This window comes from Rhodococcus sp. NPDC076796, from assembly GCF_040702765.1.
GTDB lineage: Bacteria > Actinomycetota > Actinomycetes > Mycobacteriales > Mycobacteriaceae > Rhodococcoides.
In genome coordinates this window covers 396849-454519 of sequence record NZ_JBFBMS010000004.1, presented here as the reverse complement: position 1 = coordinate 454519, position 57671 = coordinate 396849, and the positions used below count along the sequence as shown (strand labels likewise).

The 57671-nt window shown below is 64.7% G+C and carries 55 protein-coding genes (2 of these 55 cut by a window edge); 25 read left to right on the top strand and 30 right to left on the bottom strand.

Annotation, left to right across the window (positions count from 1 at the left end):
• The 3 genes from AB0366_RS16155 to ugpC (AB0366_RS16145) form a co-directional block, all read right to left on the bottom strand.
• Positions 1-253, bottom strand: partial view of a TrkA family potassium uptake protein gene (locus AB0366_RS16155; protein ID WP_121871308.1) — the 5' end (the start) only. It extends 413 nt beyond the left edge of the window; 253 of the gene's 666 nt are visible here — the first part of the coding sequence; the start codon lies at positions 251-253; its stop codon lies beyond the left edge, outside the window.
• On the bottom strand, positions 246-1547 hold the full coding sequence (locus AB0366_RS16150) for a potassium transporter TrkG (RefSeq protein WP_366244953.1): 1302 nt from the start codon (positions 1545-1547) through the stop codon (positions 246-248). Before AB0366_RS16150 ends, AB0366_RS16155 begins: the two co-directional genes overlap by 8 nt.
• A gap of 197 nt (positions 1548-1744) precedes the next feature.
• Complete coding sequence (ugpC, locus tag AB0366_RS16145; RefSeq protein WP_366244805.1) at positions 1745-2824, bottom strand: sn-glycerol-3-phosphate ABC transporter ATP-binding protein UgpC; 1080 nt, start codon at positions 2822-2824, stop codon at positions 1745-1747.
• A gap of 148 nt (positions 2825-2972) precedes the next feature.
• On the opposite strand from ugpC (AB0366_RS16145), the gene AB0366_RS16140 reads away from it, so the two are divergent.
• Complete coding sequence (locus AB0366_RS16140; protein ID WP_366244804.1) at positions 2973-3797, top strand: NAD(P)-dependent oxidoreductase; 825 nt, start codon at positions 2973-2975, stop codon at positions 3795-3797.
• A gap of 81 nt (positions 3798-3878) precedes the next feature.
• On the opposite strand, the gene AB0366_RS16135 is transcribed toward AB0366_RS16140, so the two are convergent.
• On the bottom strand, positions 3879-5048 hold the full coding sequence (locus AB0366_RS16135; protein WP_366244803.1) for a hypothetical protein: 1170 nt from the start codon (positions 5046-5048) through the stop codon (positions 3879-3881).
• A 53-nt stretch (positions 5049-5101) separates the two neighbouring features.
• Here AB0366_RS16135 and AB0366_RS16130 point away from each other — a divergent pair, with 53 nt between their 5' ends.
• The 9 genes from AB0366_RS16130 (at position 5102) to AB0366_RS16090 (ending at position 15348) form a co-directional block, all read left to right on the top strand.
• Entirely contained in the window at positions 5102-6118 is a 1017-nt protein-coding gene (locus AB0366_RS16130) for a hypothetical protein (RefSeq protein ID WP_366244802.1), read from the top strand.
• 185 nt (positions 6119-6303) lie between these two features.
• Entirely contained in the window at positions 6304-7254 is a 951-nt protein-coding gene (locus AB0366_RS16125) for a sugar ABC transporter permease (RefSeq protein ID WP_094630578.1), read from the top strand.
• A gap of 5 nt (positions 7255-7259) precedes the next feature.
• The gene (locus tag AB0366_RS16120) at positions 7260-8141 is read left to right on the top strand and encodes a carbohydrate ABC transporter permease (RefSeq protein WP_037171070.1); all 882 of its coding nucleotides are present in this window, start codon (positions 7260-7262) and stop codon (positions 8139-8141) included.
• Positions 8142-8167: 26 nt separating this feature from the next.
• Complete coding sequence (locus AB0366_RS16115; RefSeq protein ID WP_259468071.1) at positions 8168-9490, top strand: sugar ABC transporter substrate-binding protein; 1323 nt, start codon at positions 8168-8170, stop codon at positions 9488-9490.
• A 13-nt stretch (positions 9491-9503) separates the two neighbouring features.
• Positions 9504-10664, top strand: coding sequence for an enolase C-terminal domain-like protein (locus tag AB0366_RS16110; protein ID WP_366244801.1), 1161 nt, complete (start codon positions 9504-9506; stop codon positions 10662-10664).
• A gap of 45 nt (positions 10665-10709) precedes the next feature.
• Positions 10710-11525 carry an IclR family transcriptional regulator gene (locus AB0366_RS16105; RefSeq protein WP_366244800.1) on the top strand — a complete coding sequence of 272 codons (816 nt, stop codon included), beginning with the start codon at positions 10710-10712 and terminating at the stop codon, positions 11523-11525.
• Between the two features lie 203 nt (positions 11526-11728).
• Positions 11729-13327 carry an aldehyde dehydrogenase (NADP(+)) gene (locus AB0366_RS16100; protein WP_366244799.1) on the top strand — a complete coding sequence of 533 codons (1599 nt, stop codon included), beginning with the start codon at positions 11729-11731 and terminating at the stop codon, positions 13325-13327.
• A 33-nt stretch (positions 13328-13360) separates the two neighbouring features.
• Positions 13361-14287, top strand: a complete 927-nt coding sequence (locus AB0366_RS16095) for a 5-dehydro-4-deoxyglucarate dehydratase (protein WP_366244798.1) — start codon at positions 13361-13363, stop codon at positions 14285-14287.
• A gap of 113 nt (positions 14288-14400) precedes the next feature.
• Positions 14401-15348 (top strand): GGDEF domain-containing protein, encoded by a 948-nt coding sequence (locus AB0366_RS16090; protein ID WP_128644753.1) that lies wholly within the window; start codon positions 14401-14403, stop codon positions 15346-15348.
• On the opposite strand, the gene AB0366_RS16085 is transcribed toward AB0366_RS16090, so the two are convergent.
• On the bottom strand, positions 15349-15897 hold the full coding sequence (locus AB0366_RS16085) for a TetR/AcrR family transcriptional regulator (RefSeq protein ID WP_366244797.1): 549 nt from the start codon (positions 15895-15897) through the stop codon (positions 15349-15351). It lies immediately after the preceding gene.
• A gap of 82 nt (positions 15898-15979) precedes the next feature.
• On the opposite strand from AB0366_RS16085, the gene AB0366_RS16080 reads away from it, so the two are divergent.
• Positions 15980-16906, top strand: coding sequence for an alpha/beta hydrolase (locus AB0366_RS16080; RefSeq protein ID WP_366244796.1), 927 nt, complete (start codon positions 15980-15982; stop codon positions 16904-16906).
• Here AB0366_RS16080 and AB0366_RS16075 read toward each other — a convergent pair.
• The 4 genes from AB0366_RS16075 to AB0366_RS16060 all read right to left on the bottom strand — a co-directional run bounded on the left by AB0366_RS16075 (position 16903) and on the right by AB0366_RS16060 (position 21493).
• Positions 16903-17568: a TetR/AcrR family transcriptional regulator gene (locus AB0366_RS16075; RefSeq protein ID WP_366244795.1), complete on the bottom strand. Its 666-nt coding sequence runs from the start codon at positions 17566-17568 to the stop codon at positions 16903-16905. The two genes, AB0366_RS16080 and AB0366_RS16075, sit on opposite strands and share 4 nt — an antisense overlap.
• Complete coding sequence (locus AB0366_RS16070; RefSeq protein WP_366244794.1) at positions 17565-18410, bottom strand: SDR family NAD(P)-dependent oxidoreductase; 846 nt, start codon at positions 18408-18410, stop codon at positions 17565-17567. The genes AB0366_RS16075 and AB0366_RS16070 overlap by 4 nt, the downstream gene beginning before the upstream one ends.
• Positions 18407-19897 (bottom strand): NAD(P)/FAD-dependent oxidoreductase, encoded by a 1491-nt coding sequence (locus AB0366_RS16065; protein ID WP_366244793.1) that lies wholly within the window; start codon positions 19895-19897, stop codon positions 18407-18409. Before AB0366_RS16065 ends, AB0366_RS16070 begins: the two co-directional genes overlap by 4 nt.
• A gap of 105 nt (positions 19898-20002) precedes the next feature.
• Positions 20003-21493 carry a SulP family inorganic anion transporter gene (locus AB0366_RS16060; protein ID WP_366244792.1) on the bottom strand — a complete coding sequence of 497 codons (1491 nt, stop codon included), beginning with the start codon at positions 21491-21493 and terminating at the stop codon, positions 20003-20005.
• 340 nt (positions 21494-21833) lie between these two features.
• On the opposite strand from AB0366_RS16060, the gene AB0366_RS16055 reads away from it, so the two are divergent.
• Positions 21834-23459, top strand: a complete 1626-nt coding sequence (locus AB0366_RS16055) for a ribonuclease J (RefSeq protein ID WP_128644760.1) — start codon at positions 21834-21836, stop codon at positions 23457-23459.
• A 213-nt stretch (positions 23460-23672) separates the two neighbouring features.
• Positions 23673-24929, top strand: a complete 1257-nt coding sequence (locus AB0366_RS16050) for a lipase family protein (protein WP_366244791.1) — start codon at positions 23673-23675, stop codon at positions 24927-24929.
• An 8-nt stretch (positions 24930-24937) separates the two neighbouring features.
• On the opposite strand, the gene AB0366_RS16045 is transcribed toward AB0366_RS16050, so the two are convergent.
• The gene (locus AB0366_RS16045; protein WP_366244790.1) at positions 24938-25345 is read right to left on the bottom strand and encodes a MerR family transcriptional regulator; all 408 of its coding nucleotides are present in this window, start codon (positions 25343-25345) and stop codon (positions 24938-24940) included.
• Between the two features lie 34 nt (positions 25346-25379).
• The gene (locus tag AB0366_RS16040; RefSeq protein ID WP_366244789.1) at positions 25380-26888 is read right to left on the bottom strand and encodes a SulP family inorganic anion transporter; all 1509 of its coding nucleotides are present in this window, start codon (positions 26886-26888) and stop codon (positions 25380-25382) included.
• Between the two features lie 152 nt (positions 26889-27040).
• On the opposite strand from AB0366_RS16040, the gene AB0366_RS16035 reads away from it, so the two are divergent.
• From AB0366_RS16035 to AB0366_RS16025, 3 genes are all read left to right on the top strand, one after another.
• Positions 27041-27934 carry a LysR substrate-binding domain-containing protein gene (locus AB0366_RS16035; protein ID WP_366244788.1) on the top strand — a complete coding sequence of 298 codons (894 nt, stop codon included), beginning with the start codon at positions 27041-27043 and terminating at the stop codon, positions 27932-27934.
• 184 nt (positions 27935-28118) lie between these two features.
• Entirely contained in the window at positions 28119-28295 is a 177-nt protein-coding gene (locus tag AB0366_RS16030) for a hypothetical protein (RefSeq protein WP_366244787.1), read from the top strand.
• 139 nt (positions 28296-28434) lie between these two features.
• A complete protein-coding gene (locus tag AB0366_RS16025) occupies positions 28435-29508 on the top strand; it encodes an SDR family oxidoreductase (RefSeq protein WP_366244786.1) in 1074 nt (357 codons plus the stop codon).
• A 53-nt stretch (positions 29509-29561) separates the two neighbouring features.
• Here the strand turns inward: AB0366_RS16025 and AB0366_RS16020 are convergent, their stop codons facing one another.
• The 3 genes from AB0366_RS16020 to AB0366_RS16010 all read right to left on the bottom strand — a co-directional run bounded on the left by AB0366_RS16020 (position 29562) and on the right by AB0366_RS16010 (position 33170).
• Entirely contained in the window at positions 29562-30980 is a 1419-nt protein-coding gene (locus tag AB0366_RS16020; protein WP_366244785.1) for an FGGY-family carbohydrate kinase, read from the bottom strand.
• Between the two features lie 39 nt (positions 30981-31019).
• On the bottom strand, positions 31020-32717 hold the full coding sequence (locus AB0366_RS16015; RefSeq protein ID WP_366244784.1) for a SulP family inorganic anion transporter: 1698 nt from the start codon (positions 32715-32717) through the stop codon (positions 31020-31022).
• A gap of 108 nt (positions 32718-32825) precedes the next feature.
• Positions 32826-33170, bottom strand: coding sequence for a metalloregulator ArsR/SmtB family transcription factor (locus AB0366_RS16010; protein WP_366244783.1), 345 nt, complete (start codon positions 33168-33170; stop codon positions 32826-32828).
• Between the two features lie 114 nt (positions 33171-33284).
• On the opposite strand from AB0366_RS16010, the gene AB0366_RS16005 reads away from it, so the two are divergent.
• The 3 genes from AB0366_RS16005 (at position 33285) to AB0366_RS15995 (ending at position 36092) form a co-directional block, all read left to right on the top strand.
• On the top strand, positions 33285-33932 hold the full coding sequence (locus tag AB0366_RS16005) for a TetR family transcriptional regulator (protein ID WP_366244782.1): 648 nt from the start codon (positions 33285-33287) through the stop codon (positions 33930-33932).
• A 139-nt stretch (positions 33933-34071) separates the two neighbouring features.
• The gene (locus AB0366_RS16000) at positions 34072-35238 is read left to right on the top strand and encodes an acyl-CoA dehydrogenase (RefSeq protein WP_366244781.1); all 1167 of its coding nucleotides are present in this window, start codon (positions 34072-34074) and stop codon (positions 35236-35238) included.
• 5 nt (positions 35239-35243) lie between these two features.
• Complete coding sequence (locus tag AB0366_RS15995; protein ID WP_272913838.1) at positions 35244-36092, top strand: 3-hydroxybutyryl-CoA dehydrogenase; 849 nt, start codon at positions 35244-35246, stop codon at positions 36090-36092.
• 79 nt (positions 36093-36171) lie between these two features.
• Here the strand turns inward: AB0366_RS15995 and fabG are convergent, their stop codons facing one another.
• The 5 genes from fabG to AB0366_RS15970 all read right to left on the bottom strand — a co-directional run bounded on the left by fabG (position 36172) and on the right by AB0366_RS15970 (position 40443).
• Positions 36172-36930, bottom strand: coding sequence for a 3-oxoacyl-ACP reductase FabG (fabG, locus tag AB0366_RS15990; protein WP_121871346.1), 759 nt, complete (start codon positions 36928-36930; stop codon positions 36172-36174).
• A 67-nt stretch (positions 36931-36997) separates the two neighbouring features.
• The gene (locus AB0366_RS15985; RefSeq protein WP_121871347.1) at positions 36998-37735 is read right to left on the bottom strand and encodes a 1-acyl-sn-glycerol-3-phosphate acyltransferase; all 738 of its coding nucleotides are present in this window, start codon (positions 37733-37735) and stop codon (positions 36998-37000) included.
• 15 nt (positions 37736-37750) lie between these two features.
• Entirely contained in the window at positions 37751-38506 is a 756-nt protein-coding gene (locus AB0366_RS15980) for an ABC transporter permease (protein WP_366244780.1), read from the bottom strand.
• Complete coding sequence (locus tag AB0366_RS15975) at positions 38503-39486, bottom strand: ATP-binding cassette domain-containing protein (RefSeq protein ID WP_366244779.1); 984 nt, start codon at positions 39484-39486, stop codon at positions 38503-38505. The genes AB0366_RS15980 and AB0366_RS15975 overlap by 4 nt, the downstream gene beginning before the upstream one ends.
• Positions 39487-39582: 96 nt before the next feature.
• Positions 39583-40443: a lysophospholipid acyltransferase family protein gene (locus tag AB0366_RS15970; protein WP_366244952.1), complete on the bottom strand. Its 861-nt coding sequence runs from the start codon at positions 40441-40443 to the stop codon at positions 39583-39585.
• A gap of 234 nt (positions 40444-40677) precedes the next feature.
• Here AB0366_RS15970 and AB0366_RS15965 point away from each other — a divergent pair, with 234 nt between their 5' ends.
• Entirely contained in the window at positions 40678-42081 is a 1404-nt protein-coding gene (locus tag AB0366_RS15965; protein ID WP_121871351.1) for a GntP family permease, read from the top strand.
• An 8-nt stretch (positions 42082-42089) separates the two neighbouring features.
• On the opposite strand, the gene AB0366_RS15960 is transcribed toward AB0366_RS15965, so the two are convergent.
• Entirely contained in the window at positions 42090-42962 is an 873-nt protein-coding gene (locus AB0366_RS15960; protein WP_366244778.1) for an SMI1/KNR4 family protein, read from the bottom strand.
• 221 nt (positions 42963-43183) lie between these two features.
• Between AB0366_RS15960 and AB0366_RS15955 the strand changes: the two genes are divergently transcribed.
• The gene (locus AB0366_RS15955; protein WP_366244777.1) at positions 43184-43666 is read left to right on the top strand and encodes a YdeI/OmpD-associated family protein; all 483 of its coding nucleotides are present in this window, start codon (positions 43184-43186) and stop codon (positions 43664-43666) included.
• 16 nt (positions 43667-43682) lie between these two features.
• Here AB0366_RS15955 and AB0366_RS15950 read toward each other — a convergent pair whose 3' ends face one another.
• The 5 genes from AB0366_RS15950 to AB0366_RS15930 form a co-directional block, all read right to left on the bottom strand.
• Positions 43683-44387, bottom strand: coding sequence for a M50 family metallopeptidase (locus AB0366_RS15950; protein WP_366244776.1), 705 nt, complete (start codon positions 44385-44387; stop codon positions 43683-43685).
• A gap of 61 nt (positions 44388-44448) precedes the next feature.
• Positions 44449-45405: an acyl-ACP desaturase gene (locus tag AB0366_RS15945; RefSeq protein ID WP_366244775.1), complete on the bottom strand. Its 957-nt coding sequence runs from the start codon at positions 45403-45405 to the stop codon at positions 44449-44451.
• Between the two features lie 128 nt (positions 45406-45533).
• Positions 45534-46037 (bottom strand): GtrA family protein, encoded by a 504-nt coding sequence (locus tag AB0366_RS15940; RefSeq protein ID WP_366244774.1) that lies wholly within the window; start codon positions 46035-46037, stop codon positions 45534-45536.
• Positions 46038-46132: 95 nt separating this feature from the next.
• Positions 46133-46300 (bottom strand): hypothetical protein, encoded by a 168-nt coding sequence (locus tag AB0366_RS15935; protein WP_176459207.1) that lies wholly within the window; start codon positions 46298-46300, stop codon positions 46133-46135.
• Positions 46301-46381: 81 nt separating this feature from the next.
• Positions 46382-47767 (bottom strand): hypothetical protein, encoded by a 1386-nt coding sequence (locus tag AB0366_RS15930; protein ID WP_366244773.1) that lies wholly within the window; start codon positions 47765-47767, stop codon positions 46382-46384.
• Between the two features lie 157 nt (positions 47768-47924).
• Between AB0366_RS15930 and AB0366_RS15925 the strand changes: the two genes are divergently transcribed.
• Together AB0366_RS15925 and AB0366_RS15920 are read left to right on the top strand one after the other, a co-directional pair.
• Complete coding sequence (locus tag AB0366_RS15925; protein ID WP_366244772.1) at positions 47925-48689, top strand: pirin family protein; 765 nt, start codon at positions 47925-47927, stop codon at positions 48687-48689.
• Positions 48690-48800: 111 nt separating this feature from the next.
• Positions 48801-49277 (top strand): DUF4190 domain-containing protein, encoded by a 477-nt coding sequence (locus AB0366_RS15920; RefSeq protein ID WP_366244771.1) that lies wholly within the window; start codon positions 48801-48803, stop codon positions 49275-49277.
• Positions 49278-49295: 18 nt separating this feature from the next.
• Here the strand turns inward: AB0366_RS15920 and AB0366_RS15915 are convergent, their stop codons facing one another.
• From AB0366_RS15915 to AB0366_RS15900, 4 genes are all read right to left on the bottom strand, one after another.
• Positions 49296-50414: a GGDEF domain-containing protein gene (locus AB0366_RS15915; RefSeq protein WP_366244770.1), complete on the bottom strand. Its 1119-nt coding sequence runs from the start codon at positions 50412-50414 to the stop codon at positions 49296-49298.
• A 105-nt stretch (positions 50415-50519) separates the two neighbouring features.
• Complete coding sequence (locus AB0366_RS15910; protein ID WP_366244769.1) at positions 50520-52103, bottom strand: ABC transporter permease; 1584 nt, start codon at positions 52101-52103, stop codon at positions 50520-50522.
• Positions 52100-52978 carry an ABC transporter ATP-binding protein gene (locus AB0366_RS15905; RefSeq protein ID WP_366244768.1) on the bottom strand — a complete coding sequence of 293 codons (879 nt, stop codon included), beginning with the start codon at positions 52976-52978 and terminating at the stop codon, positions 52100-52102. Before AB0366_RS15905 ends, AB0366_RS15910 begins: the two co-directional genes overlap by 4 nt.
• Positions 52975-53589 (bottom strand): TetR family transcriptional regulator, encoded by a 615-nt coding sequence (locus tag AB0366_RS15900; protein ID WP_366244767.1) that lies wholly within the window; start codon positions 53587-53589, stop codon positions 52975-52977. Before AB0366_RS15900 ends, AB0366_RS15905 begins: the two co-directional genes overlap by 4 nt.
• A gap of 54 nt (positions 53590-53643) precedes the next feature.
• Between AB0366_RS15900 and AB0366_RS15895 the strand changes: the two genes are divergently transcribed.
• Positions 53644-55602 carry a M13 family metallopeptidase gene (locus AB0366_RS15895; protein ID WP_366244766.1) on the top strand — a complete coding sequence of 653 codons (1959 nt, stop codon included), beginning with the start codon at positions 53644-53646 and terminating at the stop codon, positions 55600-55602.
• Positions 55603-55675: 73 nt separating this feature from the next.
• The gene (locus AB0366_RS15890; protein WP_366244765.1) at positions 55676-56986 is read left to right on the top strand and encodes a cytochrome P450; all 1311 of its coding nucleotides are present in this window, start codon (positions 55676-55678) and stop codon (positions 56984-56986) included.
• Here the strand turns inward: AB0366_RS15890 and ugpC (AB0366_RS15885) are convergent.
• A protein-coding gene (ugpC, locus tag AB0366_RS15885; RefSeq protein WP_366244764.1) for a sn-glycerol-3-phosphate ABC transporter ATP-binding protein UgpC crosses the window boundary here: on the bottom strand, positions 56964-57671 show its 3' portion. 372 nt of this gene lie beyond the right edge of the window; 708 of the gene's 1080 nt are visible here — the last part of the coding sequence; the start codon falls outside the window, past its right edge; its stop codon occupies positions 56964-56966. The two genes, AB0366_RS15890 and ugpC (AB0366_RS15885), sit on opposite strands and share 23 nt — an antisense overlap.

The following is a 57671-nucleotide window of genomic DNA, read 5'->3' as shown; positions in this document are numbered from 1 at the left end:
CCTCGAGATCGGATCCGATGCCCACGACTGCGCGGTCGTACTCGTGCACCGACAGTTGTCGCAACGACTCCTCGTCGGTGGTGTCGGCCACGGCGGCGTGCGTGAGTCGGTCCGAGACACGTTGCACCACAGCCTCGTCGGTGTCGATGCCGAGGACCTCGACACCCTGGCCCATCAGTTCCAGTGCCAGCGACTTGCCGAAGCGGCCGAGGCCGAGGACGACGACGACTTCGGAGGACGGTTTCCTAGCCAATGAACGGCCTTTCCGTGGGGAGCGTGTAACGCCGACCGCGGTCGCGGGCGGCAAGGGCGCTGACCAGAGTGATGGAACCGATGCGGCCCAGGTACATCAGAACGATCAGAATGACCTGCCCCCACCCCGGCAACTGCGCGGTGATGCCCGTGGAAAGACCCACCGTGGCGAAGGCCGAGACGACCTCGAACAGCAGGACGTCGAGGTCGAAATCCGTTCCCGCCAGCAACGCGACGACCGGGAGCATGACCAGGGCGACACCGATCAGGGCCACGGTCAACGCCTGACGCTGTACTCGCGGGTCGATCCGGCGATCGAAGATGCTCACATCTCGATCGCCACGGATTTCGGCGAGGATGACGAACAGCAACAGGGCGAAGGTGGTGACCTTGATGCCGCCTGCGGTGCCGCCGCTGCCGCCACCGATGAACATGAGAACGTCGGTGACGAGCAGGGTCGCGTTGTCGACGTCGGCGTAGTCGACGCTGTTGAACCCAGCGGTGCGCGGCATGACGCCCGCGAACGTGGCGACGAGCATCTTGTCCCAGATCCCGAACTCGCCCAGGGTTCTGGACCACTCGAGCAACAGAACCAGCGCCGGTCCCACCACGAGCAGAACGCCGGTGACCGAGAGCGTCAGGCGGGTGTGCAGCGACCATTTCTGCCGGCCTCGACGCCGCCGAACGTGCCGGAACAACTCGAACAGCACCGGAAACCCGATGCCTCCCAGCACGACGGCGATCATCAGCGGAACACAGATCCACGGATCGGTGGCGAACCCGATCATGCTGTCGCTGAACAGCGCGAATCCGGCGTTGTTGAACGCCGACACGGAGTGGAAGACGCCGAGCCAGACGGCCCGGCCGGGACTCTCGCCGTACCCGATCGCGAATCGAAGCGCGAGACAGATCGCGACGACGGTCTCGATCAGCAGGCTGGTTCGGAACACTCCGATGACAACGCTGCGCACGTCGCCGAGCCCGGAGGTGCGTACCTCTGCGGCGGCATTGAGTCTGCCACGCAGTCCGATTCGGTCGGCAAGCACCAAACCGACCAACGACGCGATCGTCATGATGCCGAATCCACCGATCTGGATCAGACCGAGGATCACTCCTTGCCCGAAGCCCGACCAGTACACCGGGGTGTCCACCACGATCAGGCCCGTCAAACTGACCGCCGAGGTGGACGTGAACAACGCCTGCAGTACTCCGGCCTCACTCCCGGACTGGGTGGAGCCCGGAATCAGCAGCACGCCTGCCCCGAAGACAATGGCGAGCGCGAAGCCCGACGCCATGACCCGAACCGGCGTTGGTCGAAAGATCGCGGACCATCGCGATGCCTGGTGAGCGTCTGTCACTCGAGAAACAGTACCGGTGGGACGAGCCGCTTCGCGGCATGTGCACGGAACCTCGTAGCAGGGGTCGAGTTTCCGTGCACCTGCGCGTCAGCGCTCCCCCCACTCCCGCGCACCTGCGCGTCAGCGCTCCACTACTAGTCGACCAAACGCTCGCCGGTCACCGTGGAGAACAGGTGGGTGCGCTCGGCGGCGTAGGAGAGCGTGATCGTCGATCCGCGTTTCGGTGGGATGCGACCGTCGGCGCGGACGACGATGGGCTGACGAGTGCCGTTGATATCGGCCTGGCCGTAGACGTAGGCGTCGGCTCCGAGTTCTTCGACGACGTCGATGGTCACTTCGAGGCCCGCCCCGGTGGTGATCTGCAGGTCCTCGGGCCGCACGCCGAGTGTCACTGTGTTCTCACCGATTCCGGCGATGGCGGAGCGGGGAACCGGAACCACTTCGCCGCCGAAGCGGACGCCGCCGTCGACGAGGGGCAGCTCGAGAAGGTTCATTGCAGGCGATCCGATGAAGCCGGCGACGAAGACGTTGTTCGGATGTTCGTACATGCGCCTCGGCGAGTCACACTGTTGCAGTACACCGTCTTTGAGGACGGCCACGCGATCGCCCATGGTCATGGCCTCGACCTGATCGTGGGTGACGTACACGGTCGTCGTGGCGAGTCGACGCTGCAGCGCGGAAATCTGCGCGCGGGTCTGTACCCGGAGTTTGGCGTCGAGGTTGGACAGCGGCTCGTCCATCAGGAACACCTGGGGTTTGCGAACGATGGCGCGGCCCATGGCAACTCGCTGACGCTGACCACCGGAGAGCGCCTTGGGCTTGCGGTCGAGGAACTTGGTGAGGTCGAGGATCTTGGCAGCGTCCTCGACGCGACGCTTGATCTCGGCCTTGTCCTCACCCGCGATACGCAGGCCGAATCCCATGTTCTCGCCGACTGTCATGTGCGGGTAGAGAGCGTAGTTCTGGAAGACCATCGCGATGTCGCGATCCTTGGGCTGATGGTCGGTGACGTCCTTGCCGCCGATGGTGATGGCTCCCTTGTCGACTTCTTCGAGACCGGCGAGCATCCGCAGCGACGTCGACTTTCCGCAGCCGGACGGGCCGACGAGGACGAGGAATTCACCGTCCTGGATGTCGAGATCGAGTTGGTCGACGGCAGCTTTGTCGCCGCCGGGAAAGAGTTTGGTGACGCCCTGGAATGCGACGGTGGCCATGATGGTGGTCCCTTCACCGGCAGGAACGTGCCGGACGATCCGAGTGAGGTTCACATATATGAATGAATGCCAGAATGCTGACTTCGTTTAGAAGTATGTACTACTGTGATGCCCATTACAAGGTTTCCATCGAAGGAGTTCGAGAAGAATGACCGACACCGTTTCACGAGTGCTCATCACCGGAGCCGCAGGCAACATGGGCGCGATGCTCCGGCCGCTACTGGCGGCTCCCGGCCGCACGCTGCGCCTGTTCGATATCGCCGAGATCAGTGACATCGATTCTGCTACCGAGGAATTCGTGCAGGGATCGGTCACCGATCGCGCCGCCGTGGCCGCTGCAGTGGACGGTGTCGACGCGATTCTGCACCTCGGCGGATTGAGCACCGAGGACTCGTGGGCCAACATCCTGTCCGTCAACGTCGACGGCACTCAGGCTGTGTTCGAGGCCGCGGTGACGCACGGAGTCACCCGCGTGGTGGTGGCGTCGAGCAATCACGCGGTCGGCTTCTGGACGCACGACGAGGCGGGCGGCGAACCGCTTCCGGGGGACGCCGCTCCACGACCCGACGGCTTCTACGGGTGGAGCAAGGCCGCAGTGGAAGCCCTGGGCCGGATGTACCACGACCGCTTCGGCATCGACGTCGTCAATCTCCGTATCGGCTCGAGCTTCGACGCGCCGCCGAACTACCGTGGCCTGGCCACCTGGATGTCGCCTGCCGATACTGCCCGGCTGATCGAGGCGTCACTGTCGGACAGCGCCAAGGGTTTTCACACCGTGTGGGGCATCTCGAAGAACTCGCGCGCGTGGTGGTCCGGCAGCGAGGGTGCGGAGATCGGATACCTGCCTCGCGACGACGCGGAACAGTTCGCCGAGCAGTTCCTGGCCGAGCACGAGTGGACGTTCTCCGACCCGATCCTGCAGCGAGTCGGCGGAGCGTTCTGCGATCACCCGCTCGGCCAACGAATGCGGTGATGCACGTTCAGCTCCACTCGACCACCCCAACTGCGGGATTCCGCGCCGAGGCCGGTCGAGTGGAGCACCCGTTGCAGACCCCTACGAATACGTTGTGACGATCGACCCCAACGCATCGAGCTGGGGTCGATTGACGAGACCGAGGTGATAGAGGTGCAGCTCGTTCGCCCCGGCGTCGACCGTCGCAGCCACGTGCGCGGCCACCTCGTCGAGCTTCTTCGGCGGCAGTACCGATACATAGGCACCCACATCCACCCCGTCGCCGACGGCAGCGCGGGTGGCCTCGACCACCGACACGGTCTCGGCCGTCGCAGGCCAGGCCGAGACGAGTACCGCGTCGACATCGGCCGGTGCGGCAGCGGTCAGCGCAGGCGAGGGGCCCGTCTTCCACGGCTCGGGATGACCGTGCAACGTCACGCGTGCCGACGGTGCCTGGTCACGCACGGCGGCAAGCACTTCGCCGCGAAGGTGATCGGCGTCGGCGTGACGGACCGCCACCACCGCATCGATCTCGTCGGCGTCCAACACGTCCGTGATGGCCGCACCTGCAGGCAGGGTTCCGGCCGACAGCGCGTCGACGCCGTCGCGCAGCTTCTGCGTCACCTTCGCCGAGTCGACCCCTCGCTCGCTCCACGCGTCGAGCTCGCGCTGCGTGCAGCTGATCGACATCAGGGTGTCGCCGATTCCAGGGAACGCGCCGTCCGTCTTCTCGTGTGGTCCGACATGCGCGAAACCGAGCTGTCCGCAGGCCTCGACGGACACGCCGTGTACCTCGACGCCGCGTATCGCCTCGGCGGCGAGCGTCGCGCAGTACCGAACGATGTCGGGATGCCCTGGAGCGAGCGCATAGCGATAGGCGTCTCCGAAACAGTTGACGACGGTCGCGTCGGGATGGGTGTGGCCGAGAATTGTGCTGTGCGTCAGTACGATCCAGGCGTTCACCAGAAATCCGGCGTCGAGCAGGAAGGCCGCCGCCTCGCCGAACGCGTCCTGGGCCCCGCCCCAGTCGGCCGTTTTCGCTGTGATCGCGTGGCCGGCCCAGGCCTCGGGACGCACCGGCCGGTACAGCGCGGCGTGATGGGCGTCGACCACCTTGTGCTGCGGGTGCAGCGGAGTTGCCGCCCTGGTGGAGTGATAGGTCGCGGCGAGCGAGATCTCGCGCACCCCGAGCCTGCGGGCGCGCTCGACGAAGTGAGGATCACCGAGTACGTCCCAGGGATAGGCGTGCGCGACGATGCGGTCGACGGTCATAGGGGTCATCCTTCGATGGCTGATTTGTTCGATAGAGAGAACTGAGTTCACACATGGGAACACAATTCGAGCCCGGCTGTCCACGATTCGCCCGTCGCGCAGCGATAGGGAAGGCCCTCGGAGTCACCGAAACCCCACCGCCCCCGCAGGTGACACGCGGTCGCAGGTGGATACGTGACGGCGTCCGCGGAGTGGAACTGACCTGGAACGACACGTCCGCGTGGCTGCTGACGCCCCCGGCAGCAGAGCACCCACTGCCCGCGATCCTGCTCATGCACGGCCACGACGGGATGAAGCTCTACGGCAAGGAGAAGGTGGCCGACGGTCCCGACGGCATCGCGCCCGGCATCGCCGCACTGCGCGAGCACGGGTACGACGGCGGTGCGCCCGCAGTCGGCCTGGTGGCAGCGGGTTTCGCGGTCCTGATCCACGACGTGTTCCCGTGGGGCTCCCGCCGGGTGCCGTGGGAGCAGCTTCCCGAGCGGGCTCGCCGGGCCGGAGCACACCTGGACGGACTGGAGCGATACGAGGCGGCCGCCCGCGAGCACGAGCACGGCCTGGCGAAAGTGGCTGCGCTGCAGAGCAGCTCGCTTGCAGGCCGGATACTGACCGAAGATCTTACGGCGCTGCATGTGCTACGCGCCTGCGCCGAGGTGGACCCCGATCGCATCGCCACCGCCGGATTCTCCGGCGGCGGAGCCCGCGTCGCACATCTACTGGCCTGCAGCGACCGACTGCGAGCCGGGGTGATCACCGCCTCGATGAGCACGTACGCCGACATCGCCGACGGTCGTGCGGACGACACCAGCTGGCTGATGATCACACCGGGCATGCCCGCGGTCTGCGACTGGCCGCAGATCGCGGGCTCGGCCGCCCCGACTCCACTGCTGGTCCAATTCGCCGAGCAGGACTCACATTTCGGCACGGCAGGCATGCGCGACGCCGAGGCATCACTGCATCGCGACTACAGAGACTCGAAATGCCTTTCAACTCAATGGTATTCGGAGCCGCACCGCTTCACGACGGCGATGCAGGACGCCGCAGCGAGCTGGTTGAGGCTGCACGTGTGACCGGCCATGCTTGACAGCGCTTGTGACTGCCGTCATAGTTGGTCCAGAAATTCACATAGCAGACGACAGTTCAGATATGTGAACAGCACAGACTTTCCACAGCCCGGCTCCTCAGGGCCGGAAGAACCCGCCAGACCCACTCGCCGGCTCCCCGATCCGGCCCCGAACGCTTCGGAGCGTCCCCCATGGTCACCACCACACCACCCCGGTCGGGAGGCACCCGTGCGCAGAGCTCGGCCGTCCCTCCCGTCCGGCCGAAACGCAAGCGCCGCATCTCGGCCCCGTACATTCTGATCGCACCGGTCGTCATCCTGCTCGCCGTGTTCATCTTCTACCCGGTCGGCAGTGTCTTCTACTACAGCCTGCAGTTCTACAACCCGACGACGCCGTGGGACAACGGCTTCGCCGGCCTCGAGAACTTCAAGTTGATGTTCGCCGACGACCTGTTCTGGAACAGCCTGCTCGTCACCGCCAAGTGGGTCGGCGTTCAGGTCGTGTTCCAGCTGATCCTCGGCCTCGGACTGGCTCTGCTGGTCAACGAGGTCTTCCGTGGACGCGGACTGGCCCGAGCCCTGGTGTTCTCTCCCTGGGCCGTCTCCGGTGTGCTCACCACCGGTATCTGGCTGCTGATCTACAACCCGTCGACCGGGTTGTTCAAACTACTCGGAGACATGGGCATCGGCGACGGCACCGCCGCACCGATCGCAGATCCGGACACCGCGTTCTGGGCCACCAGCGTCGCCGAGCTCTGGCGCGGTGTTCCGTTCTTCGCCATTCTCATCCTCGCCGAACTGCAGAGTGCACCCAAGGACCTGTACGAGGCAGCGAACGTGGACGGTGCGAACCGCTGGCAGCGCTTCCGATTTGTGACACTGCCGCACCTGAAGGCCGTGATCATCCTGTCGACCCTGCTGCGCGGGGTCTGGGAGTTCAACAACGTCGATCTTCTGTACACCCTCACCGCAGGCGGACCGGCCGACGTCACCACGACGTTGCCGCTCTACGTCTCTCAGCTCGCCACCACCGCGCAGGACTTCGGATACGGATCGGCTCTGACCACCGTGGCCTTCGTCATCCTGCTGTTCTGCTCGATCCTCTACTTGCGCCTCAGCAAATTCAACAGCGATAAGGCCTGACGCACATGACCACTACCGCAGATCGTCCCGTCGTGACCACGCCGCCGCAGGACCACTCCGAGAAGGTGCGCGTGCATCGCACCAAGCCCCGCGTGTTCAGCGTCGGCCTTCCGTTGGCCGTCTACCTGCTCTTCACCCTCGTCCCGTTCTACTGGATGATCGTCTTCGCATTCCGGCCCGCCGGTTCCAATTCGATGCTCCCCTGGCCCATCACGCTCGACCATTTCGACACCGTCTGGAACACACTCGGTTTCAGCTTCTTCTTCAAGAACAGCCTCATCGTGGCCGGCCTGTCTCTCGTGCTCACCACCTTCGTTGCACTGGCGACCGGCTATGCGTTGGCACGCTTCAAGTTCCGCGCCAAGATACCCCTGGTGATGGCCCTGCTGTGCAGCCAGTTCGTGCCCGGTGCGATGCTGCTCATCCCGCTGTTCCAGGTGTTCCGCGAGATGGGACTGGTGAACAACCTGTTCGGCCTCATCGTCGCCGACACCGTTTTCCAACTGCCGCTGGCGGCAATGTTGATGGCCGGCTTCATCTCTCAGATTCCCGTGGAACTCGAGGAGGCCGCGATGGTCGACGGCTGCTCGCGCCTGAAGGCCTTCCGCATCATCATGCTGCCGCTGCTGCGCCCCGGCCTGATCGCCGTCGGTTCCTTCGCGTTCATCGGCAGTTGGAACAACTTCCTGTTCGGCCTGATGTTCATCAGCAGCCAGGACAAGTTCACCCTCCCAGTCGGATTGAGCTACACGATCGGTTCCTACAACGTCGACTTCGGCGTCCTCGCGGCCGGCGGTCTGATCGCCGCGGTACCGGTGGTCGCTGTGTTCGCCGTCATCCAGAAGTACCTCGTCCAGGGCCTCAGCGCCGGCGCGGTCAAGGGCTGATCATGACGCACGGAAAGAGAATCGACATGAATCGACGCACCCTGCTGCGCACCACCCTCGTCGGCGCGGTCGCGACGCTGGTGCTGGCATCCTGCAGTTCCGAGACCTCACTGCCCGACGGTGAACTCGGAGATCCGAACAGTGGCACCCTCACCTTCTGGGACAACAATGCCGGACCGGATCGAACCCCGTTGTACGAGGAACTGATTCGACGCTTCGAGGAGGTCAATCCCGGCATCGACATCCAGTACGTCGGGCTACCATCCGACAGTGCTCAGCAGAAGTATCAGACGGCTCTCGCCGGTGGGTCGGCACCCGATCTGGGGATCGTGTCCACCGCATATCTGGCGCCTCTCGTCGCGCAGGATGCCGTCATTCCGCTCGACGACTTCATGGCGTCCTCTCCGCAGCGCGGCGAGTACGACCCGAAGATCATCGAGTCGGCGATGGAGTCCGGTGGCGGTGAGAACCTGTACGGTCTGCCGTTCACCAGCAACAACGCGACGCTGTGGTATCGGGCGGATTGGTTCGACGAGGCCGGCATCGAGCCTCCGGAGACGTGGGACGAATTCTACGACGCTGCAGACGAACTGACCGACAAGTCCGATGGCCGCTACGGGTTCACCATCCGAGGCGGTGCCGGTTCGATCTACCCGTTGCTGCAGCACATGTTCGCCACCACCGGCATCGACAACTTCTTCGACGGCAGCGAATCCACCGTCAACCGGCCCGAGATGGTGCAGGCCATCGAACGTTTCGCCGCCCTGTACGACGTGGACACCCCCACCGCCGACGTCAACAACGGCTTCCCGCAGATGGTCGCCAGCTTCGGCGGTGGCTCGGTGGCGATGATGCAGCACAACCTCGGATCGTTGAGCAATCACCGTAAGGCGCTCGGCGACAACGTCGGTGCCGTCGCACTGCCCCGCGCGGACAACGGTGTCCGTACGGTGATGACGGACCCGTTCCCGTCCTACACGGTGTTCAAGAGCAGCAAGCATCAGGCTGCGGCCTGGAAGTTCCTCGAGTTCATGACCTCGCCGGAATCGCAGGCCTACTGGAACGAGAACGTGGGTCAGATTCCGGTCAACGCCGCCGCTCGCTCCGCTCCCGCCTTCCAGGCGATGCCGTCGGTGCAAGCTGCTCAGGCCGCCCTCGACGATCCGGAGACGGTGCTGGTCACCCCACCGGACTACCTGCCGGATTTCGGCAAGATCGTTCAGGTTCAGATGCTGGGCCAGTGGCAGAAGGTCCTCATCGGGCAACTCAGCGCTCAGGACTTTGCCGACGACTTCGCCGAGAAGCTCGACCGCTCCAAGGCCAAATACGATGCCCGACAGGGTAAATAGGGGATTCACAGCCATGTCCAGCGTCATCACCGAGGTTGCCGTCCAGGTCTTCAAGACCGAGGCGCGCACCGCCGTCGATTCCTACGGGCATCGACACCCCGGACCGTCCGTCCCGACCACCCAGGCACTGTTGCGCATCACCGATTCCGACGGCGTCAGCGGCTACGTCCTGGGCAAGCCCAACTACCTGCGCGAAGACCAAGTGGAGCAACACTTCCGACCGGTCATGATCGGCACCGACCCGTTGCACCGCGAGGAGATGGACCGCAAGTTCGCGATCCGACAGCGCACCAGAGCCGTCGAGCTCCCCGAGCACACCTGCAGCTACCTCGATCAGGCACTGTGGGATCTGGCGGGCAACCGGTTCGACACCCCGGTGTGGAAGCTGCTCGGCGGGGCCCGCAGCGAGGTCAAGGCCTACGCGAGCACCATGTGTGGAGACACCATCGAGGGCGGACTGTCGAGCCCACAGGAGTACGCGGATTTCGCTGTGGCGCTGAAGAATCAGGGCTACCAGGGAATCAAACTGCACACCTGGATGCCGCCGCTCGAAGGGGCACCGAGCCTCACCAGGGACATCGAGGCCTGCGCCGCGGTGCGAGATGCCGTCGGGCCCGGGTTCTCGTTGATGCTCGACGGCTATCACTGGTACTCGCGTAGCGATGCGCTCAAGCTCGGCCGCGAACTGGACGCGCTGAAGTTCGATTGGTTCGAGGAGCCGATGGACGAGTTCTCGATGCGCTCGTACAAATGGCTGGCGAATCAGATCGACACTCCGGTGATCGGCCCGGAGACCACTCCCGGTCGGCATCGTTCGCGGGCGGACTGGATCGCCGACGAGGCATGCGACATCCTGCGTGTCGGCGCGATGAACGGCGGCGGCATCACGCCTGCACTCAAGACGGTGCACATGGCCGACGGGTTCGGGCTCGAGTGCGAGATCCACGGCAACGGTGCGCCCAATCTGGCGCTCGTCGGCGGTGCCCCCAACATCCAGTGGTACGAGCGCGGCCTGCTGCATCCGCTGGTGGACTACGACTGGGTGCCCCCACACCTGAAGTCCATCGTCGACCCGATCGACGCGAACGGAATGGTGCAGATGCCGACCTGTCCGGGCCTGGGCGAGGACATCGACCTCGAGTACATCTCGAACAATCTGATCGCCGAGTACTGATGGCCGTCGACAATATCGGTGTCCGCGTATGAAACATCGTTCATCATGAGGGACACTGTCTTCATGGTGAACGATGTCACGGCCACAGCTGCGCCGGATAGTCAGCCGGTGAAGTCGGCCGAACGCACGATCCACATCCTCGAGACCCTGGCGGCGTCCCCCACGCGTATGAGTCTCGGCGAGCTCCAGGAGGCCTGCGGGTACCCACGGTCGAGTCTGCACGCCCTGCTCCGGACGCTCAAGGACCTGCGCTGGATCGAGGCCGACGAGTCCGGCTCGCGGTACGGCATCGGCACCCACGCCCTGCTCACCGGCACGTCCTACCTCGACAAGGACTCCGTCGTCGGCCGAGCCGCGGCAGTGCTCGAAACACTGCGCTCCGATGTGCGGCACACCGTGCACTTCGCCAGACGCGACGAGGACTGCGTCATCTACCTCGCCAGCCGCGGTTCCAAGCTCGAGGTGCGTCGCATGCACCGCGTCGGACGCAAGTTGCCGTGCCACGTCACCGCCCTCGGGCAAGCACTGCTCGCCGAGCTGACGACCGACGAGGTGACGACGCTACTTCCGAAGAAGCTCGAGCGATACACCGCGAACACCATCGTCGACCGAGATGCCCTCATCGCCGAACTCGCTCAGGTGCGCAGGCGCGGCTGGTCGCTCGAGCAGGAGCAGGGCACCGTCGGCGTCGTGTGCATCGCGACCGTCGTGCCGTATCGGATCCCCGCTACCGATGCGCTGAGCGTTTCGATGCCGGCCGAGGTCGCCTCCTACCCCGGCGAACTGGAACGTATCGCCGGGGTGCTCACCGAACACGCCGCCGCCTGGGCACGAGAACTGCGCGCCGAGGGAGTTCGCTGACGCGCAGTGGATGCGCTTATGTGCCGCCTGGGGCACACAACCACACCACTGCCTCAGGCACTTAACGATACCTATATTGGATCGACAACAGCATATTTTGACTTGGACATGAATCAATCGGCCTCCTAACGTAGTGGCTACGGGCCAGCTCACACCCTGGCGTCACAGCAAGCACCGCACTACAGCCCGAGGAGTCACCCCCAATGACAGCGTCGACGACACAGTCCACCAACCTCACCGGCCGGATGATCATCGCCGGCGTCCCGGTGTTCGGTACAGGAACGCACATTCACGGAATAGACCCCAGCACCGGCGAAAACCTCGAACCCGCCTACGGGCACGGAGACAACGCCGACGTCGACAAGGCCTGTGCGGCAGCGGCCGAAGCGTTCGCCGACTACCGAGCCACTTCCTCGGAGACCCGAGCTCAGTTCCTCGAGACCATCGCAGACAACATCGCCGCTCTCGGCGACACTCTGATCGCGCGCACCGTCGCCGAGTCGGGCCTGCCGCTGGCCCGCATCACCGGCGAAGTCGGCCGCACCACCGGACAACTGCGCCTGTTCGCTTCCGTTCTGCGCGAGGGTAGTTGGAACGGTGCCCGCATCGACCCGGCACAGCCCGAGCGCACACCACTCCCCCGCGCCGACATCCGCCAACGGCAGATCCCGTTGGGCCCGGTCGCAGTGTTCGGAGCCAGCAACTTCCCGCTCGCCTTCTCCGTCGCCGGCGGCGACACCGCTTCCGCCCTCGCGGCCGGATGCCCCGTAGTGGTCAAAGCACACGATGCCCATCCGGGAACGTCCGAGCTGGTCGGTCGAGCCATCGCCGACGCCATCGCGTCCACCGGAATGCCCTCGGGCACATTCTCTCTGCTGTTCGGCTCCGGTCGCGGACTCGGTACCGCGCTGGTCACCGATCCGCGCATCAAGGCCGTAGGATTCACCGGATCGCGTTCGGGTGGAACGGCTCTCGTCGCCGCCGCAGCCGGTCGCCGTGAGCCCATCCCGGTGTACGCGGAGATGAGTTCCATCAACCCCGTGTTCGTCATGGACGGAGCTCTCGCCACCCGCGGTGCCGAACTCGGCCGCGCGTTCGTCGCCTCGTTGACGATGGGCTCGGGCCAGTTCTGCACCAACCCCGGCCTCGTCATCGCAGCGGACGGTCCGGGGCTGCAGTCCTTCACCGACGCAGCGAGCGCCGCGGTACAGCAGTCCTCGCCCACCACGATGCTGACCCCGAACATCGCGTCCAGCTACGCCGACGGCGTCACCACCCTGTCCGACGCGGTGACCGTGGTTGCGCGAGGATCGGATTCCGACGCCCCGAACGCCTGTCGCGCCGCACTGTTCGGTACCGATGCCGATACGTTCCTCACCTCCGAGGCTGCTCAGGCCGAGGTGTTCGGTGCCTCGAGTCTCATCGTTCGTTGCACAGACGCTCAGCAGGTACGCGACGTTGCCGCACTGTTGGAAGGCCAGCTCACCGCCACGGTTCACGCCGACGAGTCCGATCACGCCGAGGCAGGCAAGCTCCTCTCGGTTCTCGAACTCAAGGCCGGCCGCATCCTCTTCGACGGATGGCCCACCGGCGTCGAGGTCGGCCACGCAATGGTGCACGGCGGCCCCTTCCCCGCCACCTCCAACTCCCGCACCACCTCGGTCGGATCGCTCGCAATCGAGCGCTTCCTGCGTCCCGTGTCGTACCAGGACGTGCCGACATCGTTGCTGCCCAGCGCAATTGCCGACGGCAACCCCGACAGGATCTTCCGCCGCATCGACGGCCAGCTCATCCAAGACTGATTCACCCACACCTAGTTCAACGAGGAGACCCCCATGCTCGACGGAGTCCTGTTCTTCCCCGTCACCCCGTTCACCGCCGCCGGTGAGGTCGACTACGACCTACTCGCCGCCCACATCGCGAAGGGTGTCGACGCCGGGCCGGGTGGAGTGTTCGTCGCCTGCGGCACAGGCGAATTCCATGCTCTCGAAGGCGAAGAGTTCGGCAGGATCGTGCGTACCGCAGTCGAGGTCGTCGCGGGTCGCGTGCCCGTGTACGCCGGTGCGGGCGGATCCGTTGCGCAGGCAAAGGCGTTCGCCGCGAGTGCGAAGACCAACGGAGCCGACGGCATCCTCCTGCTCCCTCCCTACCTGGTGACGATGCCGCAGGCCGGTCTGGTCAACTACACCAAGGCCGTGGCCGCCGCGTCCGATCTGCCGTTGATCGTCTACAACCGCGGCAACGCCCGCTTCACCGAGGACTCGGCCGTCGAGGTAGCGCAGCTGCCCACCGTTGTCGGATTCAAGGACGGCACAGGAGATCTCGATCAGGTCGGCCGCATCGTCCGCGCGGTGCTGGACGCCCTGGAAACGTCGGGCAAGCCCTTTCAGTTCTTCAACGGCCTGCCTACGGCGGAGGTCTCGCAGCAGGCGTACCGAGCCATCGGTGTCACGCTGTACTCCTCGGCGACCTTCGCCTTCGCGCCCGAGCTGGCACTGGCGTTCTACCGCTCGCTCGACAGCGGCAACGACGAGCTCACAGCCGCACTGCTTCGAGAGTTCTTCCACCCGCTGGTTCGTCTGCGCGACAAGGTCCCCGGTTACGCCGTCTCACTCATCAAGGCGGGCGTGACGATGGAGGGCATCGAGGCAGGCCCCGTTCGCCCACCGCTGGTGGACATCAGCGCCCCGCACCTCGAGGAGCTGACCGCCATCGTCGCGGCCGGTCGCGCCGTGTTGGCCGACGAGCTCGCGGTGCGCTGATGAGTTGATGGCCCCGCGAGCACGTGGCAGCACCGACACTGCCCAGCACCACGTCCAGGCTCGACGCTAAGCTCTCCCGAGGTCGTGGGGATCTGCGCGAGGAGTTCGATTTCGTGAACAGCGGCTGGCAGTATTCCCCGGCGTCGGTGGCCCGAACGTCCGGGGTCAATTGCCTCGTCAGTGGACTGGTAGGTGTCGTCACCGTGCTCGGGGCGTCGACGCGGGCCCAGCCGGTCCTGGCCCTGCTGGGCGTGCTGTGGTGCGGAATAGGCGTCTACATGATCGCTGGAGCACCTGTTCTCTCCCGTCGTCTGTATCTGACGATGCACCTGTCGGGCCTGACGAGTATCGCATTGTTCTGTACTGCTGCGGGCGACGAGGTTGCAGCGCTGTCCGGGATTTTCCTCCAGCTACTGTTGGTGACGCCGGCATTCATCGTCCTGCCCAACCGTATCGCCTGGCGTACAACGGTTCTCAATGCAAGCTACATTGCGTACCTGGGGCTCGCTGTGGGAGACCTGCACCCAGTTCTGGTGATCAACGCCGAGCTCGTGCTGGTCGCGGTCGCCATTTCCGCTGCGTGGGTGCAGAGCGTGGCATCGACCTCCGAGATCGACGATCTCACCCGACTGGCGAATCGGCGAAGCCTCACTCGCGAGTTGGACGCGCGGCCGGGAACGGTGACGAGCGGAAAGATCGACGCCATCGCGGTGGTGGACATCGATCGGTTCAAGGTGATCAACGACGACTTCGGGCACGCAGCCGGCGACCACGCGCTCGAAGTCGTCTCGGCTGCACTTCGTCGATGCCTACCGCCGAGATATCTGTTGAGCCGCTCCGGCGGCGACGAGTTCACCGTGTTGTGCACGTCCGGCACGGTCGCGGAGCTGAGCGACGCCGTCGACCGCGTTCGGGCCGAGCTTCCGCCGGACCTGACGATCTCGGTGGGCGTGGCGGGAAGGCAGGGCACCGAGGCCGCCCGCACCACACTCGGTCGGGCCGATCGAGCCCTGTACGAGTCCAAGAATCTCGGACGGAACCGCACAACCGTCCACGAGTAGTCAGCGCGAGACGCCGACCTTGCGGAACAGCAGATCGATGATGGACCGTTTCGACGCCTCGTCCTGCGGGTGCATCAGCATGGCCTCGATGACGAAGACGATCATTCGGGTCGACGGTTCGATATCGGCATCGTCCACGCCTTCGCTGCGTAGCTCGACGGCGATCCACTGTTCCCACAAGGCGTGAAAATCGTTGTGCCATTTGTCGATGCACGCCGATGCGGACGTGCGGGCGTGGACCGTGTCGACCAGCCGGTGATACCTCTCGAGCTCTTCGACCACCCAGAGGACCTGCTCGTTCACCGGATGCCCCGCGAGAGCACCGAATCGACCGAGAGCCTCGGTGTGAATGTCGTCGAGCACCCCGACGAGTAACTCGTCCTTGTCGCCGAAATACCAGTAGATCGTATTGGTGGTCACTCCGGCAGCGGTGGCGATTCGCCCCATCGGGGTGTGCTCGTAGCCGTCGTCGACGAACAACGATCGAGCGGCGTCCACGATCTCGGAGCGTTTCTCGGCTCGGTCGACGGGTCGGCGGTTGCGCGGCATTCGATCATCGTATCTTGATCGAGGTTCAAGATAATGCTATTTTCTTGAATGCCGATCAAGAATCCGACGAAGGACGACCGACATGAGCGCCGACGACCAGCCCGAATACACCCGAACCGACGAATGGTTCGAATCGGAGGGAGTCCGTTGCGCCGCAGCCGTGTACCGGCCGACCGGAGCCACCGCCGATACCCCGGCCGTGGTCATGGCCCACGGTTTCGGCACTCCACGTGTCATTCGCCTCTTCGCCTACGCGGAGATCTTCGCCCGCGCCGGTTACGCGGTTCTGGTCTTCGACTACCGCCACTTCGGTGACAGCGACGGTGAGCCGCGCCAGCTGCTCGACATCGGCAAGCAACTCGTCGACTGGCGCAACGCCGTCGCCTACGCCCGAACACTCGACGGCGTCGACTCGGATCGCATCGTCGGTTGGGGTACCTCCTTCGCCGGCGGACACGTGCTCACCCGGGCCGGCACAGGGGAGAACTTCGCCGCTGTCATCGCCCAGATCCCGCATGTGGACGGACCAGCAGCCGTGCGCGCGACCGGACTTCGGCGCACCGTCAAGCTGGCCCCGTCGGCGGTGATCGACCAGATCCGCGCGTTGCGCGGGAGATCACCCCTGTACATCGACTCGGTCGGCAACCCCGGCGATCGAGCCGTCATGACCTCACCCGACGCCGTCCCCGGCCGCGACCTCCTCCTCGCCGAATCCGGATTGACGGACGGCGACTACCCGGAAACCGTTGCAGCACGGATTCTTCTGCGTATCGGGCTGTACTCGCCGGGTCGCACGGCATCGTCCATCACGTGCCCGGTTCTGTTGCAGATCATGTCCGAGGACGTCGTCACACCGGCCTACGTCACCGTGAAGGTCGCAGCGAAGATCCCCGACGCCACCGTGCACATCCACAAGGGTGGGCACTTCGACCCCTACGTGCAGCCGCTGTTCCCGACCATCATCGAAGAACAACTCGCGTTCCTGAAAAGGGTTGTGCCGCTGAACTAGGGCTCACGACGCACCGATTGCGCTGCCAGCGGCTCGACGATACTGCCCAGCAGTGTCGCGAGGGTGGCGACGACGACTCGGCGCTCTGCAGCGTAGCCGCTGAGATACCAGGTCATGGCGGTGTGGCTGATGCCGCCGATGGCCGCGGTCGCGAGCAGATCGACATCGAGATCCGGTCCCGACGAGACGTCCCCTGCGAACGTGCGGAGGTAGGCGAGCAGCAGTGCACCGAACTCGTGCATCACCGCCAGATACGTCTGCTCGACGCGGGGGCTGACCCCGAGTACCTCCAACCACACCACTCGGGCCAGGTGCGGGTCCTCGATCACCTCGAAGAAGGAATCGAGCACCTGCACCGCGACGGCCCGGACATCACTGCGCGGATCCACCTCGGCCATCGCCTCCACGGCCGAATCATTCAGGCGGGCAATACATTCGCCGTAGACCGCGAGCAGCAGGTCCTCGGTTCCGTCGAACTGCCGATAGAAGTGACGGTCGGCGACCTTGGCCTCGCGGCACAATCCGCGAACGGTGGCAGCTCGATAGCCGACGCTGCCGAACACCCGAAGACCCGCGTCCAACAGTTGTCTGCGCCTGCGGTCGTCGCGATCAGCAGCACTCTCACCGCCGTACGCTCGACCCGAGGTCTCGACTTCGCTCATCGGTGCCGAGCGTCGAGTTCGCCTGTCAGGCGGATCAATTCGGCGTCGCGTTCCATCTTGGCGTCCAGGATCGGGTTGACGATGCCGCGCAATACGGAGATCGGTATCCACCGACCGGGTGCGGCGATGCGCGAGGCTCGGCGGCCGATCCCTCGAATTGCTGCGCGAGCCAGTTGGTCCGGCGTGATCGGACGTAGCAGCGGACCGGGAAAGGCCCGGGCGATCATGGCGGTCGCGATGTCGTCGCCGCCGAACGCCACCTCGGCGATCGGTGTCGCAACCCACCCCGGGTACAGCACTCCGGCCGTCGCCTTCGTACCAGCCAGCTCGAGACGCAGAGCTCGCCCGAGTTGTTCGACGGCTGCCTTCGATGCCGCGTACGGCGCGTTCGCCAGCCCGTTGAGGTACGCGTACGTCGAGGAGGTGAGCAACACGTATCCGCCGGATTCGACGATGTGCGGCAGGGCAGCACGAACGGTGTTCCACACGCCGACGAGATTGACGCCGATGACCCTCTCGAAGACACCGTCTTCGACGGAGCGGACCGTCGATGCCTGTGCACCGCTGGAGATTCCGGCATTCGCCATCACGATGTCGAGCGTGCCGAAGGTCTCGATCGCGGTCGCGACGGCCGCGTCCAGCTGCTCCCGCACCGTGACGTCCGCGTAGGCGATCGCCACGCGCTGGTTGCCCAGTTTCGCCGCCACGGACTCGAGGTCGGTCGATCTCATGTCGACGAGAACGATCGACGCACCGCGTCGATGCAGCGCCGACGCGACGGCGGAACCGATGCCGCCTGCCGCTCCCGTGATCAGCGCTACCTGGCCCGAATGATCCTTCACGCCGACACCTCGTCTTTCGTGATCGCATCGGTGGGCGCGAAGTGAATGTGGTGCTCCTGCGGACGAAAACGCTTGGCCCACCGACGGAAGGTGAAACTGAAACCGGGGAACATGGCCACGACGTGCCCGGACTTGGACTGATACCAGCTGTGGCAGCCGCCGTCCTTCCAGACGGTGCCTTCCATCTCGCGGTGAATCTTGTCGGTGTAGGCCTGTTCGGCATCTGCAGTGACCTCGATCGCCAGTGCCCCGCTCTGCCGGACGGCGTCGACGGCCCGCACGATGTACTCCATCTGCGCCTCGATCAGGAAGATCGCGGAGGTGTGCCCGATTCCGGTATTGGGTCCGGTGACGACGAAGAGGTTGGGGAATCCGGGAACTGTCGTGCCGAGGTAGGCACGTGGATAGGGATCCCAGACGTCGGACAGGGCCCGGCCGTCTCGGCCGATCACCGGGTACGAGATGACTCCGTCGGTGGCGTCGTATCCGGTGGACCACACCAGAAGGTCGACGTCGACGTGTTCGCCTGTGGTGGTGACGATTCCGGTCTCGGTGATCTCGGCGATGCCGTCGTTCTTGTCGTGCAGGGTGACGTTCGATTTCCCCAGCGCGGGATACAACGTGTTGGACAGCAGTACCCGCTTGCACCCGATGGTGTAGTCCGGGGTGACCTTGGCTCGAAGCTCGGGATCCGAGACCTGAGACCGGATGTGCTTCACCGCAGTTCGCTGCGCCACGGCCTTCAGCATCGTCCGTGAATACTTGAACCCGATGATGCGGGTCTCGAGGGTCCAGTAGATGCCGGCGCGAACCGCCCTGCGAATCGGTTCGATACGCAGCAGCTTTCGCTGGAGCGCCGTGAATTCGCGATCGTGGCGCGGCATCACCCAGTGCGGGGTGCGCTGAAAGACGTGCAGTTGCTCCACATCGGGTTGGATCGCGGGGATCACCTGTGCGGCGCTGGCACCGCTGCCGACGATCGCCACCCTCTTGCCGGCATGGTCGTACGCGGTGTCCCAGTCGTTGGTGTGAAACTGCTTGCCGCGAAATGTCTCTCGCCCCGGAAACGGCGGAATTACCGGCGTGCTGAGCGGGCCCGACGCATTCACGACGAACGTGGCGGCGTAGTCACCGCGTGAGGTGGAGATCAGCCAGTGATCTCCCACCCATTCGATCTTCCGGACGTCGGTGTCGACATGCGTTCGAGCAGGCAGACCGTTCGATTCGAGCACATGGTCGGTGTACCGCTCGAGCTCCTCGCGTTCGGCGAACATGCGCGACCATTCGAACGGTTCCGACGCGATCGAGTACAGCGGACTCTGCACGTCGACGGCTGCGCCCGGGTATCGGTTCTGCTTCCATGTGCCACCGAGGAAGGGACGCCTCTCGAGGATGACGAAGTCGTCGATCCCTCGATCGAGCAGTGCTTTGGCTGCGCATTGGCCACCGAAACCGCTGCCGATGATCACCACATTGTGTACATGCATCCTGTTGGACCCCTCCCACGAGCGCGGCATCCGATGACGCGCGTCATCACTTTAAAGTGATGACGCGCGATTCCGCAATGAAATCGGCTGATCGGCGAGCGCTGGTCAGTGACCGCCCGACAGCTGCCCGGTCAGCCGAACATGTCGCTGCGCAGAGGCGGCGTCGAGACCGACGATCACTGCTCGCTTGCCCTTCGCCTCGTACTTCGTGGTGATGGCATCGAGCGTGGCGACCGTGGACGCATCCCAGACATGGGCACCGCTGAGGTCGATGACGATGTTCTTCGGATCTCCCGCGTAGTCGAACTGATAGACCAGATCGTTGCTCGACGCGAAGAACAGCTCCCCCTTCACTGCGTAGATGCGAGTGTCCTCGTTCGGATGCGCTACGTCGACGACCTCGGTCAGGTGCGCCACCCGCCGAGCGAACAGCACCATCGCGGTGACCACGCCGACGACGACGCCGTACGCGAGGTTGTGGGTGGCGACGGTGACGACCACGGTTGCCAGCATGACTGCCGTTTCGCTCTTGGGCATGCGCCGCAACGTCTTCGGGCTGATGCTGTGCCAATCCATCGTGCCGATCGCAACCATGATCATCACGGCGGCGAGTGCGGCCATCGGGATCAGTGCCACGACGTCGCCCAGTCCGACCACGAGTATCAACAGGAACACCCCGGCGAGGAACGTGGAAATGCGCGTCCGGGCACCCGAGGCCTTGACGTTGATCATCGTCTGGCCGACCATCGCGCACCCGCCCATGCCGCCGAAGAAGCCGGTGATGACGTTCGCTGCGCCCTGACCCCAACTCTCCCGGGTCTTGTTCGAGTGAGTGTCGGTGACGTCGTCGACGAGTTTTGCCGTCAGCAGCGATTCGAGCAGTCCGACGATGGCCATGGCGAGGGCGTACGGAGCGATGATGCTCAGCGTCTCGAGGTTCAGCGAGACGTCGGGGATCAGCAGCGCGGGCAGGCTCGACGGCAGTTCGCCCTCATCGCCGACGTCGGGGACGTTCAGCGTGAAGACCACTGTGGCAACGGTCAGTAGCACGATGGCGACGAGCGGTGCGGGCACGACCGACGTGATCCTGGGGAGCAGGAACATGATCAGCAGACCGACGGCCACCAGCGGGTAGACCAGCCACGGCACGCCTATCAACGCAGGAAACTGGGAGGTGAAGATGAGAATGGCGAGCGCATTGACGAAGCCGACCATGACGCTACGTGGGATGAAGCGCATCAACCTGGCGACGCCTAGGACCCCGAAGATCACTTGGAAAACGCCGGCGAGGATGACGGTGGCGATGAAGTAGTCAAGACCGTACTGCTTCGCGACCGGGGCGATGACCAGGGCGATGGCACCGGTGCCGGCCGAGATCATCGCGGGGCGACCGCCCAGGAACGCAATCGACACCGCCATCGTGAAGGACGCGAACAGGCCCACGCGCGGATCGACGCCGGCAATGATCGAGAAGGCGATGGCCTCGGGAATCAGCGCCAACGCGACGACGAGGCCTGCCAGTACCTCGGTCTTCAGCATCCGCGGGGACCGCAGGGCACCCATGACGGTCGGAATCCGCTCGGCGGAGTCGGTCATATCTCTCCATTCGTGATCGATGGACGCAGACGTGCCGACGAACGGCCGCTCTCATCCATGGGGTGGACGCATCGCTGCGCCCGAAGGCTTTGTTCGTGGAGCCCGATGGGCATCTCACGCGTCCCGCACACATCGGCGGGGGAGGAACTGACTGGAAACTGATCCCTACTCTTACGCAATAGTAGAGTTGACGCAAATCAACAGTCTTCGGACCGGGGTCGACACCAGGTCGGAGGCCCCCCGTAGCGTAAGAGGTATGTCGAGATCACCACGCAACCGCAGATCAGCCGCCGCACCGAGAAAGCGATCCTCTTCCGCGCTTTCGGCAGGGCACCTTCGCGTGATCGCGACCGGCGGTCTCGGTGAGATCGGCCGGAACATGACCGTCTTCGAGTTCGACGGAAAACTGCTCATCGTCGACTGCGGCGTGCTCTTCCCCGAGGAACATCAGCCCGGTGTCGACGTCATCCTCCCCGACTGGAGTTGCATCCGAGATCGTCTCGACGACGTCGTCGCGATCGTCCTCACCCACGGACACGAGGACCACATCGGCGGTGTCCCCTATCTGCTGCGCGAACGGGGCGACATCCCCGTCATCTCGTCGCGGCTGACACTGCACTTCCTGGCTGCCAAATTCGAGGAGTTCAAGGTCTCGACAAAGCTGATCGAGGTCGAGGCGGGGCAAACCCGTCAAGAGGGCCCGTTCGAGCTCGAGTTCATTGCCGTCAACCACTCGATTCCCGACGGTCTCGCTATCGCCATTCGCACCGACGCCGGGCTGGTGCTGCACACCGGCGACTTCAAGATGGACCAGTTCCCGCTCGATGGTCGGATCACCGACCTCCGCAGCTTCGCACGCCTCGGCGAGGAAGGGCTCGATCTACTCCTGGTCGACTCGACCAATGCCGAGGTTCCCGGGTTCATGGTCTCCGAACGCGATCTGGTCCCGGCCATCGAGAAGGTGTTCCGCGAAACCTCGGGACGGGTGATCGTCTCGAGCTTCGCCAGTCACGTGCACCGCATCCAGCAGGTCCTCGACGCCGCGCATGCGCAGGGCCGCAAAGTTGCATTCGTCGGGCGATCGATGGTGCGCAACATGAAGATTGCGACCGATCTGAACTACCTCGATGTGCCCGACGGACTCGTGGTCGATCTACCGAAGCTCAACCGACTTCCGGCACACAAGATCACCTTGATCTGCACCGGATCGCAGGGCGAGCCACTGGCCGCGCTGTCGCGGATGGCGTCGGGTGAGCATCAGATCAAGGTGGGCGACGGCGACACCGTACTAATGGCCAGCAGCCTCATTCCCGGAAACGAGAATGCGATCTACCGCGTCATCAACGGCCTCGTGGACAAGGGTGCACGCGTGGTGCACAAGGGAAATGCCAAGGTGCACGTCTCCGGGCACGCGAGCGCCGGCGAGTTGGTCTACTGCTACAACATCCTCGAACCCGCGAATGTGCTTCCCGTACACGGTGAGTCGCGACACCTGCGCGCCAATGCCGATCTTGCGATCAGGACCGGCGTCCCTCGCGATCGCGTGTTGATCGCCGAGAACGGAAGCGTCATCGACCTGTTCGACGGCGTCGCGCAGATCACCGGCTCCGTCCCCATCGAGCTGATCTACGTCGACGGCAGTTCCGTCGGTGGTGTGACCGAGGATTCGCTGGCCGATCGACGCCTGCTCGCCAACGAGGGCGTCCTGACCGTCATCGCGATCGTGGACCCCGACACCGGTCTGCTCGTCGACGACGTCGACTTCATCGGGCGCGGATTCGCCCACGAGGCAAACGCTTTCGACTCACTGGCCAAGGCGATCGGCAAGACCCTCACGCGCGAGAGCGACGTCAAGGTTGCCTCTCGCGAGAACATCGAGAAGCGCATCGTGCAGGAATCGGCCCGGTGGGCCAAGCAGACCCTGGGCCGTCAGCCCCTCATCGTCCCGGTGGTCGTGGACGGCTAAAGCACGTCTTCTCAGTGGCGAGGTGGGTGACCACAAGAAAGCCGCGCGCAGAACGGCTCCTGCCCGGTACGCCAAGGCCAGCTTGTCGTACCGGGTCGCCAGTCCCCGCCCGATCCGAGCAAATTTTGCGTTCGGCCCCTGTAGATGGTTCCGGCCCCTAGAGTCGTTTGGAAAGCTCCGGTAACGATCCGGAACTTCGACCGGGGGGTCTCGATGGGGAAGTACGTGAAGTTCGGCCGTCGGTGTGCGGCGGTGGTCGCTGCGGTTTCACTGGTGGTGTCGGGCGGGCAATGGTCGGCGGGTGCCGATCCACTCGGCGATTTCCAGAATCCGCCGCGCACCGCCGAATCGATCGCCGCGACACCGCTCGACGATCCGTGGGTCGTTCCGCCGCCCGGATACGAAACAGCCGCTCCCGGAACAGTTCTACGGACCCGCAGCGTCACCGTCGGACCACTTGTCACCCCGGTCACCACCACCCAACTGCTGGTCGCCTCGACGGACGCGAAGGGCCGCCCCGCTGCCATCGTCACCAGCGTCATCGTCCCGACCGCGCCCTGGACCTCGCCCGGTCCGCGCCCTGTTGTTGCATACAACATGGCCATCGATTCGCTCGGTGCAACGTGTGAGCCATCGTGGACCATGCAACGCGGCATCGCTCCGGAAATGGCACCCGTGCAGCTGCTTCTGGCGCGGGGCTACGCCGTCGTCGTCACCGACCATCAGGGGCCACGCCATGCGTACGCCGTCGGACCGATGGCAGCGCACGCCGTACTCGACGGTCTGCGCGGCGCGGTCACGACCGCCGCGGTCGGCCTCGATCCAACTGCGCCCCTGGGTATTACGGGCTACTCGGGCGGGGCGATCGCATCGGGCTGGGCCGTGCAGGAGGCTCCGGCCTACGCCCCCGAACTGAACATCGTCGGCGCAGCGTTCGGCGGAACGCCCACCGACTTCGCGCTGCTACGTCAGTCCATGAACGGCAACGCAGCGTCGGCGGTGTTCCTCGCGGCAGCGATGGGCGTTGCGCGCGAGTACCCGGAGATGCTGTCGCTCTACAACGACGACGGGTGGCGGCTCGCACAGGCGTCGAAGGACCTGTGCATCATCGGGATTGCACCGTTCGGAGTCGTTGCTCCGATCCGCATCGAGTCACTGTCCATCACTCCCGATGCGTTCAATTCGCCGCTGGCGCTCGCGGTTGCTGATCAGAATCGATTGGGAGACAGCGGAACCCCGACGGCACCGGTGTTTCTGTATCACGGACAGCAGGAGTTCTGGATTCCGAAGGAAGGTCCCGAGGCCGTGTTCGACAAGTGGTGTTCACGCGGAGCCGACGTCCGCCTCGAGGAATACCTGGGTGAGCACAGCATCGTTGCCGGCAGCGGAGCTCCCGGTGCGTTCGCGTGGTTGGACGACCGCCTCGCGGGAATTCCGGTTGAACCCGGATGCAGTAGCTTCGGCCGCTAGAGCCGAACCTATTCGCTCCGGGCTGCTGCTCCGCGAGTCGACAACACCTCGGTGAGCTCCTCTGCGTAGGCGAGCTGCCGCCGCAACGTGCGGCAGCTGTCCTCGGCCTTGGTGTGACATTCACGAACGAAGGCCGCGGCCGACGACCTGGCGTCGTCGGTCGCGTTCTCGTCTCCGAGAACGTCGAGAGATTCCAGTAGCTGTTTCATTTCGGCCAACGTGAAGTCGAGTGGCTTCATCCGGCGAATGACGAGCAGGCGTTCGACGTCCGTCTCGGTGTAGAGCCGGAAGCCCCCGACGGTCCGAGCAGAGGGCGTGACCAGACCGACGTCGTCGTAGTGACGAACCGTGCGAATCGACAGCTCGGTTCGCTGAGCTACCTGGCCGATCTGCATGTGCATGTCGTCGTCCGTCATGTGCCACCTCTCTTCGCTCGAGCGTCCACCCTAGTCAGTGATCGGCACCCAGGTTTCCGCTGAGCCGATCGTGCCGTTCGATGGACGGCGCATTCAGACCCACGATCTCCACTGTCTTGCCCTTCGCGGCGTACTTGGTGGTGATGGCGTCCAGCGTCGCAACGGTCGATGCGTCCCAGATGTGCGACTCCGACATGTCGATGACGACGTTCTTCGGATCGCCCACATAGTCGAACTGATAGATCAGGTCGTTGCTCGACGCGAAGAACAGCTCGCCCTTCACTGCGTAGACGCGGGTGTCCTCGTCGGGATGAGCCATATCGATCACCTCGGTCAGGTGCGCAACCCGCCTGGCGAACAGCACCATCGCGGTGATCACTCCGACGAGCACGCCGTATGCGAGGTTGTGGGTGATCACGGTGACCGCCACGGTCGCGACCATCACGAGGGTTTCGCTCTTGGGCATGCGCCGCAACGTCTTCGGGTTGATGCTGTGCCAGTCGAAGGTTCCGATCGAGACCATGATCATGACGGCTACGAGCGCGGCCATCGGAATCAGCGCGACGATGTCGCCGAGACCGACCACCAGAATCAGCAGGAAGACGCCGGCGAGGAACGTCGAGATCCGAGTGCGTGCACCGGAGACCTTGACGTTGATCATGGTCTGGCCGATCATCGCGCAACCGCCCATGCCGCCGGTGAACCCGGTGACGAGGTTGGCCACACCCTGGCCCCAGCCCTCGCGGGTCTTGTTGGAATGCGAATCGGTGATGTCGTCGACGAGCTTGGCCGTCATCAGTGATTCGAGTAGACCCACCAACGCGATGGCAAGCGCAAACGGCGCGACGATCGACAACGTGTCGACGGTGAACGGCACATCCGGGATCAGGAACGACGGCAGCGAGGACGGCAATTCACCTTCGTCGCCGACATCGGGCACGGCCAGCGCGAAGACGAGTGTGACGCCGGTCAGTATCACGATCGCGATCAGTGGTGCCGGCACGATGGTGGTGAGCTTGGGCAGGAAGAACATGATGGCCAGGCCCACGGCGACCATCGGGTAGACCAACCACGGCACACCGATCAGGTACGGGATCTGCGAGGAGAAGATCAGAATCGCCAGTGCGTTGACGAACCCGACCATGACGCTGCGTGGGATGAACCGCATCAGTTTGGCGACGCCGAGGACGCTGAGCAGGACCTGCAGGATTCCGCCGAGGATCACGGCTGCGATGAGGTAATCGAGGCCGTAATCCCGTGCCAGCGGGGCTACGACCAGCGCGATGGCACCGGTCGCAGCGGATATCATCGCGGGACGGCCACCGACGATGGAGATCGTGACCGCCATCGTGAACGACGCGAACAGCCCGACGCGCGGATCCACCCCGGCGATGATCGAGAACGAAATGGCTTCCGGAATGAGCGCCAGTGCCACGACCAGGCCTGCGAGTACTTCGGTCTTGAGTCGCTTCGGTGAGCGCAACGCACCGAGCACCGAGACGTCTTCGATGGAGGTGGCAGGCACCTGGGCAGCTCGAGACACGACGGCTCCATTCGATGGGTGCAAGGGGGGACCTGCGCGGGAACTCTACTCTTACCGGAGGGAAGGTTACCAATCGTCGGGATCGGGCTCGTACGCTAGTTTTATACGCAAAGGCACGCCGAAACTCCCCGCGCGATGCAAGGAATGAATCGATGTTTTCGCTCAACAGGCTGTCCTGCTTCATCGCCGTCGCCGAGGAGCTGCACTTCGGACGCGCCGCCGAGCGGCTGCACATGACCCAGCCGCCCTTGAGCAGACAGATTCAACAGCTCGAAAGCGAAGTCGGCGTACAGCTGATCGACCGGACGAGCAGATCGGTCACCCTGACTGCGGCCGGCCTGGCCTTCCTTCCCGAGGCTCGACGCATTCTCGACCTCGCCGAGGGCGCACTACTGACTGTGCGACGAGTCCCCACCGGCGACCTGGGGACCGTGGTCGTCGGATTCACCGGCGCATCGGCCCATGCAGTGCTGCCGCAGTTGCTCGACGCCGCACGCGCGAAGCTCCCGGATGTGAAACTCGTTCTGCGCGAGATGGTCTCGGCCGTGCAGATGGAGTCATTGGCCGTCGGCGATCTCGATCTCGCTCTGGCCAGGCCGCCGCTCAAGCGACCGGGCATCGCATCGCGGCCGGTGCTGCACGAGTCGTTGATTGCAGCCATGCCCCATGACCACCCTCTTGCCGAGAAGGACGAACTGTCGGTGGAGGACTTCGACGAGCAGCCGACCATCATGTACTCGCCCGTCGATGCCCGATACTTCCACGAGCTGCTCATCAGCACCTTCACCATCGTCGGCGTCTCCCCGCGCTACGTGCAGTACGTGACCCAGGTTCACACGATGCTGGTGCTCGTTCGCTCCGGGATCGGACTGGCATTGGTACCGGAGTCCGCGTCGACCATGCGTCCGAAAGGTGTTGTGTTCCGGCCGGTTCGGACCGTGAGGGAACGACCCGTGGAACTCGACGCCGCCTGGCGGGTGGACAACGACAACCCGGCACTGCACCGTTTCATGTCCGATGTTCTACCGACGCGTGAGTGGTCGTGACGCGACGCTGATCGAGCTGTACGCCTCGAAGGCCCACCCCATGGTTGGTGGCGGCGACGCCGTTCCCGGCCAACGATCACGCGTGGTACTGATGGCGGACAATCGTTACCTACCCTTATGATTTACCCGTACGCCTGGAAGATCGCCGGCGCTGTCGCATCCATTTCCGACCCGGGAGGATCACGTGCATACCGTTTTCTGGACACCGCGTTTCGCTGCTGTGTACTTTCTCGCGGCGCTCGCGACGTTCGTTTTGTTCACTGCGATCGGCTCGAACATGGCGATAGTCGCACCACTGATCCTGACCCTGATCGGACTGGGCATCGCCGTGTTGATTCGACACGGCAAGACCCGTCGATGAAGCGTTGACGAAAGCCCACCCCTCGATCGCGGTCCGACAGGCACCCAACGCGGCAATCCCAGCGGCGATTGTCAGGACATCGACGCTCTCTGCGAGACGCGTCACGTGTTGCATCGGCTCCAGTGGGTAGTCGGGTCGAATGACTACGAACAACACGCGCGCGCTGATCGTCGGTGCCACCGGTATTTCCGGGCAGGCCCTGTGCCGCGCCGCACTCGATGCAGGCTGGACCACCTACGGACTGAGTCGCAGCGGAAGTGTCCCCGTCGACGGCGTCATCCCCGTGGCCGCGGATCTGCTCGACGTGAACTCGCTCGAGAAGGCTCTGAACGACGTCCGCCCCGAGGTCGTGTTCTTCACCGCCTGGATGAAGAAGGACTCGGAGCAGGAGAACATCGAGGTCAACTCGGCGACCCTGCGCAACGTGCTGAACGTGCTCGGCCCCCTCGACTCGGTGAAGCACGTCGCGCTGATGACCGGACTCAAGCACTACCTCGGGCCGTTCGATGCCTACGGCGAGGCAGTGATGGCCGAGACGCCGTTCCACGAAACCGAGGATCGCCTCGACACCCCCAACTTCTACTACGCGCAGGAAGACGAACTGTTCGCCGGCGCCGAGAAGTTCGGCTTCGGCTGGAGCGTGCACCGCGCGCACACCATCTCCGGCTTCGCGGTCGGCAACGCAATGAACATGATGCTGACGCTGTCCGTGTACGCGTCGATCTGCAAGGAACTCGGCGAGAAGTTCGTCTTCCCCGGCTCCGAGATGCAGTGGAACGGGCTCACCGACCTCACCGACGCCGACCTGCTCGCCGAGCAGATGGTCTGGGCGGCAACCGACGACAACGCACACAACGAGGCCTTCAACATCGCCAACGGTGACGTCTTCCGCTGGCGCTGGCTGTGGCCGCAGTTCGCGGCGCACTTCGGCGTCGAGCCCGAGGGATTCGACACCGAACCGCGTCCCCTCGAACCCCGCATGTCCGACGCGGCCGCCGCGTGGAAGCGAATCGCCGAGAAGCACGATCTGGTCGAAAGCGACGTCTCACGCCTGGCGTCGTGGTGGCACACCGACGGTGACCTCGGCCGCGACATGGAATGCCTGACCGACATGAACAAGTCGAAGAAGGCCGGCTTCCTCGGCTTCCGATCCACTCCGGATGCCATCGCCTCGGTGATTCAGCGCTACCGAGACGCGCGCCTGATTCCCTGAGAGCGGCTGCGCCGCATGTGAGCAGAACTTCGTAGTGGGCTACGAAGTTTCGCTCACATGGGGGAGGCGCCCTCGGTCAGATCCCGCACCTCGGCGTAGCGTTCCCGCACCGCCGGGGTCGGGTCTGCCTCGTACGTCTGCGACGGTGCCTGTGCCCAGGTCGGCGGCTCACTGGTGCCGGCCAAGGTCCACGCGGCCTGACGCGCGGCACCGTCGGCGACATATTCACCCGGCTCGGGCACGATCACCGGCACTCCGAGAATCGCCGGAGCCAATGCGCGCAACGCTGCGGATTTCGCGCCGCCGCCGATGAGCAGCACCCGTTTCGTCTCCACACCCTGTGCACGCAGGTGATCGATGCCGTCGGCCAAGCCGCACAGCAGACCCTCGATTGCCGCGCGGGCCAGGTGACCCGGCGTCGAATTGTTCAGTCGCAGGCCGTGAATCGCGCCGGATGCATCGGGACGGTTGGGGGTGCGCTCACCCTCGAGGTACGGCACCAACACCAATCCCTCGCTGGTCGTCGACAGCGCCAATCGAGACAGTTCGTCATGGTCGACGCCCAGTAGACGCGCCGCCGCATCGAGCACCCGGGCAGCGTTGAGGGTGCACACCAACGGCAACTGCCTGCCGGTGGCGTCGGCGAATCCGGCGACCAGGCCCGAACCATCGTTTGCTGCAACCGATGTCACGGCCGATACGACACCGGAGGTGCCCACCGAGACCACCACGTCACCGGGCTGGGCATCGAGGGCCAGGGCCGCGGCGGCGTTGTCGCCGGTCCCCGGTCCGATCAGTCCACCGCTGCGCAATCGGCCGATGGCCTCGTTCGGCGCGGCGACCCGCGGAAGCTGCGGGTTGCGCCCCCGAAAACCGAACTGCAACAAGTCGGTTCGATATTCGTTCGAGGCAGCAGAGAAGTATCCGGTGCCGCTGGCGTCGCCCCGATCGGTGGCCAGCGAATCCAGTCCGGCTGCGTCGCCGAGCTGCCAGCTGAGCCAATCGTGCGGAAGACATACGGCCGCAGTGCGATCGGCGTTCTCTGACTCGTGGTCGGCGAGCCATCGCAACTTGGCGACGGTGATCGAAGCAAGCGGAACCACTCCGACAGCGTCGGCCCAGGCCTGCCCGCCGTCGACGCCGGTGTTCTTCCCCAACTCGGACACAAGGTCCGTCGCGGCCTGCGCCGACCGAGTGTCGTTCCACAGCAGGGCTTTACGAACCACTGATCCTGCGTCGTCGAGGCACACCATGCCGTGCTGCTGCGCACCGACCGAGACCGCGTCCACGTCGTCGAGTCCGCCTGCTGCTGCCACCGCCTCGTCGAGCGCGTCCTTCCAGCGCTGCGGGTCGATCTCGGTGCCGTCGGGATGAGCAGCCCGCCCCTGGCGCACCAGCTCTCCCGATTCGGCGTCACGAACGAATACTTTGCACGATTGGGTGGAGGAGTCGATTCCTGCAACGAGAGCCACGATGAGCCGGTCCTTTCCTACGCAAGTGTGACTTGGACCCTACCCGCGGGGTTCGGCTGCCTCGGTCACGACGGTGCGTGCGTAGGCGATGGCCTGCGGCGTGGTCTCGAAAACACGGCGCGCCTCGTCGTCCTTGGTGGTGAACACACCCAACGCCGTCAGCGGCCGCAGGTGTTCGGGTTTGGCCGCAGAGATGAGGACGGTGATATGGCGGTGTTCGAGTGCGGTGATCGTGTCCTTGAGGACGATGGCTCCGGTGGCGTCGATCGTGGTCACTCGCGACATGCGCAGGATCACCACTTTCACATCCGACACGTCGGCGAGCTCGAGCAGAAAGCTGTGCGCGGCTCCGAAGAACAACGCTCCGTCGATTCGGTAGGCGACGATGTGCTCGCGCAGCAAGCCTTCTTCTTCCGTCGAGACCGCGTCAAGTGCGTCCAGTGGAACCTGCTCGACCCTGGCGGATCGCGCGACAGCCCGCAGGGCCAGCATCGCAGCGAACCCGACGCCGACCGCCACCGCCGTCACCAGATCGAAGACGACCGTGACGAGGAAGGTCGCCACCATCACCACGGCGTCGCCGCGGCCCGCACGAGTGATCGCTCGAATCGACGCGGTTTCGACCATGCGTACCGTCGTCGCCAGGAGCACCCCGGCCAGCGCCGCGAGTGGAATGTCGGCTACCAAGCCCGCGGCGGAGTACATGATGGCGGCGAGGATCACGGCATGGGTGAGCGCTGCAAGCCTCGTCCGCGCCCCTGATCGAACGTTGACGGCAGTGCGGGCGATGGCACCGGTGGCCGGGATCCCGCCGAACAACGGAGCGGCTATGTTCGCCAGCCCTTGCCCGAACAGTTCACGGTCGGGGTTGTGCCGCGCGCCGACGCCCATCGAGTCCGCTGCGGTCGCGGACAGCAGCGACTCCAGGGCCGCCAGCGCAGCGACGGCGAACGCCGGTGCCAACAACGCCGTCACGTCACCGAGGTGGAAGAAGCTCAGGCTCGGAGCGGACAGCGACGACGGAATTGTGCCGATGCGGGCGATGTCGAGGTCGAACACTTGGGTGACCACCGTCGCTCCGGCGACAGCGACCAGCGAGAACGGGATTTTCGGAGCCAGGCGGCCGCCGACGAGCATGACGATCGCGACGGTGACGGCCACGGTGGGCGTCAGGATGCTCGCGTTCGAGACGAACGAGCGGACCGCGTCGAACGCGGATTGCCACACCTTCTCACCCTCGGCGTCGGTGACGCCCAGGGCCGACGGAACCTGTTGTAGCGCAATGACGACGGCGATGCCGGCGGTGAACCCTTCGATGACGGGTGCCGGCATGTACCGGACGGCTCGACCGACTCCGGCAGCGGCGAGCGCGAGCAGGATGACCCCGGCCATCAGCCCGACGGCGAGTACGCCGGTCGGCCCGTATTCGGCAACGATCGGCACGAGCACCACCGTCATGGCACCGGTCGGGCCGGACACCTGGAACCGTGACCCACCGAATACCGCGGCGACGACGCCGGCAATGATCGCCGTGGTCAGGCCGGCCGCGGCACCCAGCCCGGTGCTGACACCGAAGCCGAGCGCCAGGGGCAATGCGACGAGGGCCACGATCAGACCGGCCAGCAGATCCGCACCCGGCGCACGGAAGGCGGGTTTCCACTCGCTCCATCTGGGCAGGAGCGCTGTCACAGCCCTCGAGGCGTCGGTCTTACGGGTGGGTTTCGTCGGTTCGGACATGTGACGCTCTCTGAGAACTCATCGATCCTGATCCAGTTGATTGCTAAGTTTAGCAAGTAATGAATCAGGTGAACACCGACGTGAGCCAGACCATCCGAGGCCGACGTGTCAGGCGCGCGTTCCGGACTCGCCTTCCAGCAGCTCGGCCTGGTTGGCCACCACTCCCGTGAGTATTTCCCGCGCGACGAGCAACAGGTCGGCCACCTTCGGAGAGGTCAACGTGTAGGACACCGACAGGCCTTCCCGAGTGCCTTCGATGAGACCGGCGCGCCGCAGGATGGACAACTGCTGAGACAGATTGGCCGGCTCGATGCCGATTTCCGGAAGCAGCTCGGACACGGCATGCTCGCGCTCGCTCAGCAACTCCAGCACCCGAATGCGCGCGGGATGCGCCAACGTCTTGAAGAAGTCGGCTTTCATTCTGTAGAGCGGCCGGCTCGAATCCGTGGCCATGAAGTCCTCCCGTGGCACCCGCCGCCGCTCAGCAGGCTACTTGCGAACACTAGCAATCAACGGACGGGAATGGACGGCCCCTGCCTGTCCCGAAACTCGGCTACGTTCACTCCCATGCGCGGAGACCCCGAAGAATCCACCGACTTCAGGCTCACTGTGGCCACCGCTGCCCTCGACCTGTTCTCCGTCAAGGGCTACGAGTCGACGACGGTGGACGACATCGCCGGTGCCGCCGGAATCTCGCGTCGGACATTCTTTCGTCAATTCCGCGCCAAGGAAGACGTGGTCTTCGCAGATCACGAAATTCTGCTCGAGCAGGCCGGCGCGTTTCTCGAGTCGAACGAGGGCGATCCGTGGCGGGCCGTGTGCGATGCAGCGCAGTTGGTGTACGAGCGGTTTTCCGAGTGGCACGAGATGTCACGCCTGCGCTACCAGGTGGTCCACAAGATCCCCGCGCTGCGTGACCGAGAAATCGTCACCGTGTTTCGCTACGACAGACTCTTCGTCGAATATCTGCAGCGCGTTCTGCCCGATCACCCCCACCTGGAGATCCTGCAGTTCTCGGCCACGGTGACCGCGACGCACAACTACATCCTTCGTCGGATGATTCGCGACGGCCTGCCGACGTCCGTCGAGGATCTGCGTTCGGCACTAGCGCAAGTCCGCGCGCAGTTCTTCGGTGAGATCGTCGTCGCGTCGTTCCCCCGGGGCACGTCCGTCACCAAAGTCGTCGACGCGTTGGCCGATCACACAAGCGCCTGACTGACCCGGCCCGAGTGGCACTGAGTGCCGGATGCCCGAGACCCGGTCTTGAATCGGTCCTAATTCAGACGTACACTGGGGCAATCCTTGGCACTGAGTGCCCTCTGTGGGCAGTGCTACCCCCGACATACCGAGGAGCGTGGCCGACATGGCCGGAAATCCCGACTTCGATCTGTATCAATCGCCCGAAGAGCACGACGAACTGCGCGCGGCCATTCGGGCGCTCTCGGAGAAGGAGATCGCCCCGTACGCCAAAGAGGTCGACGAGGACTCCCGCTTCCCCGACGAAGCACTCAAAGCGCTGAACGCCTCGGGCTTCAACGCCATCCACGTTCCCGAGGAATACGACGGCCAGGGTGCCGATTCTGTCGCTGCCTGCATCGTCATCGAAGAGGTTGCACGCGTCTGCGGTTCGTCCTCGCTGATTCCCGCGGTCAACAAGCTCGGCACGATGGGCCTGATCCTCAAGGGCTCCGAGGAACTCAAGAAGCAGGTCCTGCCCTCCCTCGCCGGCGGTGCGATGGCGTCGTACGCCCTGTCCGAGCGCGAGGCAGGATCCGACGCCGCCGCCATGCGCACCCGCGCCAAGGCGGACGGTGACAACTGGATCCTCAACGGTGCCAAGTGTTGGATCACCAACGGCGGCAAGTCCGAGTGGTACACCGTCATGGCCGTGACCGATCCCGACAAGGGTGCCAACGGAATCTCGTCGTTCATCGTGCACATCGACGACGAGGGCTTCAGCATCGGCCCGAAGGAGAAGAAGCTCGGCATCAAGGGCTCGCCCACCACCGAGCTGTACTTCGAGAACTGCAAGATCCCCGGCGATCGCATCATCGGTGATCCCGGCACCGGCTTCAAGACTGCGCTGGAAACGCTCGACCACACCCGCCCGACCATCGGCGCACAGGCCGTCGGTCTGGCACAGGGTGCTCTCGACGCGGCCATCGCATACACCAAGGACCGCAAGCAGTTCGGCAACGCGATCTCGAGCTTCCAGGCAGTGCAGTTCATGCTCGCCGACATGGCGATGAAGGTCGAAGCCGCACGTCTGATGGTCTACAGCTCCGCGGCCCGCGCCGAGCGCGGCGAGAAGAACCTCGGGTTCATCTCCGCGGCAGCGAAGTGCTTCGCCTCGGACGTGGCCATGGAGGTCACCACCGACGCCGTGCAGCTCTTCGGCGGTGCCGGCTACACCACCGACTTCCCGGTCGAGCGCATGATGCGCGACGCCAAGATCACCCAGATCTACGAGGGCACCAACCAGATTCAGCGTGTCGTCATGTCGCGGGCGCTGCTCAAATGAGCACCATCGAACTCGTAGGCGTCATCGGCGGCGGCACCATGGGAGCCGGCATCGCCGAGATGTGTGCTCGCTCCGGCAGTTCCGTGATGATCCTGGAAACGAGTCAGGCCACCGCCGACGCCGCCGAAGCTCGCCTGGACAAGTCCTTCGCCCGCGCCGTCAAGTCCGGCCGCATCGAAGCCGACGCAGCCGAGAAGGCTAGGGCCGCAATCACATTGACGCTCGACATCAACGATTTCGCAGACCGCGATCTGGTGGTGGAGGCGGCTCCGGAGATCGAATCGCTCAAGCTCGATCTGTTCGGCAAGCTCGATTCCATCGTCAAGCCCGAGGGAATCCTGGCGACCAACACCTCGTCGATTCCGGTCATCAAGATGGCCAACGCGACGAAGCGACCCGACAAGGTCGTCGGAGTGCACTTCTTCAACCCCGTGCCGGTGCTGCCGTTGGTCGAGATCGTGGTCAGCCTGCTCACCAGCGAAGAGACCGTTGCAGCGGTGACGGACTACGCCGGAAATACGCTGGGCAAGAAGACGATCCGCGCGGGCGATCGCGCCGGATTCATCGTCAATGCCTTGCTCATCCCGTACATGGTCTCGGCCATCCGTATGCTCGAGTCCGGCTTCGCCAGCGCAGAGGACATCGACGAGGGCATGGTCAACGGTTGCGCACACCCTATGGGCCCGTTGCGTCTGACCGACACCGTCGGCCTCGACGTCACCCTCGCGGTGGCCGAGTCGCTCTATGCAGAGTTCCGCGAACCGCACTACGCCCCGCCGCCGCTGCTGCAGCGCATGGTGGACGCCGGAATGCTGGGTCGCAAAACCGGTAAGGGTTTCTACACGTATTCGTAGTAGTCCCCCGTTCTTGCGTAAATGGTCCATTCACCCCCGTCAGGGCCGGTGAATGGACCATTCACGCCTTCGCGAGAGGTCAGTCCTTCGGCCCACCGGCGGCGTAGACGACCTGGCCCGAGATGAAGCCTGCACCCTCGCTGACGAAGAACGACGCCAGGTGCGCGATGTCATCGGGGTGTCCGACGCGATTGACCGGAATCTGCGACGCTGCAGCGGCTTTGAATTCCTCGAAGGGCATGCCGACGCGTTCTGCGGTGGCCGCCGTCATCTCCGTCTCGATGAACCCGGGGGCGATGGCGTTGGCGGTGACGCCGAACTTGCCGAGTTCGATGGCGAGGGTCTTGGTGAAGCCCTGCATTCCGGCCTTGGCGGCGGAGTAGTTGGCCTGGCCGCGGTTGCCGAGGGCGGACGTGCTCGACAGGTTGACGATGCGACCCCACTTGGCGTCGATCATGTGCTTCTGGACCGCGCGGGTCATCAGGAACGATCCACGCAGGTGTACGCCCAGAACGGAATCCCAGTCCTGCACCGTCATCTTGAACAGCAGGTTGTCGCGGGTGATGCCGGCGTTGTTGATCAGTACGGTCGGCGCACCGAACTCGCTCGCGATGCGATCGACCGCAGTCTGGACCGATTCCTCGTCGGCGACGTTGGCACCGATGGCCACTGCCTGTCCACCTGCAGCCTGGATTGCGCCGACGGTGTCGCTGCACGCGGCCTCGTCGAGGTCCACAACGGCGACTCCGAAACCGTCCTTGGCCAGCCGCTTCGCTACCGCAGCGCCGATTCCACGCGCACTACCGGTGACTATGGCCGTCTTGATCTGATCACTCACGAATATCTCCTGACAATGGCCGAATCGAATTACCTGTCATCTGTTTCTACCAACCCCGGCAGCGCAGTCAGTACGCAGCCACCGCACCGTCAAGTGCCTTCTGCATTCCCTGCGCCACCACGCGGGTGAAGTCGATCGGCTTTTCCGGCAGATCGGTGATGGGCGAATCGATGTAGACGCTCGCCTGCTTCACCTTCGGCACACCGGGGCCGTAGCTCAGACCGATGCAGATCAGCACCGGCTCGACCCCGAGCTTGCGCGCCCGCATCGCGATGTGGCCGATACCGCTGCCGACGTGCTGCACCGTCGTCGGATCCTCGAGATTGCAGGTGCCCTCGGGAAACACCGCGAGGTCGTCGCCCCGCTTCATTCGCTCGGCGCTGACGTCCATCATGCGGCTGCCGGCTGCGCTGACCGCGCGCATGCCGTGATTCTTGCCGCGAAAGACGGGGATGCCACCCATCATGTCGATTCGCTTGCGCTGCTTCGGTTCCTGAAACAGCTCATCCTTGGCCAATACCCGCGTGCGGCCGATGACCGGACGCAGCGGCGACGCCCATGCCGCCGCTGCGAGCGTGTACGGATCGTTCTCGGTCAGATGATTGACCGCGATGAGCAGACGCGTGTTGTCGTAGACAAGACGACGCAGCTCCTCACGGGCACCGTCGGGATACGACACCCGCGGGCGGAAGCGTCGGGCGAGGGTGGCATACGCCAACCTCGCGACCTGACGATTCTGCTGGTGTCGCAGGTAGAAGTCGTACACGGTCACATCGTTTTCGAGAATTACCGCAGGCCGATCCATGACGCGAGCTTAGCCTCACACCCGCTTCGAACCCATAGCCCGGATCCCGACGGCAAGTCCGACCGCCGCAGTGGCCGCGGCCGCGACGACACCTGCCGTCACCGTCGAACTCGCGAAGTCGCCGGCGAACAGTGCACGTTCGGCGTCGACGAGATATCCGAGGGGGTTGATGTTCACCAGGAACTGCATCCAACCGGGGGCGGCCGTCAGCGGCAGCATCGTGCCGGAGAGGATGAGCAGCGGGAACATCAAGGTCTGCTGGATGGACCAGAACACCCAATCCTGCCCGCGCACAGCCAGAGCCAATGCATAGGACAGTGCGCCGAGTCCGACGCCGAAAACACCGAGCAGCACGATTCCGACTGCGGCACCGATCGGATTCACGGACAGGCCGAGCGGTAATGCCACCAGAACGATCAGCACGGCCTGTGCGGCGAGCGGCACCATTTCCTTGATCGCGCGCCCGACGAGCAGCGCCGATCGCGGCAACGGTGTCACCAGCATTCGTTCGTGAGACCCCTGTTGCAACTCGGCCAACAGATTCGAGCCCGTCATGGACGTTCCGAAGATGGTGATCATCGCGAGCACACCGGGAACGAACCAGTCCCACACACTTCCGTCCCCGAGACCGGGAACATCGGCGAGCAGTGGGCCGAACAGCGCGAGCAGGATCAGAGGTTGGATGAGGCTGAAGATGACGGTGAACGGATCGCGGACCATCGGCCGCAGTTCGCGGCCCATCACCAACGTGCTTCCGGAGAGAACGTTCATCGCAGTTCTCCTGCCATGTTTGCGTTGTCGAGTGCCGCGGCGCTCTCGCGCAGACTGCGCCCGGTGAGGCCGAGAAACACGTCGTCGAGAGTAGGCCTCGTCATGTCCGCCGTGAGCACCCGTATGCCGTGAGACTGACTGAGTCGCAGCAACTCCGGCAACACCGACTCGGCGCGCTCGACCCGGATGTTCAGCCTCGAACCCGCAACCGTCACGTCCTTGATACCGGCAACCCCGGCCAGGAGCGGAGCCAGCGCCGACGCGTCGGACACGGTGAGGACGACGAGATCGCCTGCCAGTTCGGACTTGAGCGCCGTGGCGGTGTCGTCGGCGATGACGGTGCCGCGGTCGACGACGATCACCCGCTCGGCCATGGAATCGGCCTCGTCGAGATAGTGCGTGGTGAGCACGATGGTGGTGCCCATCTCGCGCCTGAGCCGCAGAATGTGGTCCCACAGATTGGCTCTGCTCTGCGGATCCATGCCGGTGGTCGGCTCGTCGAGAAACAGCAGGGGTGGCCGATGCACCAAACCCAGAGCGATGTCGAGCCGTCGACGCTGCCCACCGGAGAGAGTCGAGACCGTACGGCCGGCGAGCTCGCCGAGTTCGAGCGCCTCGATCAATTCGTCTGCGCGACTGCGTGATCGGGGACGCGTCATGCCGTAGCACAGGCCTTGCACGACGAGCTCGTCCCGGACGCGTTGATTGTGGCCCGCACCGTTGCCCTGTCCCACGTAGCCGAGGCTGCGCCGAACTCGATCCCGGTCCTGGCCCACGTCGAACCCCGCGATGCGGGCCGAGCCCGACGTCGGTGACAGCAGGGTGGTCAGCATCCGCAGAGTGGTCGACTTACCGGCCCCGTTGGGACCCAGCAGCGCCACCAGTTCCCCCTCACCGATCGTCAGATCGATGCCACGCACCGCCTCCACGGTCTTCTTGCCTTGCCGAAAAGTCTTGGTCAATCCCGATGTTTCGATCATGTGTGACGCCCCTCGTCGTAGCGGTGAATCCCTACGACGGAGACGCTAGAAACGATCGCGGTCAGCTTCGGTCCGCGTTGCCGATACCGCGAGGAATCAGCCGAAGACGGGAAACTTTCGCTTGCTGGCGAGGGCGTCCATCCCGGACTGGATGCTCGCGCGCACCTCGTCGTATTTGGCTTCGACGTACGCCTCGTCCTCGCACCGAGCCGGATCGTGGTCCAGTTCGACCGGCGGCATGAAACGGGTACGGATCTTGGCGGGCAACGGAATCTGTGGCAGCGCGGCGGGCGCGATGATCCAGGGAAGCGAGATCGCGATGGGAAACACCTTCAACCGTGCAATCTTGTCCAGCTTCAGCGCTTTCGACAGCTTGTCACCGCGAATCAGTACCGGCATCGCGTCGGCCCCACCCACCGTCGCCACCGGCACGATGGGTACACCCATCCGAATGGCAAGCTTGATGAAACCGGTTCGACCACCGAGGGTGGCCTCGTCGCGCTTGCTCCAGGGCCGCAACGAATCGACCTCACCGCCCGGCCACACGATGACGTCCCGGCCCTCGGCCAGTGCCGTCGACATCGAGTCCGGTGCCGCGGGCAGCACGCCCATGGATCGAAAGACTTTGCCGATCAACGGGAACGCCATCAGCGCATCGTGCGCGGTGCCGTGCAGAATCCGCTTCTCGCCGAAGTGTCGCCACCATTGCGCGCCGACGGTCCACGCGTCCCACACGAACGGCGCACCCGAATGCACCCCCACGACCAGTACCGGCGACTCGGGGATGGTCTCCCAACCATCGATCTCCATTCGGAAGTACCGGTCCATCACCCCGTTCCACAGCCGCTGCTGACGGTCCATCGCGACGGTGTTCTGATCGTCGAGGTCCCAGCCGCCTGCGCGTTCGGCAACAACGGCTCCGAGACCACCGGACGCGTTCGCCCGTCGCTCCTTCATCTTCAGGCGCGCGGCTGCGGCGTACCGCTGCGCTTGCTCGCGCAACTGTTCCGTCGTCGGTTCCCCCGGCGAGTCTCCAGTGCGATCCCCACCCGTTACGTGATCCCCATCACTCATACTGGCACCGTACTCCACCGCACCCGAGTCGACCGACGACCGGAGCTCGTAACCCCACGGGGCTTGCAGACTGTCCGATATGGTCGAAATTCGAGCCGAACGAACGAGGTAACCCCCATGGATCCGATCGAACCGGCATACGGAACGACTGTATTGCTGCTGATCGCAGCCGCAGCCGTAGCAATCTTGCTGTTCCTCATCATGAAGGTGAAGCTGCACGCCTTCGTCTCACTCGTCCTGGTCAGCGCGGTCACCGCTGTCGCGGCGGGAATTCCGCTGACAGACGTACCGTCGGCCCTGCTCTCGGGCTTCAGTTCCACGCTCGGATCGGTTGCCCTACTCGTCGCCTTGGGCGTGATGGTCGGCAGACTGCTCGAAATCACCGGTGGCGCACAAGTATTGGCCGATACCCTGATCAACCGCTTCGGTGCCAAACGCGCACCGCTCGCCCTCGGTGTCGCCGCACTCATCTTCGGCTTTCCCATCTTCTTCGACGCCGGGCTCGTCGTGTTCCTGCCGATCATCTTCACCGTCGCCAAACGTTTCGGTGGATCGGTGCTGCTGTACGCACTCCCCACCGCGGGCGCGTTCGCGGCGATGCACGCCATCGTTCCCCCGCATCCCGGTCCCGTCGCCGCCACCGAGCTTCTCGGCGGCGATATCGGATCGGTACTGCTGGTCGGCGTCCCCGTCGCCGTCATCTCCTGGTTCGTCGGCTCGTACCTCGTCGGCACACAGCTCGGTAAGCGGTTCCACACCTTGCCCGCCGACATCTTCTCCGGCGGAGCACCCGCCTCGGAGGAGCACGACAAGGAGATGGCTGCACTACGCAATCCGGCTCCGAAGTTCGCCGCGGTGCTGTTCATTCTGCTGACGCCTCTGGTGCTGATCTCCCTCAACACCGTGGTCAACACTCTGACCACCTCGGGCGTGCTGACCGGAGACGAGACCTGGGCCGCTGCCCTCACGCTCATCGGTCAGACACCCATCGCACTGCTCATCACCTTGCTCCTGGCTTTGTTCATCCTCGCGCCGGGGCGCTTCCCGGTGGCCGACGGTGCCAAGTACATGGATCAGGCTCTCGGGCCCATCTGCTCGATCATCCTGATCACCGGTGCCGGCGGCATGTTCGGAGGTGTGCTTCGGGCCAGTGGCATCGGGCAGTCCCTCACCTCCTCGTTGTCCGATCTAGGACTGCCGATTCTGTTGCAGGCCTTCCTGATCGCCACCGCGCTACGCGTCGCGCAGGGTTCGGCCACCGTTGCGCTCACCACCACCGCCGGGCTGATCTCGGTGCAGGTGGCGGAGCTGGATCTGAGCAACTTCAAGATCGCGCTGCTCGTCTTCGCGCTCGCTGCAGGAGCCACCGTTCTCTCTCACGTCAACGACTCCGGCTTCTGGCTCGTCAGCCGCTTCTTCGGCATGGACGAGAAGACCACACTGAAAACCTGGACCGTCATGGAAACCACGCTCGGACTGGCGATATTCGCACTCGCGTCGCTGCTGTGGGTGGTGTTCTAGCGGGGACCTCACTCGTCGGCTTCGAAGACGCATCTCCCGGATGGAAGCTCCAGGACGATGACGTCGTGGTCTTCTCCGGTGACGATTGCGGTGAAGACCACCTCCGACCCGTTCATCGACACCCACCAGTTCATGTTGGCACCGCGCACACGCGGCACCTGCCGGTACACCGCTCGGGCGTCCTCGACCATGGCCGACGGATGCAGCCTCCGAGCAGTCTCGATGACGATGCGGCGGACATGGTCGAGATCGATCAGGTCGTCGTCGTCAGACAGCTGCGATGGGCGAAAGTCGACGAGCGCGAACGGTATTCGAACAATCGGGAGCGCAACCGCATGTGCCATCGATCCCCCCGGCAACCCGGGGTCGCACCACTGGAGCGCGCCGTCCTCGAACGAGGGTGTCAGCTCGTCGTAGATCGCCGATCCGGTCTCGACGCTACGGCACAGGGCTGCGATGAACTCGGTCAGCGAGTCGAACCAGGGTCCGCCCTCGTCGGCACCTTCGTAGGTGAACATACGGACACAACCTTGCCGGGCACCTGGGCGCGTGTCGACGTAAAGTGGGCCGCCTCCACCGTCTTCGGCGAACGGAACATACGCCGGGACGAACATCTCCGCCGTCTCGCCGGCCTCCTGGGCTCGAACGACGGCCGGCCAATCGTCGCCCAGATCGTCGATCGAATGCGGGCCTTCGAGGCTGAACCTGTGCCTATCCACAACTCGGTCGAGCGAGTAGAGCGTAAAGCCCGGCAGCACGGATCCGACCGGAACGTGCTCCTCGCCTGAGGTTTCGTGCTGACCGTCGTGCAGTCCGTAGAACTCGCACAGCTCGTCCGTCCACGGAGTCGTCGCTCGTTCCGCAGCCTCGCGCTCGTCCACCGACCGTGGGGGCCGAATCGCGGCAGCGGTGACTGGTGCACGCTCACGCAGTGTCGCGCCATGTACGCAGTCCATACCTCGGTGAGGTTCACGACTCGAACTTAACGGGTCTCGATCCGCGTGGGGGTTCGACGCGAGTCTTCATTCCGCAGACAACCGCTCGTTTATGCTGCGATTATGGGCGAAATTCCCTTCAGTCGTGTCGATGATGCGAGGCATTCGTGAGTGAGCGCTTTCGATTCGACGCAGTGCTGGAACCGTTGACGTGGGGCAAGAACACGTACACGATCATCCGAGTTCCGACTCGATTGGTCGAGGCAGCGGAGCGGTGGCCGACTCGCCGAATCGACGGTTCGATCGAGGGCTCGAGTCTCAATCTCGGTCTCAACAAAGCGGGTTCGGATGTGATGCCCGGGTCGTTCGTCTACATCGGTGCGGGGCTTCAGCGCCGATTGGGTGCCCGCGCCGGCGATGTTCTCTCCTGCGAGTTCGAGCCGGCCGACCCCGATCTGGTTCCGGTGCCGCAGGACGTCGCGGAGGCGATGGAGGCGGCGCACTGCACATCCGCGTGGGAGCGGAAGCGGCCGAGTGAGCGGCGTCAGTTGTTGATGCCGATCGACAACGCTGCACGAGAGCAGACCCGAGCAGATCGCGTAGCGCGACTGGTCGGGATGTTGACGGAGAATCCGCAGCCGGACAGTTGAGGGCCCAGGCCCTTCGTCACTGAACCGGCATCAGGATCCGCCACGCCCCCAACGCCAGTGAGCCGACGGTCACGAGCAGGAACAGGCCGACCCAGACGATGCCGGGGAGGAAGGTCAACCGGGCCAGCTGATCGGCGTCGGAGTCCCGAGCCCGTCCTGCGCTGCGTGATTTCTGCAGTTCGAGAACGGGACGCGGACCGGCGATCAGCAGGAAGAACGTGATGAAGTACGCCGCAGCGACCTGTTGCTCGCCGGTGCCCCACCAGGACACGACGAACAGGGCGGCGCCGACGACGACAAGTGAGAGCAGCCCGTAGATGTTGCGAATCATCAACAGCATCAACGCAATCGACACGACGCCGATCCACAGCACCGCGACTGCATGTTGGGTTCCGAGCACGAACGCGGCACCGAGACCGAGCAGCGCCGGCCCCACGTAGCCAGCGAAGGTCATCGCGATGACGCCGAGGCCGGTGGGCTTGCCCTTGGAGATCGCGACGCCCGAGGTGTCCGAATGCAACCGCAGGCCCATCAGCTGGCGACCGGTGATGAGTGCGACGAACAGATGAGCGCCCTCGTGCGCGATGGTCACGACGTTGCGCGCGATCCGCCAGGTCTGCGGGAGCACCACGATGACGAGAGCGGCCAGGGCAGCGACTTGGACGATCCACACCGGCGGATCAGGACTCACCGCGGAAATGCGGTCCCAGAATTCGTTCACACCACACCCTATGTGAACGGAACTTCGTAGCAGACTACGAAGTTCCGTTCACCTGGGACGGTCAGGACGCGCGTGCTTCGGCCTTCGCGCGTTCGCGGGCGAGGGAGCGATCGCGCATCTCCTCGAACTTGGTGGCCTGACGTTCGAGGTCTTCGAGGAACGCGGCGAGTTCTTCGCGCTTGTTCTCACCGCGTGCGGTGAAGTCGTTGCGCTCGAAGACGCTCCACTTGCGCAGTACCGGCCAGACGACGTCCTCGAGGTGTTGACGCAGGTCGTAGATGCCGTGCTTGGCCATCAGCACACCGTTGCGGCGGAAGTTCGGCATCCCGGCACCGGGCATGACGAAGTTCGTCACGATGTCGGAGACCGCCTGCAACGTCTGATCGGGCGAGATGTCCATCGCCGCGCCGGTGATGTTGCGGTAGAAGATCATGTGCAGGTTCTCGTCGGCGGCGATGCGCTGGAGCATGCGGTCGGCGATCGGATCGTCGCAGACCTTGCCGGTGTTGCGGTGCGAGACGCGGGTGGCCAGCTCCTGGAAGGTCACGTAGGCGACCGAGTGCAGCAGACCGACACCTGCCCCGGCGGGCGAGACGTAGCCGTTGGTCATGTGGATCATGCGGGCTTCTTCGAGGGCGACGGGATCGACGCCGCGGGTGACGACGAGGTAGTCGCGCATGACGATGCCGTGGCGGTTCTCCTCGGCGGTCCAGCGCCCGACCCAGGTTCCCCAGGCACCGTCCTGGGAGAAGTTCTCGGCGATCTCACGGTGGTAGGACGGCAGGTTGTCCTCGGTGAGCAGGTTGGTGATCATCGCGGCCTGAGCGACGTCGGAGAGCTTGGACTGCTCCGGGTCGTAGTCCTTGCCGCCGAGTGCGGCGAAGTTACGGCCTTCGTCCCACGGAACGTAGTCATGAGGGTGCCACTCCCGCGCCATCGAAATGTGACGGTTCACATTGTCCTCGGCAGTGGGCACCAGCTCTTGCAGAAGCTCAAGCTGTGTCAGATCCCTGGCCATCGAGATGCCTCCTCGCGTTGACGTCAGCTCGCAAGCCTAGGACGATCGATGCGCATCAGGTGGAGCCTTGCCCAGATTCTGTTAGAGGTAGCAATCCCTGTCGACAACGAATGGTGCAACATCACAGCTCAGCGAGCAGTGAGTGCGGAACCCGAGGCGGCGAGCGTCGCCGGACGGAACACCCAGCCACGGAGAGCGAGGAACCGGACGGCTCCGAAGATGCCACTCACAGCGATGACGACGAGAACCTGGAGATACGTCGGCGCTGCCGGGAACAGGATGTGCACGGCGGCCAGTGAAGCGGTACTCAGGCCCAAACCGATCAGGGCCAGTCCCCCCGCTTCCCATTGCGTCTGGAACCAACCGACACGACCGGCTGCATGAAAGGTGTGACGACGGTGCAGCTCGTTGGCAAGGACGGTACTGACGGCCACACCTGCGAGGTTGGCAGTGAACGATCCTAGGGAAGCGAGAGCGACGAACAACAGGGCGTACACACCGTTGCTCGACACCCCGACGATCACGAAGCGAGCGAACTGAGCGAGAACCGACTCCCCGAGCATCCGCGACCTGATGCGAGGCGCACAGCCGGAAGACCCGGACGCGGCCGAGTCTTTCAGGCAAGTGCTCACGAGGTCTCCAGTTGTAGAACCGGAAGCGTCGGTCGGCGCTTCGACTCGATACAACTCCGCACACGAACGAATCGGTCTCGGACGTGACGGAAATCTCAGGCTTTCGTGGAACTTTCTTCCCGAGCGCGCTTCTTGCGGTCCAGGTCGATGTTGAGACTGTCGGGCTTGATCGATGCGACGAACAACACCGCAACGAGCACGACCACTACGACGATGGTGACGACGACCACCGCGATGCCGAAAATTGCCAAGATACCGTTCATGTCCTGCCTCCCGTGTCAGGCAATACGGTACTTGTCGTAGACGTGCCGGTCGACCGGCACCCCTGGGTCGTCACTACAGGCTCAGCTCACCAGGCGCGCCACGGCCCGCATCGGCAACGACAGCCAGGTGGGCCGGTTGCGTGCCTCGTACAGAACTTCGTACACGGCCTTGTCCAGCTCGTATGCGCGCAACAGGTCGGACTCATCGCGGGGATCGTGCCCGGCCACCGAGGCGTATCCGTCGAAGAATGCCGCGATGCTGCGGGCTGCCCACTTCTCAGCTCGCTCTCGCGCCGACGGATCCTCGGGCAGATCGACCAGCAGGTGGTTGGCGGCGTAGTCGAACGAGCGCAGCATTCCCGCCACGTCACGCAGAGCGCTGTCCATCTGCCGACGCTCGGCCAGGGTCTTTGCCGGCTCACCCTCGAAATCGATGAGCAGCCACCGTTCAGGAGTGCCCAGCACCTGCCCCAGATGCAGATCGCCGTGGATGCGCTGCACCGTGGTGCTGTTCGACGCCTCCGCCCGCGAGATCAGAGCGGTCGCCGCCGGGATGTACTGCGCGATCTCCGGCACCACCCGCGCCACTCCCGAGATACGGGCGAGGATCTCCTCGACGGCGGTCGATTCCACCGACCGTTCGGCGGTACCGAGCTGCGATGCCAGGTCGTGGTGCACCTGCGCCACAGCTGCTCCGATTCGATGCGCGTCGGGGGCGAAATCGGCGGGCAATTCTTCGATCGGCGTCTGCGGCGAATCGAACACCTCTTGCACGCTGGCCAGCGCCGCAGTCCAGCCCTCGGCGGAGTTCGCGGCGAAATCCTGGGCCATGCCGAGCGTTGTGGGTTCGCCGCCGACTTCGGCTTCGAGCCAGCCCCGAAGCGGCGCGACGTTGACGCTCCCCGCCTCGGCCAGCGCGCGATGCAGTTCCACATCGGGGCTGATTCCCGGCGGCACTTGACGAAACAGCTTGAGCAACAGCAGATCACCGAGAATCACCGATGTGTTGGACTGCTCGACCCCCAGAACCCGACCGCGCAGCCCGCTCGGCACACTCGAACCGTCGACAATCTTGAATTCGATGCTGCCAGTGGCCTTTCCGGCGGCAAGTGCATCGCCGTACAGGCCGATGATCTCGGGGTCGCGCAAACCGTCGAACACGGCCACCTCGCCTGCCACGGGCAGTATCCACGGCCGGAGGTCGTCGCTCAGCTCGGTCCGGAAGCCCAGGGGCACCTGGTATGTCTGTGTGACGGCCGCTCCGTCCTGCGTCAGCTGCACCTCCACCAGCAGATGCTCGGCCGCGAAATGCGGTTCGTCCCGGAGTACGTCGCGCGCGACGATTCGCACCGCACCAACCGTCGAACCCTTTGCGCCGAACCACCGTTGACCTGGCAACCACTCCGCCAGAGCGTCCTCGAGCTGGGGTTCGACCGTGCGTGCCACACTCGAGCTGGAACCGACCATGAGAATCTCTCGCCGCCTTCGGGGGAGTTTGCGGATCTTGTGACCGTACGCAGCGAAACCTACCCACTCCCGGCGACGCTCACACACCGACCGCATAGACACCCGAACGTTATGCAGGTCGTACGCCGATGCACCGACATGCTCGTAGAGTGGTCACATGTCCGCTCCACTGACCGCCCACATCGACGTTCACCGCGCCGGTGATCGATCGAAAACCCGTGTGTCCTGGCTGGACTCGAAACATTCGTTCTCCTTCGGCCAGCACTACGACCCCGACAACACCCATCACGGACTGTTGCTGGTCAACAACGACGACATCGTCACTGCCGGTCAGGGTTTCGAGACACATCCGCATCGCGACATGGAGATCGTCACGTGGGTGATGCAGGGCTCGCTGGTGCATCAGGATTCCATCGGACACTCCGGAATCATCCATCCCGGCCTCGCGCAACGGATGACCGCAGGCAAGGGCATCATGCACTCCGAGAAGAACGACTCCTGGAGCATCGACGGCAACAGGCACACCGAACCCGTTCGCTTCGTGCAGATGTGGGTGCTTCCGGACAGTCCCGGTGCCACGCCCGGCTACGAGCAGCTCGAGATCGGCGACGAATTACTGCGAGGCGGGTTGGTCACCGTCGCGTCGGGGATGGACAAGCATCGGGGTCAGGCAGCGATCACCATAGGCCAGAAGTCGGCTGCGCTGCATGCGGCACGGTTGTTGCCCGGAGCCTCGGCGACGGTGCCCGACGCCCCGTTCGTGCACCTGTTCGTCGCGCGCGGCACTGTCACTCTCGAGGGGGTGGGCGAGCTCTGGGAGGGTGACGCCGTCCGCATGAGTTCTACTGGCGGACAACGTATCACTGCCACCGAATCGGCCGAGGTACTGATCTGGGAGATGCATTCGCGGCTCGGCGGTTGACATTCGCGTTCGATGACAAGTTGATCACGGGGACACGCGGGGCCTGTGCTCACAGGAGACACCCACATACACTCCCAGCGTTCACGATCGCCGATTTCGGAGGTACTCAACGTGTCGAATCAGAATCCGCCGCCCGGAAACTACCCCCCGCCCGGAAACTATCCTTCACCTGGCGAGTACCCCCAGCAGGGCGGGTACCAACAACAGCCGACAGCACCGAAGAACACCGTCGGCACGGTGGCTCTGGTCCTGGCGATTCTGGGTGTGTTGTTCTCCTGGACCATCGTCGGTGGAATTCTGCTCGGCCTGATCGCCATCGTGCTCGGCTTCGTCGGACGGTCCAGGTACAAGAAGCGCACCGCCACCAACGGCACCGTGTCACTCTTCGCGATCATTCTCGGTTTCGTGGCCGCAGCGCTGTCCATCGTTCTCGTCGTCGTCGGCGTCGGCCTGTTCAACGCAGTCGGCGGACAGGACTTCACCGACTGCATCAGCAACGCTGGCAGCGATACTGCAGCGCAACAGCAATGTGCCGACGAATTTCAGCAGAACGTCGAGAATCAGTACGACGACTCGACTCCGAACTGAGTAGCCGCGTCGCCGCACTCACGTCTCGGAGCCTGACGGAGTCCAGTCACTTCGGGGCGTCGAGCCCGCCACGACCACCTGATTGCCGCCCTGCTGCTTGGCTTCGTACATCGCCGCGTCGGCTCGTCGCAGCAGCAGCGTGGTCAGTTCGACGACGTCGAAACCGATGTCTTCGGAGATCGGATACGTGCAGTGTGCGACGCCTATGCTCACCGTCAGGGGTGCGGAGTCGTCCGCGGAGTGCGCGGCACAGCGATACTTCTCGGCCAGTGCGAGGGCCTCGGTCTCGGCCGATTTGGTCACCACCGCGAATTCCTCACCGCCCACTCGCGCAACCAGCACACCGTCCGTCGTCAACCGACGTGCGACGAGTTGCAGGGCCGCATCCCCCTGGTGGTGGCCGAATCTGTCGTTGATCGACTTGAATCGGTCCACGTCGACGACCATCACCGACACGTCGGTCGCACCGAGGAAATACACCGGTAGTGCCTCGTCGAGTCCTCGTCGGTTGCGCACCTGAGTGAGCGGGTCGAAGTTGGCCGCCTGCGCCTGGACCTGCAGTTTGAGGAGCAGGTACTGGAAGAAGGTCGGGCCCATGAACGTGATGGGGACGAGCACCACGAGTTGCGCGATGGCCAGACCGTGATCGGAGTCGGGCGAGAGCAAGATCAGCACGAAGAACAGCGTCACGGCAGTTCCGGCCCACAGCAGATGCAGTGCCATGACCCTCGGACTGTGGAAGAGCTGCACGTACACGCTGTTGGCCGCGAGCATCGCGAGGGCAACGAAAACAGTCTGAGGCGATCCGTAGGACAACAGAACCAGCGTTACTCCGATGTCCGAGTACGCGGCGAACATCAGGGACACACGCTTCGACGGCCACGGAGCCTTCAGCCAGGCGACACCGACCACCAACGTCGACACGATCGCAACGACGAAGATCGATCTACCGATCGCCGAGGTCGGCGGAGAATCGGTGAGAAACAGCAGTGCGGCAGCGCCGAGCCCGTACGAGAACGTGCTCAGCGAAGCAGCAAGGCGATACGGTGCGAGCGCACCGTGCAACCCGAGGTAGCTCACCACCGACTCGTAGCTGTGCGGCTGGTTCCACCACGTGCGCAGGAATGTCGATTGCACGTAACCTCCATGCGCGTTCGGCTCAGAGATCACGGACCCGACAGGACGCCACCATGTTGGACCGGGCCGGACAAATCGGCCAGTGTCGATGCTATCCGACCACCGTCACCCTCGGATGCCTCTTCGTCGGAACGCTGTGAAACCTCCTATACCGACGACGACGGCGACCACGACGAGCCAACCGATCGGCGCGAGGGCGAATGCTGCTCCCGGCAATCGGGGAACGTGAGTGAAGGGCGAGAGATCGAGCCACGGCTGCGGCAGGCCCACCACCGACCCGATCTGGCCGAGGGCGACGAAGCCGCCCAGAACGGCCCACAGGACGGTCGCGAATCGAGGGACAGCGCCGAACAGGGCCACGCCGATGGCCGTCACCACCCACACCGCCGGCAGCTGACCCAGTGCGCCGAGCAGGACGGACGGAAGTTCTGCTGCGATATCGCCGGTGGCCGACCCGTACGTCAGGCCGATGGTGAGGCCGACGACCAGCAGTAGCCACGCTGGGCCGAGGACAGCGAACAGTAGGTGACCTGACAGCCACCGCAGGCGCGAGACGCCTGTGGCCAACACGATCTCGGCCAGGCCCGCCTCTTCCTCGCTGTGCAGCCGCAGAACGGCCGAGACCGAGTATGCCGCTACGACGACGCCCACGATGCTCAGTACGGCGGCGATGAACGATTGTTCGATGGTGCTGCCACCGAACTTCTCCAGTGCGTCGCTGATGACGGCACTACTGCCGAGCTGTCCTCCGATGCCGTGGGCGGACGAACCGATGGCGATGCCGAACAGCGCGATGCCGACGGTCCAGCCGACGGTCGCGCCGCGAGTCAGTCGCCAGGCGAGCGCAACGGGACCCGCCAGTGACGGCGGCGCCGTTGCTCGGCCACGGCGTTCGGCCAACAGTCCACTACCGAGATCGCGACGCTCGGCAGCAGCGAGCGCAGCGGTGAGGAACATCGCCGCGACGGCCAGTGACATCAGCATCGGCCACCACCTCTCGTCGGCGAACGGCCGCACCTGCGCCGACCAGCCGATCGGCGAGAACCACGACAGGGTGCCCGAGCCTGCGTCGCCGATCGCACGTGCCGCAAACGCCACGGCCAGCGCGCCGAGGGCGTAACCGCGAGCCGCCCGCGCCCCCGACGCCACCTGTGCCGCCACTGCCGCGCAGCCGACGAAGACGATTCCGACCACAACGACCGATGCCCCGTACGCGATGCTCCCGGCCACCGGGAGGCCGAACGCCCACAGCGAGATCGACGACAACGCGCCCGTCGCCGCCACCGCGCCGCCCGCCAGCGCGATCGCCGCGGCCAATCCGGCGTACCGACCAACCGCCGTCGATCCGATCAGCTCGGTTCGACCCGCATCCTCCTCGCCTCGGGTGTGCCGAACCACGGTGAGGATCGCCGCCAGCGGAACCAGCGCCAGCACCGCCCCCGAGCGCCACGACACCAGAGCGCCCAGGTCGCTGCCGAAGATCGGGCCGACGAGCGCTGCCTGCGCCGGCGTCGACAGGGTGCCGAGGTAGAAGGCCTGACGGTCCGCCGCCGTCGGATACAGGCCCTCGAAGCTGACCGCGTACAGCAGCGGCAGCGCCCCGAGCAGGACGATCCACACCGGTGCCACCAGACGATCGCGGCGCAGATACAACCGCAGCAATGCGCCCGTGCCGGTCAGGGCGTTCATGCGTAGTACCTCAGGAACAGTTCTTCGAGCGTCGGAGCGGAACTGACCAGGCTGCGGACTCCGGCGTCGGCGAGTACGTGCATCGTCGCACCGAGGGCGTCGTTCTCCACCGTGCAGGTGACGGAGGATCCCGCGACTCGGACTTCGGACACCCCCGCGAGCGTGGCGAGACCGTCGGGCATGCGCTCGAGATCGGCGGTGACCGTCGTGCGGGTCAGGTGTCGCATCGACGCCAGGGTCCCGGTATCGACCGTCCGTCCCTCTCTCACGATCGTCACCGAACTGCACAGCGCATCCACCTCGAACAGGATGTGCGACGACAACAGCACCGTGACTCCGCGTCGGGCAGCATCTTTCACGCAGTCGCCGAAATGCTGCTCCATCAGCGGATCGAGTCCCGAGGTGGGTTCGTCGAGGATCAGCAACTCGACGTCGGAGGCCAGCGCCGAGATCAGCGCGACCTTCTGCCGATTGCCTTTGGAGTAGGTACGGGTGCGTTTACCGGGGTCGAGGGAGAACCGTTCGAGCAGTTCGGCGCGGCGGGCGGTGTCGATTCCGCCGCGCATCCGGCCGAGCAGATCGATCACCTCACCGCCGGTCAGCGACGGCCACAGTGTCACATCACCCGGGACGTAGGCCAGGCGTCGATGCAGCGCCACGGGGTCGGCCCACGGGTCGCCGCCGAGCAAGCGCACCTGGCCCGACGTCGCGCGGACGAGCCCGAGCAGTACACGGATGGTCGTGGATTTCCCTGCCCCGTTGGGGCCGAGGAAGCCGTGCACCTCACCGGTCGGCACGTGCAGGTCCAGTCCGTCGAGCGCGCGGACCGACCCGAACGTCTTCACCAGCCCGTCCACGGAGATTGCTTCGGTCATGACGTGGCCTCCAGATAGGTGTCCAAAGCCTGGGAGTCGGTGAACAATCCGTCGGTGTAGAGCTCGAGTGCAGGAAGCATGATCTCGTCGCCGAGCGCGCTCAGGGCCTCGCGGAAATCGACGTCGGGGCCGGCCATCTGCACGTACAACAGCAGTCCGCCGACGTTCTGTCGCGTCAGGAATCGGGCGCGTGCCGCGGGGTCTCGGCTGGGGGCGAAACGACCCTCGCGGACCCCGTCGTCGATGTAGCGGACGGCGTCGTCGACCATGTGCTCGAACAACTCTCGCGCCAACGTGCCGCCCGCGGAGAAGCTCCGCACGATGTAGGCGACGAGCGGCGCGTACTCGTCCATGCGAGCCAGTTGCTCCATCATTCCGGTGGGTGCCGCCGACGCGGCCTTCGACTCGCGGATCACTCGCAGGACATGCTCGTCGCACGCTCTGCGCAGCCCGTCCTTGGACCCGAAGTGGTGATTGAGCAGCCCGGGAGAGACGCCTGCCGCTGTGGCGATGGACCGCACGCCTGCGGTGAAGCCCTGCGAGCCGAAGACGCCGATCGCGGTGTCGCGAATCCGAGCCCTGGTGGTGAGATCCTCCGATGCTGTACGCATGTACAGCACATTAAACACCCGTTCAATCAAGCGCAAGAGTGTAAAGATGGACGCATGACTTCAGTAGTGAACTCGGGCATCGATCTCAGCTACCAGGACGAGAACACACGCGCACAGGACGACCTGTTCGTGCACGTCAACGGCAAATGGCTCGAGGAGTACGCCATCCCGGCCGACCGCGCCGTCGACGGCGCATTCCGCACGTTGTACGACCGCGCCGAGGTCGACGTCCAGACCATCATCGAAGAGTCGGCCGACGCGAACCCGCCCGCGGGCAGCGACGCGCAGAAGATCGGCGACCTGTTCTCGAGCTTCATGGACGCCGATCGCGCAGAGCAACTCGGCGTCACCCCGATCGCCGACGAACTCACTGCCATCTCCGACGCCACCGACCTCGTCACCCTCGCAGGCGTTCTCGGCTCCCTGCAACGCACGGGCGTCGGCGGCGCCATCGGCCACTACGTCGACACCGACGCCAAGCAGTCCGTTCGCTACCTCGTGCACTTCAGCCAGTCCGGAATCGGCCTGCCCGACGAGTCGTACTACCGCCAGGACGAGTACGCCGAGATCCGCTCGAGCTACGTCGAGCACATCTCGAAGATGTTCGCACTCAGCGGCATCGAGTACGACGCGCAGACGGTGTTCGACCTCGAGCAGAAGATCGCCGCAGGCCACTGGGACGTCGTCGCCAGGCGTGACGCCGAGAAGAGCTACAACCTCGTCGACTACGACACGTTGGTTCAGAACGGTGCCGGATTCAACTGGGCCGCATGGATTTCCGGGCTCGGCGCAACCACCGAGCAGTTCGCCGAGATCGTGGTTCGGCAGCCTCCGTTCTTGAGTACCTTCGTCTCGCTGTGGAATTCCGAGGACATCGAAGCGTGGAAGGCGTGGCTGGCCTGGCGCGTCGTGCATTCACGGGCACCGTTTCTCACGAGCGCCATCGTCGACGAGAACTTCGCGTTCTACGGAACGACGCTGACCGGAACCGAGGAGAACCGCGAGCGCTGGAAGCGCGGCGTCTCCCTGGTGCAGGACGTGCTCGGCGAGGCCGTCGGCAAGCTCTACGTCGAACGCCACTTCCCGGCCGACTCCAAGGCTCGGATGCAGGTGCTGGTCGACAATCTCACCGAGGCCTACCGCCGCAACATCTCCGAGCTCGAATGGATGAGCCCGGAGACGCGTGAGAAGGCGTTGGACAAGCTGGGCAAGTTCACCCCCAAGATCGGTTACCCCGATCGGTGGCGCGACTACTCGAGTGTCGAGATCAGCGCCGACGACCTGCTCGGCAACTACCGCCGCGGCTACACCGCGGACTACCAACGCGATCTGGACAAGCTCGGCGGACCCGTCGACCGTGACGAGTGGTTCATGACGCCGCAGACCGTCAACGCGTACTACAACCCCGGCATGAACGAGATCGTCTTTCCCGCAGCCATTCTGCAGCCACCGTTCTTCGACCCCGAGGCCGACGACGCGGCCAACTACGGCGGTATCGGAGCCGTCATCGGCCACGAGATCGGTCACGGATTCGACGATCAGGGTGCCAAGTACGACGGTGACGGCAACATGGTCGACTGGTGGACCGACAACGACCGCACCGAATTCGGCAAACGCACCACGGCCCTGATCGAGCAGTACAACGAGTTCGAGCCCAAGGCACTGCCCGGCCACAAGGTCAACGGCGAGTTCACCATCGGCGAGAACATCGGCGACCTGGGTGGTCTGTCCATCGCCGTCGCCGCCTACGAGATCTCGCTCGAAGGCAAGGACGCACCGGTGCTCGACGGCCTGAGCGGGCTGCAACGCGTGTTCTTCGGGTGGTCACAGGTGTGGCGTACCAAGGCTCGCGACGCCGAGGCGATCCGTCGACTCGCCGTCGATCCGCACTCGCCGCCGGAGTTCCGCTGCAACGGCGTCGTACGAAATCTCGACAGTTTTCACGAAGCATTCGACGTACAGCCCGGAGATGCGCTGTACTTGGACCCGGGGAAGCGCGTCAGGATCTGGTAGCAGGTGAGTGGAACTTCGTAGCGTGCTACGAAGTTCCACTCACATCCGTAGGGCAATGGGGAGGGGATTTCGGATGAGGGAGTTCGTACGATGGCTCGCGGCGCACGGGGTCATCAGGTTCGGGGCCAAGCGCGCTGCAGCCGCGGGTGATCGGCAGGCCATGCTGGTGGCCGATCCGGCGACGCGGGCAAATCCGACGCCGGTCTACGAAGAACTGCGCGCCACCGCGCCGCTGGTGAAGACTCGAATCTCGAACATCACCGTGCACCACCGGGTGGCGTTCGACCTGCTGCGCTCGGACGATTTCCGCGTCACTCAGTTGGGTGCAACCCTTCCCGGGCCATTGCGGTGGATCGAGGAACACACCAGATCCGGCGCACTGCACCCGATTCTGCCGCCGTCACTGCTCTCGGTGGAGCCGCCGAACCACACCAGGTACCGCAAGCTGGTGTCCTCGGTCTTCACCGCCCGCGCGGTGAAGAAGATGCGCGATCAGGTGCAGGAAACTGCCGATGCTCTCCTCGACGAGCTGTCCGACGGCTCTCCGGTCGTCGACATCGTCGATCGCTATTGCGCGCGGCTGCCGGTCGCGGTCATCGGGCGCATCCTCGGCGTTCCCGAGGAGGACAATCAACGAGTCCTCGAGTTCGGCGAGATGGCCGCACCCAGTCTCGACATCGGATTGTCGTGGTCTCAGTTCAAGCAGGTCGAGCGTGGGCTGATCGGTTTCGACGCCTGGCTCTCGCAGCACATCGCGGAGCTGCGTCGCAACCCCGGTGACGATCTGATGAGCCAGCTGATCGCTGCGAAGGACGAGGGCATCGGCCTCAACGACGAGGAGCTCAGGGCCACAGCAGGTTTGGTGTTGGCTGCCGGGTTCGAGACGACGGTCAATCTGCTCGGCAGCGGCATCCGACTTCTGCTGGATCATCCCGACCAACTGGCTGTGCTGCAACAGGATCCGTCGCACTGGCCCACCGCGATCGACGAGATGCTGCGGATGGAGTCTCCCGTACAGCTCACGGCTCGCATGGCCAAGCGCGACGTGGAGGTCGAGGGGGTGACGGTGCACGAGGGCAAGCTCGTCGTGCTGGTGCTCGCCGGTGCCAATCGGGACCCGCTGGTGTTCGAGGACCCCAATCGCTTCGACGTCACCCGCGCCAATGCCGGTAAGCACCTGTCGTTCTCGGGAGGGCGTCACTACTGCCTCGGTGCCGCCCTGGCCAAGGCCGAATCGGAAGTGGGCCTCAAGACCCTGTTCGATCGGTTCCCTCACCTGCGGTCGGCAGGCGAGGGAACCCGCCGCAACACCCGCGTCCTACACGGATGGGCCACTCTCCCGGTGGATCTCGGCGAACCGGCTACGACAACCGCAGGCCGGTAACGGAATCGAAGAAGAACAGCTCGTCGAGCCGGGGCACCAGTCGAATCGTCTCGGCCAGTGCGATCGACAGCTTGCGATCGACTCGGACCGACATCCTCCCGGAGGTGGTGGTCCATCCATCGATCGCGGCGGGTGCGGAAGCGTAGACGAACGATTCCGCACCCAGTTCCTCGATCAGTTCGACGGTCAGTTGCAGGCCGGTACTGTCGCCCACCAGGTCCCACGATTCCGGTCGCACGCCGACGACGACGCGCTCGCCCGCCGAGGACGGGACGGGAATGCGCAACTCACCGAGTACGGCCGCGCCGTCGCGCACGGGGGCGTCGACCAGATTCATGCCGGGCGACCCGATGAATCCGGCGACGAACGTGTTGACGGGATTGTCGTACAACTCCCGCGGAGCGGCGATCTGCTGCAACTTGCCGTCCAGCAGAACTGCGACGCGATCACCCATGGTCATGGCCTCGACCTGATCGTGCGTGACGTACACCGTCGTGGTGCCCAATCGTCGCTGCAGACCGGCGATCTGGGCTCTGGTCGACACCCGCAACTTGGCGTCGAGGTTGGACAACGGCTCGTCCATGCAGAACACCTTGGGCTGACGCACGATGGCGCGCCCCATGGCCACTCGCTGACGCTGCCCGCCGGAGAGCTTGCCGGGCTTGCGGCCCAGCAGTGGCTCGAG

Coding starts and splice junctions, on each gene's coding strand:
- AB0366_RS16150 (WP_366244953.1), bottom strand. CDS start 1,547: ATGGCGTCGGGCTTCGCGCTCGCCATTGTCTTCGGGGCAGGCGTGCTG.
- ugpC (WP_366244805.1), bottom strand. CDS start 2,824: ATGGCCACCGTCGCATTCCAGGGCGTCACCAAACTCTTTCCCGGCGGC.
- AB0366_RS16140 (WP_366244804.1), top strand. CDS start 2,973: ATGACCGACACCGTTTCACGAGTGCTCATCACCGGAGCCGCAGGCAAC.
- AB0366_RS16135 (WP_366244803.1), bottom strand. CDS start 5,048: ATGACCGTCGACCGCATCGTCGCGCACGCCTATCCCTGGGACGTACTC.
- AB0366_RS16130 (WP_366244802.1), top strand. CDS start 5,102: ATGGGAACACAATTCGAGCCCGGCTGTCCACGATTCGCCCGTCGCGCA.
- AB0366_RS16125 (WP_094630578.1), top strand. CDS start 6,304: ATGGTCACCACCACACCACCCCGGTCGGGAGGCACCCGTGCGCAGAGC.
- AB0366_RS16120 (WP_037171070.1), top strand. CDS start 7,260: ATGACCACTACCGCAGATCGTCCCGTCGTGACCACGCCGCCGCAGGAC.
- AB0366_RS16115 (WP_259468071.1), top strand. CDS start 8,168: ATGAATCGACGCACCCTGCTGCGCACCACCCTCGTCGGCGCGGTCGCG.
- AB0366_RS16110 (WP_366244801.1), top strand. CDS start 9,504: ATGTCCAGCGTCATCACCGAGGTTGCCGTCCAGGTCTTCAAGACCGAG.
- AB0366_RS16105 (WP_366244800.1), top strand. CDS start 10,710: ATGAGGGACACTGTCTTCATGGTGAACGATGTCACGGCCACAGCTGCG.
- AB0366_RS16100 (WP_366244799.1), top strand. CDS start 11,729: ATGACAGCGTCGACGACACAGTCCACCAACCTCACCGGCCGGATGATC.
- AB0366_RS16095 (WP_366244798.1), top strand. CDS start 13,361: ATGCTCGACGGAGTCCTGTTCTTCCCCGTCACCCCGTTCACCGCCGCC.
- AB0366_RS16085 (WP_366244797.1), bottom strand. CDS start 15,897: ATGCCGCGCAACCGCCGACCCGTCGACCGAGCCGAGAAACGCTCCGAG.
- AB0366_RS16080 (WP_366244796.1), top strand. CDS start 15,980: ATGAGCGCCGACGACCAGCCCGAATACACCCGAACCGACGAATGGTTC.
- AB0366_RS16075 (WP_366244795.1), bottom strand. CDS start 17,568: ATGAGCGAAGTCGAGACCTCGGGTCGAGCGTACGGCGGTGAGAGTGCT.
- AB0366_RS16065 (WP_366244793.1), bottom strand. CDS start 19,897: ATGCATGTACACAATGTGGTGATCATCGGCAGCGGTTTCGGTGGCCAA.
- AB0366_RS16060 (WP_366244792.1), bottom strand. CDS start 21,493: ATGACCGACTCCGCCGAGCGGATTCCGACCGTCATGGGTGCCCTGCGG.
- AB0366_RS16050 (WP_366244791.1), top strand. CDS start 23,673: ATGGGGAAGTACGTGAAGTTCGGCCGTCGGTGTGCGGCGGTGGTCGCT.
- AB0366_RS16045 (WP_366244790.1), bottom strand. CDS start 25,345: ATGACGGACGACGACATGCACATGCAGATCGGCCAGGTAGCTCAGCGA.
- AB0366_RS16035 (WP_366244788.1), top strand. CDS start 27,041: ATGTTTTCGCTCAACAGGCTGTCCTGCTTCATCGCCGTCGCCGAGGAG.
- AB0366_RS16025 (WP_366244786.1), top strand. CDS start 28,435: ATGACTACGAACAACACGCGCGCGCTGATCGTCGGTGCCACCGGTATT.
- AB0366_RS16015 (WP_366244784.1), bottom strand. CDS start 32,717: ATGTCCGAACCGACGAAACCCACCCGTAAGACCGACGCCTCGAGGGCT.
- AB0366_RS16010 (WP_366244783.1), bottom strand. CDS start 33,170: ATGGCCACGGATTCGAGCCGGCCGCTCTACAGAATGAAAGCCGACTTC.
- AB0366_RS16005 (WP_366244782.1), top strand. CDS start 33,285: ATGCGCGGAGACCCCGAAGAATCCACCGACTTCAGGCTCACTGTGGCC.
- AB0366_RS15985 (WP_121871347.1), bottom strand. CDS start 37,735: ATGGATCGGCCTGCGGTAATTCTCGAAAACGATGTGACCGTGTACGAC.
- AB0366_RS15980 (WP_366244780.1), bottom strand. CDS start 38,506: ATGAACGTTCTCTCCGGAAGCACGTTGGTGATGGGCCGCGAACTGCGG.
- AB0366_RS15975 (WP_366244779.1), bottom strand. CDS start 39,486: ATGATCGAAACATCGGGATTGACCAAGACTTTTCGGCAAGGCAAGAAG.
- AB0366_RS15970 (WP_366244952.1), bottom strand. CDS start 40,443: ATGAAGGAGCGACGGGCGAACGCGTCCGGTGGTCTCGGAGCCGTTGTT.
- AB0366_RS15965 (WP_121871351.1), top strand. CDS start 40,678: ATGGATCCGATCGAACCGGCATACGGAACGACTGTATTGCTGCTGATC.
- AB0366_RS15945 (WP_366244775.1), bottom strand. CDS start 45,405: ATGGCCAGGGATCTGACACAGCTTGAGCTTCTGCAAGAGCTGGTGCCC.
- AB0366_RS15935 (WP_176459207.1), bottom strand. CDS start 46,300: ATGAACGGTATCTTGGCAATTTTCGGCATCGCGGTGGTCGTCGTCACC.
- AB0366_RS15930 (WP_366244773.1), bottom strand. CDS start 47,767: ATGGTCGGTTCCAGCTCGAGTGTGGCACGCACGGTCGAACCCCAGCTC.
- AB0366_RS15925 (WP_366244772.1), top strand. CDS start 47,925: ATGTCCGCTCCACTGACCGCCCACATCGACGTTCACCGCGCCGGTGAT.
- AB0366_RS15910 (WP_366244769.1), bottom strand. CDS start 52,103: ATGAACGCCCTGACCGGCACGGGCGCATTGCTGCGGTTGTATCTGCGC.
- AB0366_RS15905 (WP_366244768.1), bottom strand. CDS start 52,978: ATGACCGAAGCAATCTCCGTGGACGGGCTGGTGAAGACGTTCGGGTCG.
- AB0366_RS15900 (WP_366244767.1), bottom strand. CDS start 53,589: ATGCGTACAGCATCGGAGGATCTCACCACCAGGGCTCGGATTCGCGAC.
- AB0366_RS15895 (WP_366244766.1), top strand. CDS start 53,644: ATGACTTCAGTAGTGAACTCGGGCATCGATCTCAGCTACCAGGACGAG.
- AB0366_RS15890 (WP_366244765.1), top strand. CDS start 55,676: ATGAGGGAGTTCGTACGATGGCTCGCGGCGCACGGGGTCATCAGGTTC.